Origin of the sequence: Pseudomonas graminis, assembly GCF_900111735.1 — a bacterium.
Taxonomy (GTDB): Bacteria; Pseudomonadota; Gammaproteobacteria; order Pseudomonadales; family Pseudomonadaceae; genus Aquipseudomonas; species Aquipseudomonas graminis.
Genome location: NZ_FOHW01000018.1, coordinates 1 through 57,671 on the forward strand (window position 1 = coordinate 1; position 57,671 = coordinate 57,671).

Below are 57,671 nucleotides of genomic sequence, written 5' to 3' on the forward strand. Positions count from 1 at the left end.
CGGCGTGAGGCCCGACGCATTCCCGGCTAAAGCCGGTCCCACTAAAAAAGCGGGACAGCCGCGAGTCAGCCGTAGCGCTTTTTCGCTTCGATCGCCAGACCGCTGCCGATGCTGCCGAAGATGTTGCCTTCGACGTGCCGGGCCTTGGGCAGCATGGCCGCGACGCTGTTGCGCAGGGCCGGGATGCCGCTGGAACCACCGGTGAAGAACACGGTATCGACCTCGGTCACGCCAACGCCCGCGTCATTCAACAGATTCGTCACGCTGCCGCGCACACGTTGGAGCAATGCATCGATGGACGATTCGAACAGCTGCCGCGTCAGGTCGACGCTCAGGCCGGGTTCGACGCGGTCCATCGGCACCAGGCGGTTGTCCGCCTGAGTCAGCTGGATCTTGGTTTCTTCCACTTCCATCGCCAGCCAGTGGCCGGCGCGTTGCTCGATCAGCCTGAACAGCCGATCAATGCCCTGGGTGTCTTCGATGTCATAGCGCATGCTGCCCAGCGCCAGTTGCGACTTTTGCGAATACACCGAGTTGATCGTGTGCCAGGTCGCCAGGTTCATGTGCGTGCTGGTTGGCATGTACGCGCCGCTTTTCATCCGGCTGCCGTAACCAAACAGCGGCATCACGCCCTGCAGGCTAAGCTGCTTGTCAAAGTCGGTACCGCCGATGTGTACACCGCCCGTGGCGAGGATGTCGCTGTGGCGGTCATCGATCAGACGTCGCTCCGGCGACAGGCGCACCAGCGAGAAGTCCGACGTACCACCGCCGATGTCGACGATCAGCACCAGCTCTTCACGGTCCAGCGTCGACTCGTAGTCGAATGCCGCCGCGATAGGCTCGAACTGAAAGGAAACGTCCTTGAAGCCGATCTTGCGCGCCACGTCGGCCAGCGTGTCTTCAGCGTCCTGATCGGCGGCAGCGTCGTCATCGACGAAATGCACCGGGCGGCCCAGCACCACTTGCTCGAAGGAGTGGCCGGCGGCGGCTTCGGCGCGCTTTTTCAGTTCGCCGATGAACAGGCCGAGCAGGTCCTTGAAAGGCATCGCTGTACCGAGCACGCTGGTGTCGTGCTTGATCAGCTTGGAACCCAGCAGGCTCTTGAGCGAGCGCATCAGGCGGCCTTCATAGCCCTCGAGGTATTCGTGAAGGGCGAGGCGACCGTAGACCGGGCGGCGCTCCTCGATGTTGAAAAATACAACCGAGGGCAGCGTGATCTTGCCGTCCTCCAGTGCGATCAGCGTTTCCACTCCAGGGCGTAGCCAGCCGACCGTGGAGTTGGACGTGCCGAAGTCGATGCCAAGGGCACGGGCCGGGGATGGAGTGCTCATCTGCTTTGCATACCAGTCAAAAAGCGGCCGCGCAGTGTATGCGAGTGCGCGCCGGATGCGTAGCGCGAAACGTCGGTTTATCGCACGCCCGGTATCTATTTCGCGAGCATGGCTTGAACTGCGGCCCCGAGCCCCAATCTAGCAGGCAACTTTTCATGTTTTTTGGCCGGTCTGGACAGCGTTTCATTCGCGAGACTGCGTGCCGATAACCTTGCAACGTTCAACGCAGCCAGCATTCACATGTGAAACACGCTGCGGACTGGGCTGGATATTCCAGAATTGGGTGACCGTCAGATGGACTTCAAAGACTATTACAAGATTCTTGGCGTAGAGCCGACAGCGGACGAGAAGGCGATCAAGACCGCCTATCGCAAGCTCGCGCGCAAGTATCACCCCGACGTCAGCAAAGAGCCTGGCGCGGAAGACAAATTCAAGGAAGCCTCCGAAGCGTATGAGGCGCTCAGCGATCCTGAAAAGCGCGCCGAATACGACGAGATTCGCAAATACGGCAGTCAGGGCCGGTTCCAGCCACCGCCTGGCTGGCAGGGCCGTGGCGGTGCGGGCGCGGGGCCGGGCTTTGGTGGCGGCAACTTCGAGAACGGCGACTTCTCCGACTTTTTCAGCTCCATCTTCGGCAATCGTGGTGGTCAGCAAGGCGGTCGGGCGCAGAGCCCGGGCCGTCGAGGGCAGGACGTGGAGATGGAACTGGCGGTGTTTCTGGAGGAGACACTCTCCAGCGAGTCCAAGCAGATCAGCTTCAAGGTGCCGCAACACAGCGCCAACGGTCAGCGCATGGCGGACATCACCAAGACGCTGAATGTGAAGATCCCGGCGGGCGTCACCGATGGCGAGCGCATTCGCCTCAAGGGGCAGGGTGCGCCGGGCGTGGCGGGTGGCGAGAAGGGCGATCTGTATCTGATCATCCGCCTGGCGCCGCACCCGATGTTCGACGTCGAGGGCCACGACCTGATCATCACGGTGCCGATCGCGCCGTGGGAAGCAGCGCTTGGCACCAAGGTGGCGGTACCGACGCTGACCGGCAAGATCAACCTGACCATCCGTCCGGACAGTCAGAACGGGCAGCGGCTGCGGGTCAAGGGCAACGGTCTGCTGAACAAGCAGGGCCAGCGCGGCGATCTGTACGCACAACTGAAAATCGTGATGCCCAAATCCACCGATGAGGCGACCAAAGCGCTGTGGGAGAAACTGGCCGAGCAGGCCGCGTTCAATCCGAGGGCTCAATGGAGTAACTGATCATGAGCAACACCCTGGTCATAGACATGCAGGAGCTATGTGAGGTGGTCGATCTGCCGGCCGCTTTCGTCATCGAGATTGTCGAGCACGGCATTCTCGAACCCCAGGGAAGGCAGCCGGACGAATGGCTGTTCGACAGTGCAGCACTGTCGATCGCCAGGCGTGCGGTCAAGTTGCATCACGAATTGCAGATGGAATGGGACGGCGTCGCCCTGGCGCTCGACCTTCTGGAAGAGCTTGAGGAAGTGAGGGCGGAAAACCGCATGCTCAGGCAGCGGTTGGGGCGGTTCCTGGACTGACGAGCTGATGAATGTGCTGAGGCCATCGCGAGCAAGCTCACTCCTACAATGGCCTGAGGTCATGCACATCGTGCGGGATCGACGCAAATCTGTGGGAGCCGGCTTGCTGGCGAGTGCGGTGGGTCAGCGGCATCTGAGGTGACTGACAGGGCAGGTTCGCCAGCAAGCCGGCTCCTACGGTATGAGGTGTATCAGCTGCGCCAAGGCTGATTGCATGAACGGGGTCCGCTTGCTAGCCTTTCTTCGGCAATTCCACGGTAAACGTCGTGCCGTCTCCGACGTTGGACACGACCGTGATTCCGCCGCCATGGGCATGCACCACTTCTTTCACGATGAACAGCCCCAGGCCAAGGCTGGTGGACGGGTTGTGGATGCCGGCCTTTTCATTGGCCGAGCGCACCAGCGGGTCGAAGATGCTGCCGATGGCTTCCTCGGCGATAGGCTCGCCGCCGTTATGCACCGAGAGGCTCACATGGTTTTCGCTGCCGGTGAGCTTCACGGTGACCCGACGCGTCGCCGCACCATGCTGCAGGGCGTTGCCAATGAGGTTTTGCAGTAATTGCGCGATGCGTGCCTGATCCCACTCACCCCGGGTGTCACCGGTGCTGGTGAACACTGCGTTGCAATCGGGCTGTCCTGCCGTGGCGGCGTCGATGGCTTCGCGGCAGGCCCGGGTCATCTCCATCCGCTTGCGCTCGACCGGCAGCGTGACGCCCAGACGGCTGCGGACGAATTCCAGCAGATCATTGATCATCGTGCCCATCGACAAGCTGCTGCTCTTGATGCGCTTGATGTACGCAAGATCGGCGTCCGACAGCGTGGTCTTGCGCATCAGCACTTCGGATGACATACCGATGGCCTGCAAGGGTGCGCGCAGGTCGTGACCGAGAATGGCGAGAAAGATGTCACGGGAGCGCGTCACGCGATCGGCGTAGGCAGCGGTCGACTCGGCCAGCGCTTCGTCGATGGCCTCGTTGAAGCGGATCATGTCGGTGATGTGGCTGACCTGTGGATCTATCTGGTTTTCTGCCCAGAAGCGCACGACCGTGGCCCGAAGGTGGCGGAACTCTGAAGTCATCTGCACCAGGTCAAACCCGACTATGTGGCGCAACTCACCATGACTGGAGGCGGCCTGATCGAGTGTCGGGGTTTTGCCGATGTCTTCGCCTTGGGCCTTGGCGATGCGCTCGGCCTTGGTCTGCGCGGTGTTCATGTCACGGGCCGCCGCGAGAAGGATCGCCTCGGCGTGGTCGCGCAGCTCGACTGAACTCATCTGAGCGGCTGCGGGCGCCAGCGTGGCAGCAAACCGTTCCCACTCATCGACGATGCGATCCACATTCTGAACGATGAAGTCCGAAAGACGCATGGGGAACTACCTTGCTGGCGGGGCGCTGAATGAGAGCGCGCATAGTACCGCCATGTTGTTGCAGGAAACATCACGGATTTGCACGCTTTCATTGTAGGAGCGTGGCTTGTCCCGCGATCGGCGACAAAGTCGTCGTGAAAAGCGGCGATCACGGAGTAGCTGGATCATCGCATTCATGGATTTCACTGGCGCTGCGCACCAGATCGCGGGACAAGCCACGCTCCTACAAAAACGGACTAATACCCTTAAAACAGAAAATACCGTTGCGCCATCGGCAGCACGTCCGCCGGTTCGCACCACAACAGCACGCCGTCAGCCTTGACCTGATAGGTCTGCGGGTCGACGTCGATGTTCGGCAGGTAGTCGTTGTGGATGAGGTCGGCCTTGGTCACGCTGCGGCAGCCCTTGACCACGCCGATCTGTTTCTTCAGCCCGAGCTGCTCCGGGACGCCGGCATCAAAGGCCGCCTGACTGATGAACGTCAGGCTGCTGGCGTGCAGCGAGCTGCCATAGCTGGCGAACATCGGGCGGTAGTGAACCGGCTGCGGGGTCGGGATCGAGGCGTTGGCGTCGCCCATCAGGCTGGCGGCAATCGAACCGCCCTTGAGGATCAGGGTCGGTTTCACGCCGAAGAAAGCCGGGCGCCAGAGCACAAGGTCCGCCCATTTACCGACTTCCACCGACCCCACTTCATGGCTGATGCCGTGGGTGATCGCCGGGTTGATGGTGTATTTGGCGATGTAGCGTTTGGCGCGGAAGTTATCGTTGCCTTCGCCGTCACCGGGCAATGGCCCGCGCTGGCGTTTCATTTTGTCGGCGGTCTGCCAGGTGCGCATGATCACTTCACCGACGCGGCCCATGGCCTGGCTGTCGGAGCTGAGCATCGAGAACGCGCCCAGATCGTGAAGGATGTCCTCGGCGGCAATGGTTTCGCGGCGGATGCGGCTCTCGGCGAACGCGACGTCTTCGGCGATGCTCGGGTCCAGGTGATGGCAGACCATCAGCATGTCCAGGTGTTCGTCGATGGTGTTGCGGGTGAACGGCCGGGTCGGGTTGGTCGAGCTTGGCAGCACGTTGGCGAAGCCGCAGGCCTTGATGATGTCCGGCGCATGGCCGCCCCCAGCGCCTTCGGTGTGGTAGGTGTGAATGGTGCGGTTCTTGAACGCCCCCAGGGTGGTTTCGACGAATCCGGATTCGTTCAGAGTGTCGGTATGGATCGCGACCTGCACGTCGTACTGATCGGCGACGCTCAGGCAGTTGTCGATGGCCGCAGGCGTGGTGCCCCAGTCTTCGTGCAGCTTAAGGCCGATGGCGCCGGCCTTGACCTGTTCGATCAGCGGCTCCGGCAGGCTGACGTTGCCCTTGCCGGTAAAACCGATATTCATGGGGAAGGCTTCGGCGGCCTGCAACATGCGCATCATGTGCCACTTACCGGGGGTGACCGTGGTTGCGTTGGTGCCCGTCGCCGGGCCGGTTCCGCCACCAATCATGGTGGTGACGCCGCTCATCAGCGCTTCTTCGATCTGTTGCGGGCAGATGAAGTGGATGTGCGTGTCGACGCCGCCGGCGGTGAGGATCATGCCTTCGCCGGCGATGATTTCGGTCGCGGCACCGATGGCTATGGTCACGCCGGGCTGGATGTCCGGGTTGCCGGCTTTGCCGATGGCCGCGATGCGCCCGTCCTTGAGGCCGACGTCGGCTTTGACGATGCCCCAGTGATCGACGATCAGCGCGTTGGTGATCAACGTGTCGACGACTTCGGCGGCAACGCCCTGGCCCTGGCCCATGCCGTCACGGATGACCTTGCCGCCACCGAACTTCACTTCCTCGCCATAGACAGTGAAATCCTGCTCGACCTCGATCCACAGCTCGGTGTCGGCCAGACGCACACGGTCGCCGACAGTGGGGCCGAACATGTCGGCGTAGGCTTGTCGGCTGATCTTCATACTTCGTTCCTCGAATCAAAGCGGCAAGCCTCAAGCGGCAAGCGGCAAGTAAAAGCGAATGTTGTGTACGCCGCGGACTGCTGTGCTTGGCGCTTGTGGCTTGGCGCTTGCAGCTTGACCTGGCTGGAAAGTGAACGCGTTTTACAGTTCACCCATAACTCTTCCGGCAAACCCGAATACCCGCCTCAACCCGGCCAGGTCCACCAGTTCCACTTCCCGCGCCTGCCCGGGCTCGAAACGCACGGCGGTGCCGGCCGGGATGTTCAGGCGCATGCCACGGCTGGCGGCGCGATCGAAGGTCAGGGCGTCGTTGGTTTCGAAAAAATGAAAGTGCGAGCCGACCTGAATCGGCCGGTCACCGCTGTTGGCGACGCTGAGGGTGATGGTCCGGCGACCGGCGTTGAGCTCGATGTCGCCGGGCTGGATCTGGTATTCACCAGGAATCATGCGCTCTTCCTCGACAGTAACTTGTAGTAGATGGCCGTGGCCTTGTATTCGCCATCGGGGTTGCAGGCGTAGTCCGGCAGCAGGCCAGACAGCTCGTAACCCAGCGCCCGATAGAAATCCTCGGCATCGGAACCTGCCAGCGTGTCCAGAAACAACAGCCCACGCTGATGTTGCTGCGCGGCCTGTTCCACCGCGGTCATCAACTGCGTCGCCAGCCCGCGTCGACGCGCCTGACTGAGCACCAGCAATTTCTGCACCTCGGCGCGGTTCAGGCCATTGGCCTTCTGGCACAGCGCCAGTTGCACCGTCGCCAGCACCTGGTCTTCTTCTGCCACCACCCACAGCAGCACATTGCCCTGCTCGACCTCGGCCTTGACGCCGTCCCACCAGGTGGCGGCTTCTTCAGCGGCGAGATCGGCCATAAAGCCGACCGAGGCCCCGTGGCGGACGGCGTCCAGCAACAGCGCCACCAGACCTGAGCGGTAGTGCGCGAAGCTTTCTGACGTGACACGGCGTAAGTGGGCGGCATTCATGGGTGAAGTCCTTTCAGAGTGAACAGTCAGGCGACAGGCTTGATGCAGGGCGCTTGGGAGGGTGGAGCAGAGGCGCCGGGCGACAGGTCCAGCTGCATGAAGGTCAGGTCCAGCCAGCGGCCGAACTTGGTGCCGACCTGGGGCATTTGCCCGGTAGTGATGAACCCCTCGCGCTCATGCAGGTGAATCGACGCCGCGTTACCGCTTTCGATCGCCGCGACCATCATGTGCTTGTCGCAGGCGCGGGCGCGTTCGATCAGCGCCTTCATCAGCAGCGGACCCAGGCCGTTGCCTCGCTGATCGGCACGCACGTAAACCGAGTGCTCAACCGTGTGGCGAAACCCTTCAAACGGTCGCCAGTCGCCGAACGACGAATAGCCCAGCACCTGATCGTCAGCATCGACCGCCACCAGAATCGGGTAACCCTGGGCCTGGCGCGCGGCAAACCAGGTTTCGCGGTTGGCGAGATCCACCGGCTGCTCGTTCCAGATCGCCGTGGTGTTGAGCACCGCGTCGTTGTAGATGGCCAGCACGGCCGGCATGTCAGTCAGCAAAGCGTCACGAATCGAATAGGTCATGTTCGTTTCCACGGGTTCCTGTGTGGCTGTTTCTATGGGCATCTCAGGTTCAATGGGCCGCTCAGGCAATCGGCTGATGCACGGTGACCAGCTTGGTGCCATCCGGAAAGGTGGCTTCGACCTGGATTTCCGGGATCATTTCCGGGATACCTTCCATCACCTGTTCACGGGTCAGCAGGGTGGTGCCGTAGTGCATGAGGTCGGCGACGGTCTGGCCGTCACGCGCACCTTCCAGCAGAGCGGCGGAGATGAAAGCCATCGCTTCGGGGTAATTGAGCTTCACACCGCGTGCCAGCCGCCGCTCGGCGACCAGGCCTGCGGTGAAGATCAGCATCTTGTCTTTTTCGCGTGGGGTCAGATCCATGGGTTTTGTCCGTCTTAAATAACTGAATAAGTCAGCGCTGCAATGTACTTGTAGGAGTGAGCTTGCTCGCGATTGCGATTCGTCAGATAGGTACATGTCTCCGACACACCGCAATCGTCCGGATGCGGCCCAGACCAAGCTCACTCCTACAGGATGTCTATGCGTGCCCCGAGGGAGCGAATTGGGGAACGCGGTCCATCATGTACTCCAAATCCTCGGTGCAACCGCTTCCCGCCCCAACAGGGCAGGGCGCAGCAGTTTCCATAATTCGATCAGCCAGGCCCGCGCGTGCAGCGCTTCGTCTGCCAGGCAGCGGGCGACGATTAAGCCGGGCAACTGGCTCAGGTCGCCGCGCACGGGTGAATGCTCCGCCAGCTCGCGGCAGCGCTCCATCAAATCTGCATCGATTTCCCCGGTCACGATCAGCGTCGCGAACACCGGTTTTCCGCCCAGGCCGATGGGTGAATCCAGCAAGCCGTCATCGCCGACGATGCGCTGACGCTCGTGCCACAACAGCCTGCCGTCGCGACGAATATCCAGGTGCGCCTGAAAGTGGCCCTGATCAAAACGCTCGCCGCTGGCCGGCCGGCCCAGCGCAACCACGTCCCAGTAGAACAGCCGGGCGTCGCCTTCCAGGTCGATTCGCGTCGTCAGTTCAGCCTTGGCCTCGCTGAAGACGATGCTCTCTTGGGGCAGCCACTCCAAGGTGCCGCCTGCAGCGACTTTTAGGTCCAGTCGCTGATAGGCCGGACCCGCTGCGCGGTACCACTTCGCTGCGCCGGGGCTGGTCAGTTGTGCCCAGGCGTTGGCACCGACGCTGGCGCTGATGTCCAGCCGATCGCCGCCGGCAATGCCGCCCGGCGGGTGAACGATGATGTGCTGGCAGACCTGCGGGCCTTCGGCGTACAGATGCTTTTGCACGCGCAATGGACCTTTGTGGCGTCGCTGGGTCGGGCGCGTACTGTCACCGAAGCGCCCATACGCCAGCTCCAGCTCGGCATGCCAGCTGGGGGTGAACAGCGCGGTGTGGGCAGGAAGATTCATAAGTCGATTATCGTGTTATCGAAGGTCCGTACCTTAGCTGATCGGCGCATTAAATGGTGACCAGACCCCGGACGCCTTCGGCCTCCATGTTTTCACCGCGGCCCTGCTGGACGATTTCGCCGCGGGACATGACGATGTACTGATCCGCCAGCTCGGCGGCGAAGTCGTAGAACTGCTCGACCAGCAGGATCGCCATGTCACCGCGCGCGGCGAGCTTTTTGATCACGGCGCCGATCTCTTTGATCACCGACGGCTGAATGCCTTCGGTGGGTTCGTCGAGAATCAGCAGGCGAGGGCGACTGGCCAGGGCGCGACCAATCGCCAGTTGCTGTTGCTGCCCGCCGGACAGGTCACCGCCGCGACGGTGCTTCATCTGCAGCAGCACCGGGAACAGCTCGTAAATGAACGGCGGGACTTCCTTGGCTTCTGAACCCGGGAACCGCGACAGGCCCATCAGCAGGTTTTCCTCAACGGTCAGTCGGCCGAAAATCTCCCGGCCCTGAGGCACGTAGGCGATGCCGGAATGCACGCGCTGGTGGGGCTTGAAACCGGTGATCGGCTTGCCTTCCCACTGCACCACGCCTTCTTTGGCGGGCAGCAGCCCCATCAGCACTTTCAACAGCGTGGTCTTGCCCACCCCGTTACGACCGAGCAGGCACGTGACCTCGCCGATGTTCACGTCAAACGACAGGCCGCGGAGGATGTGGCTGCCGCCGTAGAATTGATGCAGCTGAGTGACGGTTAACAATTTGATTTCCTCGGATTCATCAGCTGCAAGCTGCAAGCTGCAAGCTGCAAGAAAAAGCGGGTCATGCGTTTGGCTTCAGCTTGCCGCTTGCAGCTAAAAGCTTGCCGCTGGGCGGTTCACCGCCCCAGATACACCTCAATCACCCGTTCATCCGCCTGCACGTCCTCCAGCGATCCTTCCGCCAGCACGCTGCCCTGGTGCAGCACGGTGACGTGGTCGGCGATGGTGCCGACGAAGCCCATGTCGTGCTCGACCACCATCAGCGAGTGCTTGCCGGCCAGGCTCTTGAACAGCTCGGCGGTGAATTCGGTTTCGGCGTCGGTCATGCCAGCGACGGGCTCGTCGAGCAGCAGAAGCTGCGGGTCCTGGACCAGCAACATGCCGATCTCCAGAAACTGCTTCTGGCCGTGGGACAACAGCCCGGCGGGACGTGACATCGACGCCGTCAGGCGAATGGTTTCCAGCACCTCATCGATGCGGTCGCGCTGTTCGCCGTTGAGCTTCGCCCTCAAGCTGGCCCACACCGATTTGTCGGTCTTCTGCGCCAGCTCCAGGTTTTCGAACACGCTCAACGCTTCGAACACCGTGGGCTTCTGAAACTTGCGGCCGATCCCGGCCTGGGCGATCTGCACTTCACTCATCCTGGTCAGATCGAGGGTTTCGCCGAACCAGGCCTTGCCGTGGCTGGGGCGGGTCTTGCCGGTGATGACGTCCATCAGCGTGGTCTTGCCCGCGCCGTTGGGGCCGATGATGCAACGCAGCTCGCCCACGCGGATGTACAGATTCAGATCATTGAGGGCCTTGAAGCCGTCGAAGCTGACGCTGATGTCCTCCAGGGTCAGGATCGTGCCGTGCAGGGTGTTCAGCCCCTTACCGGCGGCCTGGCCGAGACCGATGGCGTCGCGGCTGGTGCCGGCATCGCTGTTCGGATCGAGCACCGGATCGAATGCGGGCGTCGGAGTGCTTTTCATGGCTCGCTCCTTTTCTTGATCAGGCCGATCACGCCTTTGGGCAGGTACAGCGTCACCACGATGAACAGCGCGCCGAGGAGGAACAGCCAGTATTCAGGAAAGGCCACGGTGAACCAGCTCTTCATGCCGTTGACCAGACCGGCGCCGAGCAGCGGGCCAATCAACGTGCCGCGACCACCCAGGGCGACCCAGACGGCCGCTTCAATGGAGTTGGTCGGCGACATCTCGCTCGGGTTGATGATGCCGACCTGCGGCACATACAACGCCCCGGCCAGGCCGCACAACACCGCGCTCAACACCCAGACAAACAGCTTGAAGCCACGCGGGTCGTAGCCGCAGAACATCAGGCGGTTTTCCGCATCGCGCACCGCGGTCAATACACGACCGAACTTGCTGCGCGCCAGACGCCACCCGACAAACAGACTGCCCGCGAGCAACGCTACCGTCAGCAGAAACAGCACCGCGCGGGTGCCTTGGGAGGTGATGCTGAACCCCAGAATGCTGCGGAAGTTGGTGAAGCCATTGTTGCCGCCAAAACCGGTTTCGTTGCGGAAGAACAGCAGCATGCCGGCGAAGGTCAGGGCCTGGGTCATGATCGAGAAGTACACGCCCTTGATCCGCGAACGGAAGGCGAAGAAGCCGAACACCAGCGCCAGCAACCCCGGCGCCAAAACCACCAGGCACATGGCCCAGAGGAAATGCTGCGTGCCGACCCAGTACCACGGCAGTTCGGTCCACGACAGAAAGGTCATGAACGCCGGCAGGTCGTCGCCCGACGCTTCGCGCATCAGGTACATGCCCATCGCGTAACCGCCCAGGGCGAAGAAAAGACCGTGGCCCAGGGACAACAGGCCCGCGTAACCCCAGACCAGGTCCAGTGCCAGGGCGACGATCGCGTAGCAGAGGATCTTGCCCACCAGCGTCAGGGTGTAGGCCGACACTTGCAGGCCGTTGCTTTCAGGCAAAAGGGACAAAAATGGCAGGGCGATCAGCAGGGCAAGAATCACCACGCCGACCGCGACCGTAACTTGGGTGCCGGCGCGTTGCGCGGCAGTGACCATCAGTGGCTGATTCATCAGTCGATCACCCGTCCTTTGAGTGCGAAGAGGCCTTGCGGACGTTTCTGGATGAACAGAATGATCAGCGCCAGGATCAGGATCTTGCCCAGTACGGCGCCGATCTGCGGTTCGAGAATCTTGTTGGCGATGCCCAGCCCGAAGGCCGCCGTGACGCTGCCGGCCAGTTGACCGACGCCGCCGAGCACGACCACGAGGAAGGAGTCGATGATGCAGCTCTGGCCCAGGTCAGGGCCGACGTTGCCAATCTGGCTCAGCGCCACACCGCCCAGCCCGGCGATTCCCGAGCCTAGCCCGAAGGCCATCATGTCGATGCGCCCGGTGGGTACGCCGCAGCAGGCCGCCATGTTGCGGTTCTGGGTGACGGCACGCACGTTCAGCCCCAGACGGGTTTTGTTCAGCAGCAGCCAGGTCAGCACAACGACAAACAGCGCGAAGGCGATGATGACGATGCGGTTCCAGGGCAGTACCAGATTGGGCAGCACCTGAATGCCACCCGACAGCCATTCTGGGTTGGCCACTTCGACGTTCTGCGCGCCGAACACCACGCGGATCAACTGGATCAGCATCAGGCTGATGCCCCAGGTCGCCAGAAGTGTTTCCAGCGGGCGACCGTACAAGTGGCGGATGACCGTGCGCTCCAGTGCCATGCCGATGCAGGCGGTGACGAAAAACGCGATCGGCAGCGCCACCAGCGGATAAAACTCAAGGGCGCCGGGGGCGTAACGCTGAAACATCATCTGCACGACGTAGGTGGCGTAGGCACCGAGCATCAGCATCTCGCCGTGGGCCATGTTGATCACCCCGAGCAGGCCGAAGGTGATCGCCAGTCCCAGCGCCGCCAGCAGCAGAATCGACCCTAGCGACAGGCCGGCGAAGGCTTGCCCGAGGATCTCGCCGATCATCAGTTTGCGTTTGACCTGAGCCAGGCTGGTTTCGGCCGCCAGGCGCACCGTGGGGTCAGTTTCGACGCTGGGTTCGAGCAGGGTTTCCAGCCGGGTGCGGGCCAGCGGATCACCGGTCTCACCGAGCAGGCGCACAGCGGCGAGCCGCACGGTGGGGCTGACGTCGACCAGTTGCAGGTTGGCCAGCGCCAGGTTCAGGGCCGAATGGACGCTGTCGTCCTGTTCGCTCGCCACTTGTTGCACCAGCAATGGCAACTGCGCCGGACGGGCGTTCTTCTGCAGGATTTGAGCGGCGGCCAGGCGAACCCTGGGGTCGGCAGCGAGCAGTTGATGGCTGGCCAGCGCGGTGTTGATCAGGCCGCGAAGGCGGTTGTTCAGGCTGATGGCTTGGGGCGCATCGGGGTTGGGCGCATCGGCCAGCGCGGGAGCGTCAGGGTCGACGGCGATGAAGCTGTCGCCGTTCTGGATGAACGCCCGGTTGCTGCTGTCAGCGGCGACGCGACCGTCCTGCAGGGCAACCAGCAGTTCGACGCGCGCCGGGTCAGGCTTGGCGGCCCAGGTTTCCAGCAGTTGGGCGCGCTCGGCGGATTGGGCCGCGACAAAGTCGCCGGCATCGCTGGCATGGGCGGCAAAAGGCAGCCACAGGCACAGCGCGAGAAGAAGGTGGAAATATCTGGGCATATCGAGTCCTGGAAGCACCCGCACGACCTAACGTCAGACGGGGAACCTGTAGGAGTGAGCTTGCTCGCGATCGCGGTATACCAGCCGACATCATCGTCACAGGCAGATCGCAATCGCGAGCGAGCTCACTCCTACAGGGATAGGTTCAGCCGGAACATTTCAGCCGACCGTTTACCCTGTGTCGCTTAGTTACTCTTGACGGCGTAGTCAGGCTTTTTGTCGTTGCCCGGAATGAACGGACTCCACGGCTGGGCGCGAATCGGCTCTTTGGTCTGCCAGACCACGTTGAACTGACCGTCGGCCTTGATCTCGCCGATCATCACCGGCTTGTGCAGGTGGTGGTTGGTTTTGTCCATCGTCAGGGTGAAGCCGGACGGCGCGGCGAAGGTCTGGCCGGCCATGGCTTCGCGGACTTTATCCACATCGGTGGATTTGGCTTTCTCGACCGCTTGCGCCCACATGTGGATACCCACGTAAGTGGCTTCCATCGGGTCGTTGGTCACGGCCTTGTCGGCGTTCGGCAGGTTGTGCGCCTTGGCGTAGGCCTTCCAGTCGGCGACGAACTTGGTGTTGACCGGGTTCTTCACCGATTCGAAGTAGTTCCACGCCGCCAGGTTGCCCACCAACGGTTTGGTGTCGACGCCGCGCAGTTCTTCTTCGCCGACCGAAAACGCCACCACGGGTACGTCGGTGGCTTTCAGGCCCTGATTGCCGAGCTCTTTGTAGAACGGCACGTTGGAGTCGCCGTTGACCGTGGAAATCACCGCCGTCTTGCCGCCCGCCGCGAACTTCTTGATGTTCGACACGATGGTCTGGTAATCGCTGTGACCGAACGGGGTGTAGACCTCTTCGATGTCCTTGTCCGCCACACCTTTGGAGTGCAGGAACGAGCGCAGAATCTTGTTGGTGGTGCGCGGGTAGACGTAGTCGGTGCCCAGCAGGAAAAAGCGCTTGGCTCCGCCGCCGTCTTCGCTCATCAGGTATTCAACCGCAGGAATGGCCTGCTGGTTAGGCGCCGCGCCGGTGTAGAAGACGTTCGGCGACATCTCTTCGCCTTCGTACTGCACCGGGTAGAACAGCAGGCCGTTCAGCTCCTCGAAGACCGGCAACACCGACTTGCGCGACACCGAGGTCCAGCAGCCGAACACCACGGCGACCTTGTCCTGGGTCAGCAACTGGCGGCCCTTCTCTGCGAACAATGGCCAGTTCGACGCCGGGTCGACCACCACCGGCTCAAGCATCTTGCCGTTGACGCCGCCCTTGGCGTTGATTTCATCAATGGTCATCAGCGCCATGTCCTTGAGCGAGGTCTCGGAGATGGCCATGGTGCCGGACAAAGAATGCAGAATGCCGACCTTGATGGTCTCGGCCGCCTGAGCGGTCCAGGTCAAACCCATCGCTGCGATCGATGCAGACAAAGTGAACGCTTTCAGCAAACTACGACGCTTCATTGGCTAGCTCCATTCCTTGATTTTTTTAGATGACGGCGGTTGGCGGTGCAGAGTTGAGTCTGCTTAGGCTTTAGCAAAGGCTGGGCCAAGGCTGTATACGTCGCATAATGGAATGAAAACGTCGCGTGTCCGGAGTGCGTTGCACCAACGTGGATCGGGACGGGGCGTGTGGTGCGTCGGGCGCGCTCAACTGGTGCGATACCGTCGGGTGCCGCGAGGTTGAATGGCCTGACGCACCTGAAGTGCGGCTACCTCACGAAAATCTCACGCTCTCCCGTAAACAGATCAAAGGTTTCGTACACCATCGTATCCGGCGCGGTGAAGTACGCGAATGCCTGTCCTTTCACTTCTTTAAACGCCCTGAGTTGCAGGCGGGTGCCCGGCGGGATGGCAACGTGGTCGGCAAGAAAGCCGGAGAACAGATTCTTCTTCGGAACCGACGGTGCGAAGATCAAAAAAACCGGATGCGTATTGCTCGCAGCCTTGTCAGTGACGAATCTGTCCAGGCTCCAGCGCACGGCATTCCCTCGGCTGATTGATGCCGACTGCACCCCCGCGTCGACGAACACCGCGCCGAGCTCGCGTCGCAAGTGCTGCAGGCTTTCGTCGGTCACATGCGCAGCGCGGAAGGCATCGCCTTTCCATGAACGCAGGCGGTAAAACTGGTTGAGAAATGCTTGGGTCCGGGGCGTTCGCGCTCCGCTTCTCAGGAGTTGGTTGATCTCCGCTGAACCGCCTTCGATGTAGTCAAGCAGCTCGGGGTACTGCTCCGCTTTTCCGCGTTCAGCCAACGTCAGGAACCGGGCTTCATCAAGGGACGGTTGAGGGATGGCACTACCTTCAGAGGGGGTAGGCCACTTCTTGAGTAATACACTTAGTTCATTCCGGGCTTGTCGATCGGCCTGCGGGCTCAGGCGCACGACCGGTTGCGAGACCTTGCGCCAGCTCCCGGTTCTTGCCCGTATGACATATTCTTCCTCATGGACCAGCAGCGCCGGATCCCGGGGATGGGGTCGATACAGACGACACCGCCCGAACAGATTGAAGCGTCGGCCGACGTAGCCTTTTTCAGACCCTAAGCTGATCTCAGTGAATTTGCTCCGCTCCAGCCGCGTGATCATGCCCGACTCGGCAAAGTGGGGCGCTCCGGAGGGGGACAGAAGATAGCCGATCTGCACCTGCCCATCGCGTCCGGTACGACGGACCAGATGCGGGCGTTTTAGCATCGCCAGTTGAGGTCCCTTCAATGCCGCAGCGCTTGCGCGACCGATACCGGCAGTAAACAAGTAACCCACTGCGCCCATGAGCTCTTGTGCAGCACCCTCCCAATCGTTTTCATCCACCTTTTGAAAGCCGCTCCAGGCGTGGCCCAGGCCCATTCCGAGCGCGAGGGGGATCATGACGGGGGCGGGCAACAGCAACAACCCGATGCTCATGGCCATGTCAAAGGTATGTGTTCGGGCATCGGCGCTTTCGGGCTGGATCAACAGGGATCTTGCCTCCTCTCTCAATTGGCTGATCCGCACCGCGAAATGCTCATCGAACGGGTCGCTGTGCTGCTCCACGAACAGCACCGGATTCAACAAGTTTGACGGGATGGGAACCGGAGTCGGCAGCGAGGTCACCGCGTCTGGAAAGCGCCAGTGCTTGAACCACTCCTCATAATCGAGCATCACCCGAGCCACTCGCCGATCGGCCAATGGCAGCAACCTTGCGACGTAGGATTTGTACACTTCACGCTCCAGAAAAGCTCGTGTGAGGTGGAACATGCCGTCGAAGGAGCGGAACACAACGTTATCCGGCGCGTTGAGTGTGCAAAGAACCACAGGCCCCTTTTCGAATGTGCCGACCGGGGCAATCAGCATGATGTCCGGAATCTTGACCCCGCCGATGTGCAGGAATCGCACCTCTATCGTCGCCCCGTCCACCTTGCGACGCTGCTGCGGATCGGGACCGTCCAGGACCGCCTTGATCCAGCGAAGGCGGTTGTCGGGAAACCCCTTCAGTTGACTCTCCCTGTACGCCATGGCGAGCCGCGCCACCAGCAATTCCCGATGCTTACCCTTCAACTGATCAGCATAATCCGAATGATCAAGATGTTCGGCAAGGTAGTCGTCCAGTCGCTTCGGGACATCGATTCGCGCCAACAGCGCCTTCACCACGTCTCCCGAGAGTCCCGGTATCGCTCGGCCGCGCTCGTCTGTAACAACCAGCGCGCTGGCTTCGTGGATATTCGTGCGCAGTGCGTTTTCGTGGGCCAGTGCGTGCAGCGAATAGGTCTGCGGCGGAGTGTCGGTCTCTGGCTCGGCGGTGGGCGAAAAGCGGGTCGAGAGGTGCCGGTGGAACATCGCCATGACTTGGATTTTCTGGGGCGACAGCCGAATGTTTTTCTCTGCCAGTGCGGCGGTGACCGTCGCGTCGACGTACCCGCTGATGACGTGGGCGCTGTCACCTTGCGGGGTGTTGAAGCGCTCCAGGCTGAGGCGTCGGATGGTGCGGATAGCCTGCGCGTAAGCCGTTGCATCGCGAGTCCATTCGACCTGCTGTTCCTCACTCATTTCTTTCCACCACTCGGGCATCTGTTCGCGGACCACATCGCAATCCAGCTGGCGCTCGATACGGTGGTTGTCGAACAACTGATCCGAGGCCATCAACTCGAGAATGAGACCTTGAAAAGACGGCTGATTCAGGCTCAGGGACTGAGCGATGTTTACCGCGTGGTCGAAGTCAGCCTTCTGTTTGATGATTTGCGATGTCAGCAGCAGGCTCATGAAATTGCTGCCCAGTTTCTGCAAGCCCCAGCGTATTGGGGGCTGCACGCGCGCAACGCCGGGGAGTGCCAGTGCGACCAGATCATCGAGCTTGAGGTGGCCCAGCAATCGGCGTCGCTGAGCCTCGTCGGCAAGACGATGGCTGAGGGTTTCGGTGAGCTGATTCAGTGAATCGAATCGTTCCAGGCTGTCGGCAGGGGTATAGAGGATGACCTCTCCGACGGACTGGTCGTCGGTGGCCGGAACCTGATCGCTGCGCTGCTCGGTGACCACAAATGCCCCTGTCAGCGCAAACAGCGCAGTGGCCCCGGTGCCCAGCCACAGACTGAACACATCGTGTTTCTGCAAGGGATCGGCCGAGGTGTCCACGCCGTAATCCAGTGTGTCGTTAAGCATGCTGTACAGATGAGGCAGAAACTCGCGCTTCTCGACACGCATCTGGCACTCCAGCCTGAGTAACTTGACCCGGTCTGCGAGGAAGTCCTCGCGCCGGGCTTTGCCGGACGGCTGAATCTCTGCCCAATAATCCGAGAGTATTTGCTTGTAGCGGTCGGCCAGCCTTTGCGCGATGGATGCATACAGGGCGACCAGCGCCTCGCGGTCGAGGGCACCAATGGAGGCCATGTCAGCCGAAGGCGTTTCTGTGGCGTAAAGCCCGGCAGACGCGACGTTCTGCCACTGAAAGGACCCTGTGAAGTGTGCGGTCAGGCTGGCAAGCAGCGGGTAACTGCTTGGGGTTTCTGCTGCACCGGGTTCAATACTCCGCTCTCGGCAGACGAGCCATGTACTGGCGTAGTCAAACGCGAGCCCGCGATGGCTCAGGCGCAGGCACTCGGTGAGCGTCCGCTCAAGGGCCTGGGTGAAATCGGGCAGTTCGTAGAGCGTAAGCGCGGAGCTGTCGACGGTGGGGTCGGATGAAACGGTGACGGTTGTGGAGTTCATGGCGCCTGTTCGTATGCATGAGGGATGACTCGCAGAACCAACGGGTTCGGCGACTCATTTCATGGAGTCAGGGCTTGGGGCGTGCGTCTGTAGGCGGGACCAAGTCTGGATGTGAAGGGAAATCAACCAGACAGGTAGGATTTTTCGCGGAGGAAGAGGGGCACTTGATGAGCAGAAAATCAGGTGCGGAGCCTGAAACCCGAAATGAGGAGGAATTCATCACTAAACCACCCAAAAGAGGTTCCAGGCCCCGCGAGACGCAATCTATGCTGTTGCCGGCATTTTGGCAAAGCGCGAACGCACTATTCGATCGAGCAGCCACACCGCCAACATCGAAACGCCCACCAGCGGGAACGCCACGCCCAGCAAGATCATCACCGCGGTAGCGGTTTTCCAGCGCGGCAGGTCATGACGCAAAGGCGGAACACCGAAGCCGTTTTGTGGCCGACGCTTCCACCAGATCACGATGCCGCTCACCGAACTCAGCAGCACCATCAGGCAAATGAACAGAATCAGGATCTGGTTTATCCAGCCGTACATTTTGCCCTCATGCAGCATCACGCCCAGCTCAGTGGCTTTGGACACGGTGCTGTAATCGCTGTACCGCACGTCCGCCAGCACCTTGCCGCTGTACTGATCGACATGCAGCGTGGCGTCATTGCGCGGGTCATCGGCGAACACGGAAACGGTGAACACGCCATCGGCGCTTTTTGGTGGGGTGATGCTGTAGCCCGGTTCGATGTTGCGCGCCTTCGCGATGTCGACCACTTGCTGCAGGGAGATGGCCGGCGCTGCGGGAGCGCTGGACATATGGGCGTGGTTCATGTGCTCGGCATGATCCCCGGATGACACCGGCATCGGCGTGTTTTCCATGGCCCACGGCACGGTCTGCACGCTGGCGCTATTCAGGGTGCCGGCCTGTTTGTCCGACTTGGGTACGTCATTCCACATGGCTGCCGGAAATGTGTTCCATACGTCGGCGTACATTTTTCCCCACATGCCGGTCCAGGTCATGCCGCTCAGCAGCATGAACAGCAGCGCCACCGAGCCCCAGAATCCGGTTACCGCGTGCAGGTCGCGCCAGAGAATGCGGCCTCGCGCGCTGATGCGCGGCCAGAGTACGCCGGCCGGTGACCGCCCTCGCGGCCACCACAGGTACACGCCGGAAACCACCAGCACAATGCCCCAGCCAGCGGCCAGTTCCACCAGCCGATCACCCACGGTGCCGATCATCAGTTCGCCGTGCAGTTCGCGCGCAATGGCCTGCAGGTTTTGCTTCGCGTCTTGAGTGCCGAGCACCGTGCCGCTGTACGGATCGATGAACACGTTCACGTCGCGTCCGTCGTTTTTGACCACGAACTGCGAGCTGCTCTCGGCATTCAGCGAAGGCAGGTATTTGCTTACCTGCGCCTGTGGATAAGCGGTCATTACGCGCTTTTGCAGGTCATCGGCGCTGAGTGAGTGGTGGGCGGGTTTGACCGTCAGCAGGTCGCTGTACATCAGCGCATCCAGCTGCGGCTTGAACAGGTAAATGATCCCGGTGACCGCCAGCAGGATCATGAACGGCGCGACGAACAGGCCGGCATAGAAATGCCATCGCCACGCCAGGTTGTAAAAAGACACATTCGGTTTGGGCATGGTGCAACGCTCCCGTCAGGGAAAACACGGCGCAGCCCGCTGGCGGCCAGAGAAGACGTCAGCGAGTACGAGTCAATTTGAGGTGTTCAGGCGACTGACGAGAGAGGCGGGGCGCGACTGCGAGCGTTGGGGAAGACGTTGCGATGAGCGTGGCCGAGTTGCGTGGCCTCGCTGTAGAAGTCGGCGGGTCTGGGCGGGACTGGGGCCAGGACGGCGACGGTTTTGGTCAGCGCCGGGCAACTGAACAGCAGTGTGCAATACCCGCACTTGGCCCAGATGACATGATCGACGCCCGCATCTTGCCCGGCCTTGGCATGGCCGCTGTGCTCGTCCGCGCCCATGTCCATCGACGCCGACATGTCCATTTCGCCGTGCATCGACATCGACATCGACATGGATGTCGGCGCAGGCATTGCCATGCCGCTGTGATGCTCCATCGGCATGGATTGCGAAATCAGCGGGCCGATGAAAATCATCAGCATGGCGAACAGGCTCAGCCACGCACCCTGCGAGTGACGAGGGGCGTGGGCTGATCGGGCGCGGTTCGCGGGCGGACGGTTCAAGGGGGCGGCGTCGGGATTCGGCAGGTCAGTGGGCGTGGGCCGGGGCGGCAGCATCGGGTGGCTGTTTCAATACCATCACCTCAACTGTCAGGTCTCCCGCTTTCTCAAAGTGCAGTGTGAGGGGAAAGGTCTGGCCGTCGATGAGTCGGGCACGGTCTTTCAGATCCAGCAACATCACGTGATAGGCCATGGGCGCGAAGGTCACAGTGCCGCCGGCAGGGATAGCCACCGTCTCGACGTGCTGCATTTTCATCAGGCCGTCCTTGCTGATGTGTTCATGCAACTGGGCGGCACCGGCGATGGGGCTGTCGACCGCGTTCAGCCTATCGCTCTCAGAGCCTCTGTTGTTGATCACAAAATAGCCAGCGACGGTGGGCGCGTTGGGCGGCAGTGCCATGGACCATGGCTGCGCGACGGTCAGTTGGCCCTTGGTGTAATCCTGGGCTTCGACGAAACCCGCTGGCAGCGCAAGGGCAATCAGCAGGAGGATTTTGTTCAGCATCAACGCAGGTCCCTGGTTCATTGAGGTAGGCGACGGCACGATCTGTAAATCAGACCCTGGGTGATACGTGCGGGTTACGCTCAGGCCATTGCTGACGGGGCGGCGCGCGAAGCACCAATACCGCGACAGGGAAACGCACCGGTTCGACAAGGGCGAACAAGCCAAAGCTGATGCTGGTCGGCACTGCAACCAGTGGCATTGCGTTTGTGCAACAAGCGCAGTGCTGCATGAACGCGATGTCAGGGTGGTAGGGCGATTGTTTATCGATGACTTCAACGGGCGTCTTGGCCAGTCGTGACGTAGCACCAGTGCAGCCGCTTCCCCACACCAGCCGCTCACCTTCGGGGCGTGGCATGGTCGGTGTCATCGGCATTGCCAACACCCCGAACAACAGTGCGAAACACGCCACCCAGGCGAACGCCCGTCGCCGCTTCTGCGTGATGATTTGATCTTGTTGTTTTTTCATGTCGGCCATTTAGCCTGATCGGCCGCCAGATGTAAAAAGCCCGCCCGCGACGTTATGTCGCGGGGCGGGTTTGGTTCAGGAGGGGTTCAGCAGCGGGTCATGCGGTGGAAGCGTGGAGCTTCAGGCCCAGGGCTTTGATGACCTTCATGATGGTGGCGAATTCGGGGTTGCCGTTTGTGCTCAGCGCTTTGTACAGGCTCTCTCTACCCAGCCCAGTATCACGTGCGATCTGAGACATGCGATAAGCCCGCGCGATGTTGCCCAGAGCTTTGCGTATGAGCACACCATCGCCATTGTCTTCTTCAAGGCACGCGTCCAGATAGCCTGCCATGTCTTCGGGTGTTTCCAGATATTCCGCTGCGTCGAACGGTTTGAACTCTTCTTTCATCATTGTTCCCTCGCCGTGAGGCGTTCCGCAAAAACACGGGAAGGTATACCGGAGAGCACATTTCCGATGTCAGTCAAGTCAGACGGTGAAGTCGGACCGATCCGCAAACCCAGACGATTTTCACGGCATTTTCGGCCTGCGTCAGCCAGTGTCCCGCAACGCCTCCAGCACCTCGCCCACACTCCAGAATGCCCGATCCACTTCCGGCAGCACCGGCCGCTTCAACACCAGCACCGGTACCCCGCGCTCCCTCGCCACTTCCAGCTTCGGCTCGGTCGCGGTGCTGCCGCTGTTCTTGCTGATGAGGACGTCGATGTTGCGAGTCTCGAACAGCTCGCGCTCATCCTCCAGCAGGAAAGGGCCGCGCGCGCCGATCACTTCACACCGTTCGTTGCCGGGGTAGACGTCCAGGGCACGCAGCGTCCAGAACTGATGGACGGGAATCTCGTGCAGATGCTGCAAAGGTTCGCGGCCCAAGGTGAACAGGGGGCGGCGAAAAGGGGCGAGGGCGGCGATCAGTTCGGCCCAGTCCGCAACTTCGCGCCAGTCATCGTCCGGACCTGCCTGCCACGCCGGTCGCCGCAACGCCCAGCAGGGGACGCCGGTCAGCTTTGACGCCGTGACCGCGTTCTGGCTCATTTGCGCAGCGTACGGGTGCGTCGCATCCAGGATCAGATCGATGCCTGTTTGCTGTACGAAGTTTGCCAAACCGTCAGCGCCGCCGAACCCGCCCACACGGACTTCGCAGCGCAGGTCGGTGGGCACGCGACCCACGCCGGCCAGGCTGTAAACGTGCTGAGGCCCCAGCGTGCGGGCGATCGCCAGTGCGTCGGTTACGCCACCGAGCAGCAGCACGCGTTTCATGATCTGTGGTTTCAAGCAAACCCTCCTGCGTGCCCGACGATCCCGCCCTGTCGGTCGATGGCAAAAACCTCCACCTCAACTTGCGCCGGCACCACGCTGCGGGCGAAATTCAGCGCGTGCTGACACACCGCATCACCTAGCGCGATGCCGACGGCCGAGGCCATGGCCAGCGCTTGCTGACTGGTGTTGGCTTGGCGAATGTTTTGCTGCAGCTCGGCGTTAGCGCCCACGTCGGCAGCCCATCGCGCGAGCTGAACCAGATCGATACTGGAGTGGCGGCTGTGCAGGTCCATGTGGCCGGCCGCCAGCTTGCTGATCTTGCCGAAGCCGCCGCAGACACTGAGCCGCTCGATCGGGGTTTTGCGCATGTGCTTGAGGACGGCGCCGACAAAGTCGCCCATCTCGATCAGCGCGATGTCCGGGATCTGATACACCCGACGCATCGTGTCTTCGCTGGCGTTGCCGGTGCAGGCGGCGATGTGCTGGTAACCGTTGGTGCGGGCGACGTCGATGCCTTGGTGGATCGACGCAATATACGCCGCGCAGGAAAAGGGCCGGACGATGCCGCTGGTGCCCAGAATCGACAGCCCGCCAAGAATCCCCAGCCTCGGATTCATGGTTTTCAGCGCCAGCTCGCTGCCGTTTTCGACGCAGACCGTCACTTCAAATCCGCCGTCGTAGGCGACGTCCTGCGCCAGTTGCGTGAGGTGTTCAGCCATCATCCTGCGCGGCACCGGATTGATCGCCGGCTCGCCAACCCCTAGCACCAGACCCGGTCGGGTGACGGTACCGACGCCTTCGCCCGCCACAAACCGCACGCCGGGCTCAGGGATCAGCCTGACCTGGGCAGACACCAGCGCGCCGTGGGTCACGTCCGGATCATCCCCGGCATCCTTGAGCGTGCCGGCCTCGGCGCCGTCCGCGATCAGGCGGCAGAACTCCAGGCGCATCTGCACTGACTTGCCCTTGGGCAATGTGATGTCGATGGCATCGTTGGTTTCGCCGGCCAGCAACAGGCGCGCAGCGGCGAGTGACGTCGCCGTGGCGCAGCTGCCGGTGGTCAAGCCGCTGCGCAGTGGAGCGGGTTGTTCGGCGGTTTCGTCGCGCATCAAGGTTTGATCGCTTCGAGCAGGGTGATCGGCAGCGCCTGACGCCAGGTGTCGAACTCGCCCAGTGGTTTGGCGTGTGCCAGATGAATGCGGGTCAGTTCGCCGCCGTATTGCTCGCGCCAGTTCACCAGCATCGCTTCGCTCTGCAGCGTGACGGCGTTGGCGATCAGTCGGCCGCCCGAGCGCAGGTTTTGCCAGCAGGCGCGCAGCACACCTTCGCGGGTGACGCCGCCGCCGATGAAGATCGCGTCAGGTTGCTCAAGGCCCTCAAGCGCATCCGGCGCACGTCCGCGAATCAATTGCAGACCGGGCACACCCAAGGCATCGCGGTTGAATTCAATCAGGTGCTGCCGACCTTCATCGGCCTCGACCGCGATGGCGCGGCAGGTCGGGTGCGCGCGCATCCACTCGATGCCGATGGAGCCGCAGCCTGCGCCCACGTCCCACAGCAATTCACCGGGAACGGGCGCGAGACGGGCCAGCGTAATCGCGCGCACGTCGCGCTTGGTCAACTGACCGTCATGCCGAAACGCCTCGTCCGGCAGACCGCCCAGCGGCGAGAGGCGCAGTGCATCAGGCTGTGCGCGGCATTCGATGGCGACCAGGTTCAGCGCAGCGATGTCGGTGGCATTCCACTCGCCGGCGGTGCCTTCGATCTGTCGCTCGGCGCTGCCGCCCAAGTGTTCGAGGACGATCATGAGGCTGGGGCCGAACCCGCGTTCGCGGAGCTGTGCCGCGATGGCCGCCGGGCTGGAACCGTCATTGCTCAGCACCAGCAGGCGCAGGCCGTGTTGCACGTGGGCATTTAATGCAGCAACCGGACGGGCGACGACCGACAGCGTGACCACGTCTTGCAACGCCCAACCCAGACGGGCCGCCGCCAGCGAATAAGAAGACGGCGCGGGAATCACCCGCATCTCACCGATAGAGACCTGTTTCGACAGGCTCGCGCCGACGCCGAACAGCATGGGGTCGCCGCTGGCGAGTACGCAGACCGGGGCGCCGCGTTGCTCCAGCACCGGGCTCAGGGAAAACGGGCTCGGCCACTGGCGCTGCTCCGCCTGAATGCACGGCGGCAGCAAGGCCAGCTGCCGCGGGCCGCCGAACACCTGCCGCGCTTGCAGCAGCGCGTGCCGAGCGTTTCGGCCCAGGCCTTTATAGCCGTCCTCACCGATTCCCACGACTGTCAGCCACGGTGACATGAATTGCCCTCAACCCGATTGCGTGCAACAGGCCCGCCCGCTCGGCCTGTGAAAGTGGCCGGCATGATACCGCGCCAGCGGGCCCGGTTCGTATGGGTTTGTGAATCCGACAGAGCGTCTTTTCATGGCAACGGCCAAAGCAGGCATAATACGGCCCCTGTAACTTTTCGTTTCTCTACGCGTCCGCCCGTTCGCACCAGGTGATCCATTGACCGAGCCGTTGTCCGCTCGCCCATCCGCTACGCCCATTCGCCCCTCGGCTTGTCCGGGGTTGTTGCGTATCGTCCCGGCGCTGGACGGCGGCATCTGCCGGATCAAACTGCCGGGCGGGGTGCTTTCCGCGGATCAGGCGCTTGCCGTGGCAGACGCCGCAGAGCGGTTCGCCGGTGGTGTGATCGAGGCGACCAATCGCGGCAATCTGCAGATTCGCGGGATTGGCACTAACCATGACGGGCTGATTGCGAGCCTGCTTGATGCCGGTCTGGGGCCGAGCAACCCGGCCAGCGACGACGTACGCAACCTGATGCTCAGCCCGACCGCAGGCCTGGATCCGCAGCAGTTGCTGGACGTGCGTCCGCTGGCCGGGCAGATCCTGCACTCTCTCGAGCACCACCCGCGTTTCCACGAGCTATCACCCAAATTCGCCCTGTCGCTGGACGGCGGCGAGGGACTGGCGATGCTTGAGCATCCCCATGATCTCTGGCTGTCTGCAGTGCAGGTCGATGGCCGGACGCTGTTGGGTTTCGGGCTGGCGGGCTGTTCGGCCACTGATTCGCCAGTGGCAGCCGTAGTACCGGAAACCGCGCACGCACTGGTCGTTGCGGTGCTGGAAACCTTCCTCGACCTCGCTCGCCCCGATCAGGCGCGCATGCGTGATCTGCTGAAAGAAATGCCAGTCACCCGTTTCATCGAACACGTCGCCGCGCGTTTGCCGCAGCAACTGGTGGTTGATCAAAAAGTAACCGACTGGCGGCGCGCGCCGATCCGGCCCTTTGCGCACATCGGCACGTACTCGCAAAGAACAGCCGGCGTTGTGGCCGTGGGCGCAGGCGTGCCGTTGGGGCGGTTGCGGCCGTCCATGTTCCGTGACGCCGCCCGATTGGCCACTGCGTTCGGCGACAGCCAGTTGTGCATGACGCCGTGGCAAAGCCTGATGCTGCGCAATGTCCCGGCGGAAAATTCAGCACCGGTGCTGGATGGCTTGGGTCAGGCAGGTTTGCTCGTCGATGCCGCTCAGTCGCTGTCGAAAATCGTGGCCTGCACCGGCTCCGCGGCCTGCGCAAAAGGCTTGGCCGACACCAAGGCCGACGGGCTGCGTCTGGCCGCATTGCTGCAAGAAAACGGCATCAGCCGCGCGGTGCACCTGTCCGGCTGCACGCGCTCATGCGCCGCTGCGCACGTGATGCCGGTGACCCTGCTGGCAGGGTCGCCTGGTCGTTACGACCTTTATTTTCGTCATGCAGACATGTCCGGATTCGGCGATCTGCACGCACGTGACCTCACTATTGAAGCAGTCGGCGCGTTGTTGACCGCCGACTCACGGAGCAACACCCATGATTGATTACATCCGCGACGGCCAGGAGATCTACCGTAACTCCTTCGCGATCATTCGTGCCGAAGCCCGGCTCGATTCCATCCCGGCCGACCTGGAAAAACTCGCCGTACGGGTGATTCATGCCTGCGGCATGGTTGATGCGGTCGAAGGCCTGCGCTTCTCGCCGGGCGCAGGCACGGCAGGTCGCCGCGCACTGGCCGCCGGCGCGCCGATCCTGTGTGACGCACACATGGTCGCCGAAGGGGTAACGCGCACGCGCCTGCCCGCCAATAATCAGGTGATCTGCACCCTGAAGAACGAGCGTGTGCCCGAGATGGCGCGGGAGCTGGGCAACACCCGCTCGGCTGCAGCGCTGGAGCTGTGGCGCCCGCATCTGGAAGGGGCAATTGTGGTGATCGGCAACGCACCGACCGCGCTGTTCTATCTGCTGGAAATGCTCGATGCCGGCGCGCCGAAACCTGCGCTGATCCTGGGTTTTCCGGTGGGCTTCGTCGGCGCCGCTGAATCCAAGGACATGCTGGCTGCCGACAGTCGCGGCGTGCCTTACGTGATCATGCAGGGCCGCCGTGGCGGCAGCGCCATGGCGGCGGCGGCGGTCAACTCACTCGCCACGGAGATCGAATGATGGCACCACGCGGTCGACTGATTGGCCTGGGCGTGGGGCCGGGTGATCCGGAACTCATTACCGTCAAGGCGCTGCGCCTGTTGCGCGAGTCGCCGGTGGTCGCGTACTTCGTCGCCAAGGGCAAGAAGGGCAACGCGTTCGGCATCATCGAAGGGCATTTGCAGCAGGCGCAGACCCTCATGCCACTGGTGTACCCGGTGACCACCGAGGCGCTGCCCTCTCACATGTCTTATGAGCAGGTGATCAGCGAGTTCTACGACCGCAGCAGCGCCGATCTGGCTGCGCACCTGGACGCCGGGCGTGACGTGGCGGTGATCTGCGAAGGCGACCCGATGTTCTATGGCTCTTACATGTACCTGCACGACCGTCTTGCCGATCGCTACGAAGCGGAAGTGATTCCCGGTGTCTGCTCGATGCTCGGCGGCGCGTCGGTGCTGGGTGCACCGCTGGTGTACCGCAATCAGAGCCTGTCGGTGCTCTCTGGCGTGTTGTCCGCCGAAGAACTCAAACGCAAGCTTCAGGATGCCGACGCTGCGGTGATCATGAAGCTGGGGCGCAACCTCCCGAAAGTGCGTCAGGTGCTGGTGGAAACCGGTCTGGCTGAGCGCGCGCTGTACGTCGAGCGCGCGACCATGGCCAATCAGAAGATCGTGCCGCTGGCGGAGGTTGACCCGATGTCGTCGCCGTACTTCTCGCTGATCATTGTCCCCGGCGAACGGTGGCAAGGCTGATGGGCACGACCAACATCAAGGCCCCGGCGATTGTCATTCTCGGCAAAGGCGCGCTGGCGACGGCGCGACGTATTCAGCAGCTGTATCCCCAAGCGCTGATATACGGGCTGGCCGGACGTGTGGAAGACGGCGACCGTAGCTACTTGGAGTTTGGCGCGACACTGCGTCAGCTTTATCAGCAAGACACGCCGATCATCGCGCTGTGCGCAGCGGGCATCGTCATTCGCACGCTGGCGCCGGTGTTGCTGGAGAAGGGCGTTGAGCCGCCAGTGCTCGCCGTTGCCGAAGATGGCAGTGCAGTCGTGCCGCTGCTGGGGGGACTGGGTGGCGTCAACGTCATGGCCCGGGAAATGGCTGTCGCACTGAACACCGCAGCGGCCATCACCACCAGCGGCGAGCTGCGCTTCGGCACCTGCCTGCTCAATCCGCCCGCCGGCTACGCATTGGGCGATCTGGAGCTGGGCAAGCGCTTCGTCAGCGACTTGCTGTCGGGTGAAAGCGTGCGCGTCGAGGGCGCGGCGCCGTGGTTGGCTCAGGCGCAGCTGCCTGAGGATGATCAGGCGCAGTTGGCGATTCACGTCGGTTACGACGAGCGCGAACCCAGCGAGCACGAGTTGCTGATCTACCCGCGCAATGTACTGGTGGCGGTGAGCGGAGATCTGCCTGATCCCGCCGAGGCTGTTAAAAACGCGCTGCATGAGTCGCGCATTGCCGTGCAGGCGCTGGGCTGTTTACTGGCCAGCAAAGCCGAGATGGCCAATCCGGCGCTGCACGCTGCAGCCGACGCGCTCAGCGTACCGTTGCGTTTTACCGCCGCCGGTATGCCCGCCGAAATGACCCAGCAGGTATTGCCGCAACTGCTGCCACCGCTGACGCCAGCGGCGGGCGTTGCCATCGCTGTCGCGCCACAGCCTTTGGATGTTTCACAGATCGGCTGTGGACGTGGGCGGCTGGCAGTCATCGGCCTCGGCCCGGGCGCTACCGACTTCATGATCCCCGCCGTAAAAGCCGAGCTGGCGCGCGCCAACGATGTGCTGGGCTACGAAACTTACGTGCGGATGGCCGGGCCTTTCCGTGCCGACCAGGTGCTGCACTGCACTGACAACCGCGAAGAAATGCTGCGCGCCCGCCATGCATTCGAGCTGGCCGCTGAAGGGCGGTCGGTGGTGGTGGTTTCCTCGGGTGACCCCGGCGTGTTCGCCATGGCCGCTGCGGTGCTGGAAGCGCTGCATGAGTCGGACAATCCCGACTGGCACCGGGTGGATTTGCACATACTGCCGGGCGTGTCAGCCTCGCTGGCGACCGCCGCGCTGGCCGGTGCGCCGTTGGGTCATGACTTTTGCGTGATGTCCCTGTCGGACAACCTCAAGCCCTGGGAGATCATCGAGAAGCGCCTGGATCTCGCCTGTCAGGCCGACCTGGCCCTGGCGTTCTACAACCCGATTTCGCGCTCCCGGCCCTGGCAGCTCGGGCGCGCCCTGGAAATCGTGCGCCAGCATCGTGGCCCGCAAACCCCGGTCACCCTGGGGCGGGATATTGGACGGCCGGCGCAGACGTTGCGGGTCATCACACTTGGTGAGCTGACGCCGGAGCAAGTCGACATGCGCACCATGGTCTTGATCGGCTCGTCGTTAACCTGCGTATTCCCGCGAGCCAATGGCCAGTCGTGGGTCTACACACCTCGCTGGTATGGCGCCAAGCCGGCGTGAGCGACGCTGCGGTTTGCGCTGTGGGATCGGTCTTATAAGTGACGTAGCCGTGTCTGCGAGTAGACGGCGAAACCGGGCCATTGCCCGGCGGAAAACGTCAGGTGGCGGCCGACACCACCTGTCGTCTGCTTCCATTGTCATGGGCGGCTGTTCTCGCAACCCTGTGCTTTCTCTCAAGTTTGCGTCTCCCCGGTTCAGGGGAGTGCGCTGCCGCTCTGTAGGACGGCTTGCTCGAACGTGTCTGTAAGGCGTCCAGCCCCTCGGGTGGCGCACTTTCAAATGTTCGTTAATCTCGGAGGTGTCCACGACGGACTCACCCCATCAGTTAAAGGATTAACGAATGAAGCATGAAACAAGCATGACCATCGCCGAGCGCAGTGCGTTCATCAACGACTGCCAGCTAGCCGACTGCACCCACTCGATGATCGAGCACGTTTCGGCAATGGATGACCCGGTTCCGGGCCTGCAGGACGAGCCGAGCCAGGGCGCTGTTGTCGCGGGTAACCTGTTGGCGTTCGCTGAAGGCGTTTCGCGGCAGAACAAGGAAGACGTCATGGACACCTTCCTGTTCGCCACGCTGTCCGCCAACAAGGACTTCAACCCGGAGACCCAGAGTCGGGAGTGGTACGAGCACTTTAACCGTGTGCTGGCGACGATGGGCTGGCTTTCCACCAACTGGAGGTACAGCCGCTATTACTCGACGCACCGTCGATTCAGCATGGAGCAAGCAGGGCTGGAGATCATCTCTTCCGCCATTGCAGCCGCCGCACTGCCCGGGCCCGCGTCCATCGCCATGTTGAAAGTTGCTAGTGACGCCGTTGCCGTGCTCAAAGCTCAAGACAAACCGCTGCGACTGTTTGAGCGTCAGACCAAGACCCACCGCGGCGCGAATTTCCGCATCGGCGCGTGTGCCGAGTCCAACGACGGCACGGTCAGCATGGCGATGGGTGCGGTTAATTTTGCTACCAGCTCGGCCGTCACCAACGTGCTTTTCTGGGAATGGAACAGTGCGGAAGTGAGGGCCTTCCGGGGTGAAAACCATCTGGTGTTTAACACGCGTGTGTACGCGCGTTTACGCGAGCGGATCCAGCAGCGTCTGAGTAAAAGTGCCTCGGCCGCCATTGAAGAATTCGATATCTGAACTCAAGAGAGGGGGCGCGAGTCGCCTCCTCTCCCATGGAGATGTGCCATGCATCAGGGAATGATCGAAGCGCAAGTCAGCGCCGGCTGCGTGTTGTTCACGCACAGCGGCTGCTCGGCACAGCGCAAAAGCGACGCTGCCGACTGCGTTCTGTACATGCAGATGGCGGCAACAAAAAAACACCCTCGCTTCACGGCCACTTCGGCCTGGAACGACACCTGGCTGGCAGCGTTCAACCGCTTCGGCTGGGCGCTGAAAACCCACGAGGCATTGGCTTGCCCCTCCGCTGAGTTAGGGCCCGGCTCAGTCTGGGCATGGATTAAGAAGACCCTGCCGGCGTTCATCCCCGCTGACCTGTTGTTTGCGGCAGAGTCCACGGCCTGGCAATCGTTGCTGAGTTACCCGGATCAGCCTGCCATCGAGCGCTTGGCAAGTGAGGCGCTCGAGCCGGTTACCGTCGGGATTCCGCGCGAAGCGCAAGACGGCCAGAAAGTGGTGCTGCAACTGGGGTTTTTGGACGCCAACGGCGAACTGTCGATGGTCCTCATCACCTTCACCCACTGTTCGTTGCTGAAACACGACTTTCTGTTCGAACCCCTGCAACCGGCGAATATCATCAGCAATGTCGAGCTGAGGTTCTACTCGCTGCGGCTGATGGATCTCGTGTACTCGCCGTTGCGGTCCAAAATCAGCCAGGCGCTGGAGGACCGACGATCGGGACTGGTCTGTGCGCTGAAGGAGGCGGGTGATGTCCACTGACGAGAGCGTGCTACAGGGCCGGAATTTTGTGTCGTTTGCGCCCGGAATTTCTGCGCAGCTGCGCGCCGACATCCTCGACTGTTTGCTCTACGCGCAATTATCCGCAGACCAGAAGCACGATCGGTACCGCAACTGGAAGCCCTGGATAGAACAGTACCAGCGCACTATTTACCAAAAAGGCGGCAGGCTGACCGGCAGTATCGATCCCGGGATGGTCACGATCAGGCGTTTGCGGGATTTGCGTTATCTCCCCGCCAGCGCTTTCGGCAGGGCAACGTCGCCGGAGCTGCACGCATTGATGGCGGGGTCCCTTCATACGTTACTGAGCAGCGAGCATGCCAACACGTTCTTCAGTTCCTGGTTTTCCTCGGGGCAGTCCGAGAGCTTCCAGGTGGTGCCGTGCAGGGCGAGCGGCACCGGGGCGGTAGATATTCTGGTGTGCGGATTGCAGATGACCACTCGCGGGGTGAAACCGGGGCTGCTGTTCTGGGACACGCTGTCCGGGGACATGATCGTGCGTACCAACGGGGCGTCATTTTCACTGACCGAACAGAGCTATGCGCCGTACAGGGAGAAGATCAGTCGCTACCTGACCGACGCCGCGAAAAAGGCCATTGCCGAGCTGTAGCGTGCGTCGTCAGGTCAGCAGATAGCCCTTGATACCAGTGAAGATGATCTGCGCTGCCAAGGCGCAAACGAACAATCCCATCAACCGGCTGACGATCTGCAGGCCTTGATCGCCGAGAACCCGTTCGATGCTGTTCGAGAGGTAAAGCACCACGCCGACCGTCAGGCTGGCCAGCGCGATGCTGACGATGGCGGTGAGTTTGTCGTCCCAGTGTGGCTGGCTCACGCCCATGACCAGCAGCGCGCCGATGGTGCCGGGGCCGACGGTGATAGGGATGGTCAGCGGCACGATGGCGACATCCTGCTGAACGTTGTCGGTCTGCACGCCGGATTTGCCTTGGGCCATGGCCAGCGCGGAGATGAACAGCACACTGCCGGCGCCGATTCTGAAAGCGTCGGCGGTGATGCCGAAAACCCCGAAAATCACCCGCCCGAACAGGTACAGCAAGACACTGGAAACCAGAGTCGCGAAGGCGATCTTCCACGCCAGGCGTCGGCGTTCCTTGCGTGAGTAACCGCGGCTCAGGGAAATAAAGCAGGACAGGACGAAGAACGGGCTATAGAGCACCAGCATCTTCAGGTAAACGCTGAACAGCACGTGAAGCATGGTTTGAGCTCATGGCAGCAGACTGGGACGGCGCCAAGTCTATCAGCCTGTCACGGATACCTGGCGGTCAGTTTTGCTCATAACGGTCTTCGCCGCGGGTGGCGCGGGTCGCGTCATCCCGCGCACGTTGCTCCACCCAGTATTCGACCAGATCGCGTAACTGCGACATCTCCACCGGCTTGGACATGTGGCCGTCCATGCCCGACTGGCGCGCGCGATCCTTGTGCTCCGCCAGAATGTGCGCGGTCAACGCCACCACAGGGGTGCGAATGCGCTGGTTGCCGGTTTCCCAGGCGCGGAACTGCTGAGTCGCGGAGAACCCGTCAAGGATCGGCATTTCGCAGTCCATCAGCACCAGGTCATAGCGCCGGGTCTTCATCGCCAGCAGCGCTTCTTCGCCATTGCTGGCAGTGTCCGGCTGCAGGTTGAGCTTGCCAAGCATGCCGCGAATGACTTTGGTGGAAATGCTGTTGTCCTCGGCGACCAAAATACGGAAGTCGCTGGGCACGTCGATATCGCTGATCACCCCGGGCACTGCAGAGAAGGGCGCATTGCCTTTGTTGCGCTGATTGAGCTCGTCCGCCAGCGTTGTCTTCAGCGTGTACCCGGCGACCGGCTTGGCGAGGATGCGTTTGACCCCGGCATTGCGCGCGATGATCTTGCTCGGCGCATTGCTGATGCCCGTGAGCATGATCAGCAGAATGTCGTGGTTCAGGCTCGGGTCTTCCTTGATCTTGGCGGCCAGTTGCATGCCGGTCATGCCGGGCATGTTCTGGTCGAGCAAGACGATATCGAAGTAGTCGCGCAGGTGCGCCTTGGTGCGCAGCAGCGCCAGCGCCTCTTTGCCCGATGGCACGGCGCTGACGTTAAGCCCCCACGCGCTGCACTGCTGTACCAGCACCTTGCGGCAGGTGTCGTTGTCGTCAACCACCAGAACTCGCGCGCCTTTGAGCGGACTGTCCAGGTCGGCGGGGGGCTGCTCCAGCCGTTCCGTATCAAGGGGCAGACTCAGCCACAGCGTGCTGCCCTGATTGGTGCCGCTCTGGATACCGAACTCGCCGCTCATCAACAGGATGAGCTGCCGGGCAATGACCAGCCCCAGGTGACCGCCAACCTTGCTGGCGGCCAGGAAATTTTTGCTATGCAGTTCGGCGTGCAGCAGTGCGTCGCGTTCATTGGGCGTCAGCGGCGTGCCACTGTCCTGGACGGCAATGCGCAAGCGTGGCTTGCCGCCGCGGGAGTCGAGGGCGACGACCAACAGGATCTCGCCCTCGTCGGTCTTCTTTAAGGCGTTCTCCAGCAAGCTGAGCAGCGTCTGCCGCAGTCGCGTCGGGTCACCACTGATGACACGCGGCACCTGGGGCTGAATGAAGCTGATCAGCTCGACATTTTGCTGCTCGGCCTTGGCGCGGAAGATACTCAGGCAGTCCTCGATCATCGCGTTGAGATCGAATTGCACGTCATCCAGCTCGATCTGACCGGACTCCAGTTTGGTGATATCGAGGATTTCGTTGATCAGGGTGAGCAGTTCGTTGCCGGCGCTGTGAATGGTTTGCACGTAATCGCGCTGCTTGACCGACAGCGGCGTGCCCAGCAGCAGCTCGGTCATCCCCAGAACGCCGTTCATGGGGGTGCGAATCTCGTGGCTGATCTTCGCCAGAAACTCGGCCTTGGCGTTGATCTCTGCGGTGCTGGCCGCCAGTTCGCGGCTGATGCTGAAGTTGTCTTCGGTGATGCTGCGATGACGCTCGCTCAGGGCGATGCTCATCAACAGGCCGCACAGGCAGAATACCGCCAACACCCCGATGATCAGCGTCTGCGCGGGAATGCTCGTCAACCAGAGCATGGCTGGTAGCACCACGAGGTTGCCGAGATTGAACGCGATCATGGCGATCACGAATGGCCGGGCAGGCGAGTAACCCTTCTGCAGGTGGTAGATCGACACCAGGGTGATGCTGACCGTGGTCAGTGCCACCAGCAGGAACGTCATGATGTTCAGCGGCAGCGTTTCAACGAACAGCACCAGCAGCGCGCCAAAGCCGACCACCAGCAGCACGCCCATCAGGAGCCGATTGAGCATCTCGACCCCGCGCTGAACGAAGAAACAGTACGTGTACATCAGCCCTGTCGCGGCGGCGAGGAGCAGGGCGAGGTGAGCGCTCGGCGTCTGCTCCAGGTGCCAGCGCGGCAGCCAGGGCGCCTGAAGGTTGAGCAGCAACAGCGCACTCAACCCCAGAAACGCCTCGCACGCTGCCAGCCACAAGCTGCTGATTGAGCGGGACTGGGCGAAGCGCGTGATGTTCTGCACGATCAGCATGGCCAGCGAGCCGAAGAACAGACCGAGCAGCAGGGGGCGGCGCTCGTCGGCGGCGCTGGTGACTGCGGACTGCAACGTAATGTTGGGGCGCAGTTCCTGCTCGGACTTGAGGCGCAGATACAGGTCGAGCGTCTTGTCGCTGTGGGGCACCGGCAGCAGAAAGTCCAGTGACGGCAGGGGTTGGGCTTCGCGCGGCACTCGGTTACCCGATCGCGAATGATCGATCAGGCTGTCGCCGTCGAGCACGTACATGTCGACCGTGGCCAGATCGGGGGCGAAGATTCGCACCAGTTGTTCATGGGTGGTCGGGGGCAGGCGATAGTGCAGCCACAGTGCGGAGTCGCGGTTGGTCGCCCGCACTTTGTCGAGTTCGACAGGGCTGAACTGGGATTCGTAGTGGGGGGAGCGAACGTCGCTGAGGTTCAGGTTAGCCTGATCGTCGACAAGGGTTGACCAGCCTGCACTGACCTCGGCAGCGGCCGAGGTTATACAGAGCAGAGTCAGCAATGTGACGGTCAAACGAGTGGCAATCCTGAGCCAGCGCACGGCGAAATCCCTTCGTGAATGAAGCCTGTTTAACTCTGGGGCACCGGATGACCGATCAGCGACTCAACGAGGAATCGCTGATCGGACGCAGGCTCACGCCAGATCTTCGCCGCGTTCCCGGGCAATGGCGCGATAGCCGATGTCCGTGCGGTAGAAACAACCTTTCCAGTCAATCTTTGCAGCCAGTTCGTACGCCTGTTTCTGCGCGTCGCCAACGGTGTCGCCCAGCGCTGTCGCGCACAGCACACGACCACCGGAGGTCACGATACGGCCATCCTGCAACGCGGTGCCAGCGTGGAACACCTTGCCCGGCAACGCGGCCGCAGCGTCCAGCCCCTGAATCTGGTCGCCCTTGGCGTAGTCGGCCGGGTAACCGCCGGCTGCCAGCACGATTCCCAGACTCGGACGCGGGTCCCACTGAGCATCCACCGTATCCAGCGTTTGCGCCAGAGCGGCTTCGACCAGCGATACCAGGCTCGATTGCAGGCGCAGCATCACAGGCTGGGTTTCCGGATCGCCAAAGCGGCAGTTGAATTCGATGACTTTCGGGTTGCCAGCCTTGTCGATCATCAGACCAGCATAGAGGAAACCGGTGTAAATGTTCCCCTCGGCGGCCATGCCCCTGACGGTCGGCCATATGACCTGATCCATCACGCGCTGGTGAACCTCGGCGGTGACCACCGGGGCCGGGGAATACGCACCCATGCCGCCGGTGTTCGGGCCGCTGTCGCCATCGCCGACGCGTTTGTGGTCCTGACTGGTTGCCATGGGCAGCACGTTCTTGCCGTCGACCATGACGATGAAGCTGGCTTCTTCGCCGTCGAGGAATTCCTCGATCACCACGCGCGAACCGGCGTCGCCGAAGGCATTGCCGGCCAGCATGTCACGCACGGCGTCTTCCGCTTCGGCGAGGGTCATCGCAACGATCACGCCTTTGCCCGCCGCCAGGCCGTCGGCCTTGATGACGATTGGCGCGCCCTTTTCTTGCAGGTACGCCAACGCCGGTTCGATTTCGGTGAAGTTCTGGTAGTCGGCAGAGGGAATGTTGTGGCGCGCCAGGAAGTCCTTGGTGAATGCCTTGGAGCCTTCCAGCTGTGCGGCGCCTTTGGTCGGGCCGAAGCACTTCAGGCCACGGGCGCGGAACAGGTCGACGACACCGGCCACCAGCGGCACTTCCGGACCGACGATGGTCAGCGCGACGTTCTTCTCGGCGAAGTCAGCCAGTTGCTCCAGCGCCAGTACGTCGATCGCGACGTTTTCACACTTGGCTTCAGTGGCAGTGCCGGCATTGCCGGGGGCGACGAAGACTTTCTCGACACGAGCGTCCTGCGCGACCTTCCAGGCCAGGGCGTGTTCACGGCCACCGCTGCCAATGATTAAAATATTCAAAGAAAGACTCCTTCGGAGAAGCTGCAAGCTACAAGCGGCAAGTAAAAGCGAATAGCACAACTCTTAATCACGGCTCATTGCTCTGAATTAATAAGACTGCAAGGGCGAGTAAAGCGACGCGACTCTGCTTTTACTTACCGCTTGCAGCTTGATGCTTGCCGCTGCACTCAGTGCCTGAAATGGCGCATGCCGGTGAATACCATCGCGATACCTGCTTCGTCGGCTGCCGCAATCACCTCGGCGTCACGCATCGAGCCGCCTGGCTGGATCACCGCGGTGATGCCGACCTTGGCAGCGTTGTCGATGCCGTCGCGGAACGGGAAGAACGCATCGGAGGCCATGACCGCGCCCTGCACCTGCAAGCCGGCGTGTTCGGCCTTGATCGCAGCAATGCGCGCGGAGTTCACGCGGCTCATCTGGCCTGCGCCGACGCCGATGGTCTGGCGGTTCTTGGCGTAGACGATGGCGTTGGATTTCACGTACTTGGCGACTTTCCAGGCGAAGATCAGGTCGTGGATCTCTTGCTCGGTCGGCGCGCGTTGGGTGACGACTTTCAGGTCATCGGCGCCGATCATGCCGATGTCGCGGCTCTGTACCAGCAAGCCACCGTTGACCCGCTTGTAATCCCAGGCCGGCGCGCGTTCTGCGTCCCACTGGCCGCTGGTCAACAGGCGCACGTTGGCTTTACTGGCAATGACGGCCTGAGCGTCGGCGCTGACGCTCGGGGCGATGATCACTTCGACGAACTGACGCTCAACGATGGCCTTGGCCGTCTCGGCATCCAGTTCACGGTTGAAGGCGATGATGCCGCCGAACGCCGATTCGCTGTCGGTGGCATAGGCCAGCTCGTAGGCCTGACGAATGCCGCCCTCTGTATCCAGGCTTACTGCAACGCCGCACGGGTTGGCGTGTTTGACGATCACGCAGGCAGGCTTGACGAAACTCTTCACGCACTCAAGCGCCGCGTCAGTATCGGCGACGTTGTTGTAGGAAAGCTCTTTGCCTTGCAGTTGGGTCGCGGTGGCGATGCCGACTTCGGCAGGCCTGGCTTCAACGTAGAACGCCGCGCTCTGGTGCGGGTTCTCGCCGTAGCGCATTTCCTGCGCCTTGATGAACTGGCTGTTGAAGGTGCGCGGGAATTCGCTGCGGCCTTCGGTGCTCAGGGTTTCAGCGGACTGGTCAACGCTGCCCAGGTAGTTGGCGATCATGCCGTCGTAGGCGGCGGTGTGCTCGAATGCCTTGAGCATCAGGTCAAAGCGCTGCGCGTAGGTCAGGCCGCCGGCCTTAAGGCTTTCCAGCACGTTCGTGTAATCGCTGGCGTTGACGACGATGGCGACGTCTTTGTGGTTTTTAGCGGCAGAGCGAACCATGGTCGGGCCGCCGATATCGATGTTCTCGATGGCCGTCGGCAGGTCGCAGCCCGGCTTGGAAACGGTCGCTTCGAACGGGTAGAGATTCACCGCGACCAGGTCGATCGGCTTGATGCCGTGTTCGGTCATGATGGCGTCGTCGATGCCGCGACGGCCGAGGATGCCGCCGTGGATTTTCGGGTGCAGTGTCTTGACCCGGCCGTCCATCATTTCCGCAAAGCCGGTGTAGTCGGCGACTTCTACCGCTGCAACGCCGTTGTCCTTGAGCAGCTTGAACGTACCGCCGGTGGAGAGGATCTCGACACCGAGGGCTTGGAGTTCACGCGCGAATTCGAGGATGCCGGTCTTGTCGGATACGCTGATCAAGGCGCGGCGGATCGGCAGGCGGGTCGTCTGGTCGGTCATCTCAACTTCCATCAAAAGCAAAAGAATTTTGCAAAAAAAACGACCGCATTGAAGTGAGGTCGCTTGTTTTTCGGATGCTTACAGCAGGTCGTACTGCTTGAGTTTCTTGCGCAGGGTGCCGCGATTCAGCCCCAGCAGCTCGGAGGCCTTGGTCTGGTTGCCCTTGACGTAGTTCATCACGCACTCGAGCAACGGCGCCTCGACTTCCGAGAGCACCAGGTTGTAGACATCAGTGACGGCCGCACCTTCCAGATGAGCGAAGTAGTTGTGCAACGCCTTCTCGACGCTTCCGCGCAGGGTCTGACCCTCTTCGCTCGGCGTATTGAGGTGTTGTTTCAAATTGACGTTGTCGCTCACGGGTGTTGTTCCACTCACTAAAGTCTCAGTCATCATCGTCATGCGGCCACCTCTTCTTCGTTCCCTGCTGGGAGGGATTTATCGCGCTGGGAAAAGAACTCCCGAACGTTGGCGCACTGTGCTTCTGTATCATCCAAACGGTTGAAAAGGGCGCGAAACTCCCTGGCGCCCGGCAACGTTGCGAGGTACCAGCCGACGTGTTTGCGGGCGATTCGCACGCCCATCACGTCGCCATAGAACGTGTGAAGCGCAGCCAGATGCTCTAGCAGAATGCGTTCCACTTCACCGACGGGCAGGCCCGGAAGTTTTTCCCCGGTCTGCAGGTAGTGTTCTATCTCGCGAAAAATCCATGGGCGCCCCTGGGCGGCCCGGCCAATCAACAGCCCATCGGCGCCGGTTGCGTCGAGGACGTAGCGGGCCTTTTCCGGTGAATCGATATCGCCGTTGGCAAACACCGGGATGGACACCGCCTGCTTGATCGCGGCGATGGTGTCGTACTCGGCTTCACCGGTGTAGAGATCGGCACGGGTTCGCCCGTGCACCGCCAATGCCTGAATGCCGGCTTGTTCGGCAATTCTGGCGACGGTCAGACCATTCTTGTTCGCCCGGTCCCAGCCGGTGCGAATCTTCAGCGTGACCGGTACCTCGACTGCCGCGACCACCGCGTGCAGGATTTCGGTCACTAACTGTTCATCTTTCAACAGCGCCGAGCCGGCGGCCTTGTTGCAGACCTTTTTTGCCGGGCAACCCATGTTGATGTCGATGATCTGCGCGCCGAGCTCGACGTTGGCGCGTGCTGCGTCCGCAAGCATCTGCGGGTCCCCGCCAGCGATCTGTACCGAGCGTGGCTCAGGATCGCCTTCGTGAATCATGCGCAACCGCGACTTGCGGCTGTTCCACAGGCTCATGTCGCTGGTGACCATTTCCGAGACCACCAGGCCTGCGCCGAGCTGGCGACAGAGTTGCCGGAAGGGCTGGTCGGTGACACCCGCCATCGGGGCGAGAATCAAGCCGTTTTGCAATGTGTAAGGGCCGATGCGTACCGCCGACATAGGGTGACCTGTTGTGGGGCCGAATCACGAGGTCTGGTCCGAAAAGTGCTTCAGCGCCAATTCAGACGGGACCCAGAGTATGAAAAAGGGTGGGCATGATACCCGCTCTCGATGACTGGATAAAGGCTGAATTGGATAAAATCTGAACAGTTCCGTTCTTATCGCAAACGGTTAGGTTTAGGCCGGCATCGTCATAAAAGTGTCGTCGGATTTCGGGCATCCCGTCTCGCGCTGGGTGCTGCATTTCGGTGCGGGAAAACCGCTGCGTCCGTCGTTTTTACTCCGGCGAACGGAAGCTCAGGCTGTAGTTCGCCGCCTTAGGGCCCGGGTCGAGAATGTCCAGCGCGATGTGGATCGGCGTCTGTGGCGGCATTTCGTCTTTGCCCGCCAGCTCGCCGCTCAGGTACTCGCCTGGTTTGAATCGGCGGCTGGCGATCAACTGCCCCGTCGCATCGGCAAAGCGTAGTTCGAGCAGCGGGAACGGCTGGGAAAAGGACGCACGGTTATAGATGATCGCGTCAACGACCAGTGCGCCTTGAAATTCGGGGTGGCTGCGCACGACAAGGTTGCTGCTCTTGAGCAGTTTGATATCGACCTTGGACGGGACCTTGCAGCCGAGGGAGGGGCACAGCTCCATGAAAATGGGCCGGTACTGATCCTGTCGCGCCAGCTCCTCGAAGTGGTAGGCAATGTACTGGCCGGCCAGTGCGCCCAGCGCAATCAGGATCAACAGCATCCACAGCAGACGCCGCCCCCAGCGCGGTTTGGGTTTCTGCCAGGACAACTGCAGCGGGTCATCCGTCAGGTCGACCAACGCCCTGTCCCGCAGGCCTGGTTCGTTGCGGCCGCCACGCTTGCCGTCGGCAGCTGCGTGCGGGGCCTCATCGTCTTCCTCATCATCATGACGGGCGCTGAGGCGATCCTGATCGTCATGGTTGTCGAGGGCGGTGAAGCGTTCCGACGTTGTGTCAGCGTCGGGTTCGGCTTGATGCTTGAACGAGTGGGGGCGAGCCGGCTCGTCATTCAGGTCGTCCAGATCGTCCGGCGTCAGCGAGAATGAAGGCTCGGTGCGATGGCGGTCCTGCTGATTGATCGGCTCGTCCAGCGGGCCTTCGTCTATCGTGTGGTCGGTATGCGCTTCGCGTTCCTCGACGACTTCTGCGCGAAGTTCGGGCAGCTGGTCGACGTCGTCGTGACTCATCCCGTGGGCCCACGACTCCTGCGCGACGTCAGGCTCGTCGCGTCGGGCGCTGAAGGACTCGACTTCGTCGTGATCGCGCGCCTTGCTGACCCGCCCGAAGGACTCGGGGAGCTGAATCTCGCGCTGTTCGAGACGCGCCAGTTCAACGTCCAGATCGTCCAGATCGAGGCTATCCAGATCGACTTCACGCTCGTCACGCTTGACCGGCAGCGGCGCTGGCTGGGTCACGACGAGTGACTGCGGCGCGAGGATTTCCGGCTTCTTCTCCACGCCTTCGGCGTTTGGCGCGGAAGGCGACGGCGTTTCCGCGGTTGTTCCGTCGCGTTGCTCCAACAGCTGTTTCGCGGCGTTGAACACCTGCAGGCATGAGCCACAGCGCACCATGCCTCGGGCCACGCTCAACTGAGCGTGACTGACGCGGAAACTGGTCTGGCAATGCGGGCACTGAGTGACGAAGCTGTCGGTCATGCGGGTATCCGGGGTTAAAGAGCGCCTGATGGTTGGATCTTAGGGCAACTGGCTGTCAGCGGCGACGACCGGTGATCCGTACCCAGCCCTCGCGATTGGCGATCGGGTCCAGCTCGAAGGTGTCGGCGTAAGCGGCGGCAACTTCATCGCCTTGCTCGGCAAGGATACCGGACAGCGCCAGTCGGCCACCGGGTTTGACCAGGCTCGCCAACTGTGGCGCCAGAGAAACCAGCGGGCCGGCGAGGATGTTGGCCACCAGCACGTCGGCCGGCACCTGGGGCAGGTCTTCAGGCAAATACAGCGGGAATTTCTCGGCCAGGACGTTGTTGCGACCGGCGTTGTCGCGGGACGCTTCAAGGGCCTGGACGTCGATGTCGGTGCCGACGGCCTGTTTAGCGCCCAACAGCAGCGCGGCGATGGCGAGGATGCCGGAGCCGCAGCCGAAATCCAGCACGTTGCAGTCGGCGAGGTCTTGGCCGTCGAGCCACTCAAGGCACAGCGCGGTGGTCGGATGGGTACCCGTGCCGAACGCCAGGCCCGGGTCGAGCAACAGATTGACCGCTTCCGGCTCCGGTGCGGCGTGCCAGCTCGGCACGATCCACAGCCGCTGGCCGAAGCGCATCGGGTTGAAGTTGTCCATCCAGCTGCGTTCCCAGTCCTGATCTTCGATCACTTCATGGGTGTGCTCCGGCAGCTCGGCGTCGGTCAGCAATCTCAGGTGAGCGAGGACGTGATCGGCATCGGTGTCGGCTTCGAACAGCGCCAGCAGGTGCGTGTGCGACCACAGCGGCGTGGTGTTCAGCTCTGGCTCGAAGATCGGCTGGTCTTCAGCGTCCATGAACGTCACCGATACGGCGCCCACTTCGAGCAGGGCGTCTTCGTAGGTTTCGGCTTGTTCTGGGCTAATGGCGAGACGGACTTGCAGCCAAGGCATGGCGGGTGACCTTCGAGTTGAAAAATTGAGAAGCGGCCAACGGCCACGAAAGACCGGGAAGTTTACGGGGTTCGCGGGGAAACAACAAAGAGGGTGTGGCAGTGAGGCTGGGAAAGTCGGACCGGCTTTAGCCGGGAATGCGTTAAGCGTCACACCGCGAAGGTGATGTCGGTCACCCAGGCCTCTTCCCGGCTAAAGCCGGTCCCACAGGATGGGCGCGTCCCAAAATCCAGAGGCCCGACCGAAAAACAACAAAGCCGCTCGAAAGCGGCTTTGTTGGTCTGTAGCACTTACTGGCGGATCAATGCTTGTCGGCGGCCAGCTTGTGTTCCAGGTAGTGGATGTTGACGCCGCCTTCGCAGAAGCCTTCATCGCGGGTCAGATCACGGTGCAGCGGGATGTTGGTCTTGATGCCGTCGACCACGATTTCATCCAGGGCGTTACGCATGCGCGCCATGGCTTCGTCGCGGGTCGCGCCCCAGGTGATCAGCTTGCCGATCAACGAGTCGTAGTTGGACGGAACCTTGTAGCCGCTGTACAGGTGCGAATCCACACGCACGCCGTTACCGCCTGGCGCGTGGAAATGCTTGACCAGGCCCGGGCTCGGGACGAAGGTCTTTGGATCTTCAGCGTTGATCCGGCACTCCAGCGAATGCCCGTGAATGACAACGTCATCCTGGGTAAACGACAGTTTGTTGCCGGCGGCGATGCTGAGCATCTCCTTCACGATGTCGATGCCGGTGACCATCTCCGAAACCGGGTGCTCCACCTGAACACGGGTGTTCATTTCGATGAAGTAGAAACGGCCGTTCTCGTACAGGAACTCGAACGTGCCGGCGCCACGGTAGCCGATGTCGATGCAGGCTTTGACACAGGCCGCGAACACGTCCTTGCGGGCTTGCTCGTCGATGAACGGTGCAGGCGCTTCTTCCAGAACCTTCTGGTGGCGGCGCTGCAGGGAGCAATCACGATCGCCCAGGTGGATCGCCTGGCCCTGACCGTCGGAAATCACCTGGACTTCCACGTGACGTGGGTTGGTCAGGTATTTTTCCAGGTAGACCATCGGGTTGCTGAACCAGGCAGCCGCTTCAGCGCGAGTCTGCTTGGCCGCTTCGATCAGGTCTTCTTCTTTGTGCACCACGCGCATGCCGCGACCACCGCCGCCGCCAGCGGCCTTGATGATCACCGGATAGCCGACTTCACGGCCAATGCGCAGCGCGGTTTCTTCGTCTTCCGGCAACGGGCCGTCGGAACCGGGAACGGTCGGCACGTTGGCGAGCTTCATGGCGTCTTTGGCAGAAACCTTGTCGCCCATCAGGCGAATGGTTTCGGCTTTCGGGCCAATGAATGCGAAGCCGGATTTCTCGACCTGCTCGGCAAAGTCTGCGTTTTCCGCGAGGAAACCGTAGCCCGGGTGGATCGCCGTGGCGCCGGTCAGCTCTGCAGCCGAGATAATGGCCGGAATGTTCAGGTACGACAGGTTGGCTGGCGCCGGGCCGATGCAGACGGTTTCGTCTGCCAGGCCAAGGTGCATCAGCTCACGGTCTGCCGTGGAATGGACCGCGACGGTCTTGATGCCCAGTTCTTTACAGGCACGCAAGATGCGCAAGGCGATTTCGCCGCGGTTGGCGATCAGGACTTTTTCCAACATCGCAGGCTCTCCCCGGTTCAAACGATGGTGAACAGCGGCTGGTCATACTCAACCGGCTGACCGTTTTCTACCAGGATGGATTCGATCGTGCCGCTGACTTCGGCTTCGATGTGGTTCATCATTTTCATCGCTTCAACGATGCAGATGGTGTCGCCTTTCTTGACGGTCTTGCCGACTTCGACGAAGGCTGGCGAGCCAGGCGCCGGGGTGCGGTAGAAGGTACCGACCATTGGCGACTTGATGACATTGCCGGCGTGCTGTGGAGCAGCAGGTGCTTCAGCGGCGGCGGCCACTGGCGCTGCAACCGGGGCAGGTGCCGGAGCGGCAACCGGGGCAGGCGCGTAGTACTGCTGTGCTGGAGTCTTGCTGTGACGGCTGATCCGTACGGATTCTTCGCCTTCACGGATCTCCAGTTCGTCGATGCCGGACTCTTCCAGCAGTTCGATCAGTTTCTTGACTTTACGGATATCCATTAATCATCAACTCCCAAGGGACGGTCAGGGGGATTTGGTAGCCGGTTCCGGCGGTCTGGCTCAGTACGGGACTGGGCCGTTCACGCTTTCGAACTCTTGGCCAATTGTTCCAGGGCGGCCTCCAGGGCCAGTCGGTAACCGCTGGCGCCAAGGCCGCAGATCACGCCTACAGCAACATCTGAAAAGTAGGAGTGATGGCGGAAAGGTTCGCGCTTGTGCACGTTTGACAGGTGCACTTCGATGAATGGGATGCTCACTCCCAGCAACGCGTCACGTATCGCAACGCTTGTGTGCGTAAAAGCAGCCGGATTGATCAGGATGAAGTCCACGCCTTCATCGCGTGCAGCGTGGATGCGATCGATCAGCTCGTACTCAGCGTTGCTCTGCAGGTACATCAGGTGGTGACCGGCTTCGCGCGCACGCTGTTCCAGATCCTGGTTGATATCGGCCAACGTGATCGAGCCATAGATCCCCGGTTCACGGGTCCCCAGCAGGTTCAGGTTAGGTCCGTGAAGAACCAGAAAAGTCGCCATCGAGTGTTCCTTGTTGTTCGCGTTTTCGACGCTCACGTACAGAGTGAGCCGCTGATGGGCAGCGACTATGCCGGAAAGTACGATGGACTGTCCAGTTACCCACAATATTCAGCACGATGCCCGATGTTCGCGCGAAGTTTGTGACCATGGCGCTAAATTTGGTCATTTGCTCTAGAAAGGCGCTCTGCGAACGCTTCGACGTCGATTTCGCCGACGACACGCACGTTTGCCAGCTCGTTGCCGTTTTTTCCGAAAAACAGCAGCGCGGGAGGGCCGAACAGTTTGTAGCGATCCAGCAATGCACGTTGCTCCGTGTTGCTGTCAGTCATGTCGAAACGGATCAGTCTGAAAGCGACAAGCTGACTGACGATTTTCGGATCCGGCAGCACCTCATGCTCGATGACCTTGCAGCTGATGCACCAGTCGGCGTACCAGTCGACCAAGACCGGCTGGCCTTCGCTTTTTGACTCCGCAAGAATTTGGTCCAGTTCGCTGGCCTGGGTCACGGTCTGCCAGCGGCTTTCCGCAGCCGGTTGGGCAGGGCCCGAATCGATCCTGGATTGACCCAGCGGACGTAGCGGATCCGTCTGACCGCTTAACGCGCCATACCAGCAGGCAAGGGCGTAAAACAGCAAGAACACGCCAAGCAGTTGAGCGAGGCGGCCTCGCGTGGTTTTTTCGCCGAATTCCAGTGCGCCCAGGAACAACGCGACGCCGGCCCATAGCAGTCCGATCAACAGCAACGTGGCCTGCCCCGGAATCACACGGCTGAGCAAACCGATGGCGAGGGCCAGCAACAGTACGCCGATGGCATTCTTGACCGCGACCAGCCACGGCCCGCTTTTAGGCAGCCACGCCGCGCCGCCCGTTGCTACCAGCACCAGCGGCGCGCCCATGCCCAGGCCCAGAACGAACAGTTTCAAGGCGCCACCCAGCGCATCGCCGCTGGCGCTTATATAAAGCAGCGCGCCGGCCAATGGTGCCGAAACGCATGGCGAAACCAGCAGGCTAGAAACCACGCCCAGAACGGCTGCGCCCCACAAGGAGCCGCCCTGCGTATTGCCAGCGATCCGGTCCAGTCGGTCATTGAGCGCGCGGGGCAGGCGCAACTCGAACGCGCCGAACATGGCGACGGCAAACAGCGCAAAGAACCCGGCGAACGGAACGAGCACCCACGCGGACTGCAACCGCGCCTGCAGATTCAGGCTGGCGCCAAACATACCCATCACTGCGCCAAGAATGGCAAAGCAGATCGCCATCGGCAGCACGTAGGCCAGGGACAAAGAGAAACCGCGCAGCCCGCCGATCTGCCCGCGCAGGACCACGCCGGAGAGGATCGGCAGCATCGGCAGCACGCATGGCGTGAAGGTCAGCCCGACGCCGGCGAGGAAAAACAGCGCCAGTTGTTTCCAGCTGAACTCGACGTGGGTGGCATCGCCAGCGAGTGGGGTATCGGACACTGCGGGGCTCGCGCCGCCAATGCTCAGGCGCTCGGTTTCCGGTGGGTAGCAGAGCCCTTTGTCCGCGCAGCCCTGATAGGTGACGATAAGCGTGAAGGGCCGCGTGTCTCCGGCTTTGCGCGGCAGGGCGACGTCGAGAATGCCGTGGTAGACCTCGACGTCGCCGAAGTACTCATCATGTTTCTTTTCGCCGTCGGGCAGTTGCGCAACGCCGAGGCCGATGTCGGCAGGTTCGGTGCGAAATTGAAAGCGATGCCGATACAGGTAATAGCCTTCGGTGGCGACAAACTGCAGCTTGATGGATTCGGGTGTGGTGTCGCTCAGGTTCAGCTGAAACGCCTGACGAACCGGCAGGAAGTCCTTGCTGTTGTCCACTGCGGCGCCGCCCAGTGTGGGGCTCGATCTGTTCTCCAGAAAGCTCGCGCCAACGGCGGGCAAGGTACAGATCAGCAGTAACAGACAAAGCAGGCGGCGCATGGCGGTCTCGCATCACAAAAGTCCGCGCATGATAGCGGAGTGTCTGCGGGCGTGCAGGGAGGGCTAGAGTTCTTCGGTCTGAACTTCGGTCTGAAAATGATGCAGGACGCAGCAGTCAAACGATGTCCGACTGGGTGTGTTTGCTCAGAGACGTCATTGCCACTCGTACCTCCAGGCCATGCACCTGATTGCGACCTGCCTTTTTTGCCCGGTACAGCGCCTCGTCTGCTTGCGAGGCCATCATCAGTGCGTCGTCGTCCTCGGCGATTTCCACCACCCCGGCGCTGAACGTGCAGAACAGATCCACGGGCTGCGCGGGGTAGTGGATTTCAGCGAAGCGCTGGCGGATTTCGTCGAGCACGCCGTGGGCGGCAGCCAGATCCGTGTCCGGCATGACCACGGCAAACTCCTCACCGCCATAGCGACCGATGTAATCGGTCTTGCGCAGGCGTTGCTTGAGGAACAGCGCCAGGCTCTTGATCACACGGTCGCCCATGGGGTGGCCGTGGCCGTCGTTGACCCTCTTGAAGTGGTCGATGTCCAGCATGGCGAAGCTCAGCGGCTTGTTCTCCCGCCGGGAGCGGAAGCTGCAATCTTCCAGCAGTTGCAGGATGTGCGTGTGGTTGTACAGGCCGGTCAGGCTGTCGCGGACCATGCGCGCCTTGAGGTTGCGCGCCCGCGCTGCGCGGTTGCGCACGGTGGTAATCAGATGGCGAGGCTTGATGGGTTTGGTAAGGAAGTCGTCGCCGCCTTCGCTCATCGCATCCAGCTGTTTGTCCAGATCGTCTTCCGCCGAGAGATAAATGATCGGCACGCTGACGTAGCGGTCATTGTGGCGGATCACCTTGGCCAGCTCGGTGCCGGTGCAACCGGGCATGTACATGTCGAGGATGATCAGGTCAGGCTGAAAGTCGGCCAGCTCAGGCATGGTTTTGATCGGGTCGAGCAGGGTACGGGTGACGATTCCGGCGCCGTTGAGCAAGCGCTCGGTGTGTGTCGCCTGGGCGCGTGAATCGTCGATGATCAGCACCTTGTACGGTTCGTACTGAGCGACCCGGGTCAGGATTTCAATTTTCTCCAGCAGGCTTGAGGCCTCCAGCGTGCCGGTCAGAAACTCTTCGCCTCCAGCGCGCACGGCGGCGAGGCGCGTGGGCGTGTCTGTCTCGTGATGGCTGAAAAACAGCAACGGCAGTTTTTGCTCGAGACCTTCCTGCATCTGGGTGGCGAGCTTCAGGCCTTCGCCAGCACCACCAAAGTCGACGTCCATGACGACGGCGGCGGGCAAGCGCTCTGCCATGGTCATGTGGAACGTGTCGACGCAGCCGAGTGACTGCGCGCTCAGGCCGAAGAATTCCAGTTGCCTGGCCAGACGCTCGCCGCGTTCATGATCCTCCAGCACGATGTAAATCGGCTTGCGCAGGGGCGGCAGGGCGGTTTGCTCAAGACGGTCACCGTGCCTGAGGCCGGTTCGGGACAGGCGTTGCATCAGGCGATTGAGGTCGGTAATCAGGGCGCTGCTCAAACGGCCGCGATTGGCGTCGACGTCCAGCAATGCCAGGTTAATGGCAGTGGCCAGTTGCACGTGTTCGGCCTGCTCGAAACGTTCGGCGAAACGCAGCAGCCGCTGGTTGGCTTCGGTGAGCTCAGCCATGTCCGCTGGCGACCATTCACCGTGCTGCAGGCGCTGCCATACCTCAAGAATCTGACGAGCCTGATGGATAACGCGCTGGGCAAAGTGGTGTCTGAGCCGGTCGCGGCTCGGGTCTGCTGCTTCGGTCATGTCCTGGCTTCTTTATAGGGTAAGCCCCGATGTGAATGCTGGCGCTATGCTAGCACTAGTTTTCCCTGGTCAGGATGCCGCAAGTCATTTTCTTGTCATTGTTCAGCTTTTTATCCACCAACTTTGCACCTTTTAACGCGCTCGAGTGTTCGTACCAGTTGGTTCAACTCATAAGGGGTGATCAGCAGTGGTTTTGAGAGGCAGGAAAATGGATGAGATGCACTCAAGCCCCATATCCCTATCAGCACCGGCTTTAGGCGGGGGAAGCGTCGGAAAGACCGCGCGGCGTTTACAATCCGCTCGGCTCAGTTGCTAAACAATTGCACCTGCCACCACATTCCCTGGCAAACGCACCTTGCTGTAAGGTTGCGGTCAGAAGCACTGAATTCCGTGATTGAAAGGACAAGGCCATGCTGGATTGGAAGAAGCGCTCGGGCAGCGCGGGAACTGAACGCGTTGACGAAAAGCCGATGGGCAAGGCGCCTCGCGGTTCTCGCGGTTATTGGGGCGGCCTGTTGTTCAGTCGCGCCGTCGGGGCCGTGGTGGGTATTTATCTGGTTGTCACCGTGGTGCTCGGCATCTGGTGGAGCAGCGAACCGCCCCTGTTTCCGGTTCAGCAGCAAGCCCAGGCTGCCGCGCAAAGCGAAGGCAAGCAGATGGTGCTGGGCTACACCACCGTCGAAACCCTCAAGACCGTCGCGTCCACCCTGCTGGACAAGCCAGGCGGTTACATCTCCAACGATCGCTCGCCGCCCGGCCTGTGGATGGACAATATGCCGAGCTGGGAATACGGCGTATTGGTCCAGGTGCGCGACCTGAGCCGCGCACTGCGTAAAGACTTCGCCCGCTCGCAATCCCAGTCCGCTGAAGATGGCGATCTGGCGCGTGCCGAGCCGCTGTTCAACTTCGACAACAAAAGCTGGGTGCTGCCTTCGAGCGAGTCTCAATACCGCGACGGCATCGCTGCGCTGAGCCGCTATCAGGCGCGCCTGTCTGACCCGAACCAGAAGGGCGCGCTGTTTTACACCCGCGCCGATAACCTGAATAACTGGCTGGGCGACGTCGGTACGCGACTGGGCTCATTGTCCCAACGGTTGTCCGCCAGCGTGGGCCGGGTCAAGCTGAACAGCACCCTGAAAACCGAAGCGCAGTCCACGGTCACGGTCAAGCCGGGCGAAGTCCCGCAGGTTGACGAAGAAATTGTTGAAACCCCATGGATGCAGATCGACAACGTCTTCTACGAAGCACGCGGTCAGGCATGGGCGCTGTCGCATCTGCTGCGCGCGATCGAAGTCGATTTCGCCGATGTTCTGGCGAAGAAGAATGCAACCGTCAGCGTGCGTCAGATCATTCGTGAACTGGAAGCCTCGCAAGAGCCGGTCTGGAGCCCGATGATCCTCAACGGCAGCCCGTTCGGTATCTTCGCCAACCACTCGCTGGTCATGGCCAACTACCTGTCGCGTGCCAACGCGGCGGTGATTGACCTGCGTCAGCTGCTGTCCCAAGGCTGATCGATGAGTGTTTCCGATCAAGAGGCCGCCCACCGTGCGGCTTCGGACGCCGAGCTGATTGCCTGGGTTGATCGTCACGATCAACCCCTGGGTTCCTTGCCCCGGGCAGAGCTGCGTGAGCGCGGCCTGATCGGGCGCGGCACCTACATCTTGCTGTTCAATTCGGCTGGCGAACTGTGTGTGCATCAACGCACGCTGAGCAAGGCGATTTATCCCGGTTATTGGGATGTGGCGGCGGGCGGCATGGTCCAGGCCGATGAAGGCTACGAGCTCTCGGCGGCGCGTGAACTGGCGGAAGAGCTGGGCGTCTCCGGCGTGCCGCTTGCGGCGCACGAGCGTTTTTTCTTCGATCAACCGGATAACCGGCTGTGGTGCGCGGTGTTTTCGGCAGTCTGGGACGGGCCGCTGAAGCTCCAGCCGGAAGAAGTGCTGCAAGCGCGCTTTCTCAGCATCGATCAAGTGCTGCGCGAAACCACTGAAAAGCCTTACTGCCCGGACTCGCTGGCCGCCCTTAAGCGCTATTTGGAAGGCGTCGCAAATGTCCCGTAAATTGGCGCATATTTGCACTTAGCATCGGCGCCTTTTGCCGTTACACTGCGCGACTTTTCACGCCGGACCGCCCTTGCGATCCGGTAGCGCTGCCCCTGCCTGAGTGGGGCTTCGCGGTCGGCTCCCGTCGGCCAGACTTCGCTCCTCAACAAGAGGATTGCCGGTGGCCAAAAAAGCCGCATCCTTCGCCGCCCTCGGTGGCCTGGTATTTTCAACCGACGCCGGTCGGCATTGTCCCGACTGCCGTCAGCCCGTCGACGCCTGCACCTGCAAAAGCACGCTCATCCCGGAAGGTGATGGCATCGCCCGCGTGCGCCGTGAAAGCAAAGGCCGCGGCGGCAAGACCGTTACGACCGTCACCGGCGTTCCGCTGGTCGAGGACGCGCTCAAGGACTTGGCAAAGACCCTCAAGCAACGCTGCGGAACCGGCGGCGCGCTGAAGGATGGCGTGATCGAGATCCAGGGTGACCACGTCGAAACGCTGCTGGCCGAGCTGGTCAAGCAGGGTTTCAAGGCGAAGAAGTCGGGCGGTTGAGCCGTCTGTTTCGAGCCCGTTGATATTCGTCGTCGGTCTGGCTGCAGTCACCCATGCAAACTCTGCTGCGCAATGCGGGTCTATTGCCCCACAGCGAGCAGGCGCCAAACCGTCATTTCCACGCTCTACACTGCACCCAGCCGGTCAGGCCGGGGCTTTATGACTTTTCTATAGGGGACTTTGATGTCCGTACGACGCACACGCAAAGACGATGGCAGCCAATGGACCGTGGCAGACAGCCGCAGTGTCTACGGGATCCGTCATTGGGGGGCCGGTTATTTCGCAATCAATGAAGCCGGCCGCGTTGAGGTTCGCCCCAACGGGCCGACCAGCTCGCCCATCGATCTTTACGAGCAGGTCGATCAGCTGCGCAAGAGCGGCTTGTCCCTGCCACTGCTGGTGCGCTTCCCTGACATCCTGCAGGACCGCGTGCGTCAGCTGACCGGTGCGTTCGACGAGAACATCGCCCGTCTGGAATACCAGAGCAAATACACCGCGCTGTACCCGATCAAGGTCAACCAGCAAGAGGCGGTGGTGGAAAACATCATCGCCACGCAAAACGTTTCCATTGGTCTCGAAGCCGGCTCCAAGCCTGAGCTGATGGCCGTGCTGGCCCTGGCGCCGAAGGGCGGCACCATCGTCTGCAACGGCTACAAGGACCGCGAATTCATTCGTCTGGCCTTGATGGGTCAGAAGCTGGGCCACAACGTTTTCATCGTTATCGAGAAAGAGTCCGAAGTCGAACTGGTGATCGAAGAAGCCGCCGAGCTGAAGGTCGCGCCGCAAGTGGGTCTGCGTGTGCGCCTGTCGTCCCTGGCTTCCAGCAAGTGGGCCGACACCGGCGGCGAGAAGTCCAAGTTCGGGCTGTCCGCCGCGCAATTGCTGTCGGTCGTCGACCGCTTCACCAAGGCAGGGCTCGATCAGGGCATCCGCCTGCTGCACTTCCACATGGGTTCGCAGATCGCCAACCTGGCCGACTATCAGCATGGTTTCAAGGAAGCGATTCGTTACTACGGCGAGCTGCGCAACCTCGGCCTGCCGGTCGATCACATCGACGTAGGCGGTGGCCTGGGTGTCGACTACGACGGCACGCATTCGCGCAACGCCAGTTCGATCAACTATGACATGGACGATTACGCCGGCGTCGTGGTCGGGATGCTCAAGGAGTTCTGCGACGCGCAGGGCCTGCCGCATCCGCACATTTTCTCGGAAAGCGGCCGTTCGCTGACCGCGCACCACGCCATGCTCGTGATTCAGGTCACCGACGTCGAGCGTCACAACGACGAAGTGCCGGAAATCACCGACAAGGAAAGCCTGCCGGAAACCCTGCAATGGCTGATCGACCTGCTCGGCCCGACCGACATCGAAATGGTCACCGAGACCTACTGGCGCGCCACTCACTACATGAGCGACATCGCGTCCCAGTATTCCGACGGCAAGATCACCCTGGCGCAAAAGGCCTTGGGCGAGCAGTGCTATTTCGCGGTGTGCCGTCGTTTGCACAACTCGCTGAAAGCCCGCCAGCGTTCCCATCGCCAGGTGCTCGACGAGCTCAACGACAAGCTGGCCGACAAGTACATCTGCAACTTCTCAGTGTTCCAGAGCCTGCCGGACACCTGGGCGATCGATCAGGTGCTGCCGATCATTCCGCTGCACCGTCTGGATGAAGAGCCGCTGCGTCGTGCCGTGCTGCAAGACCTGACCTGCGACTCCGACGGCAAGATCAATCAGTACGTCGACGAGCAGAGCATCGAGACCAGCCTGCCGGTTCACTCGTTGAACGAGGGTGAGGATTACTTGCTGGGCGTGTTCCTGGTCGGTGCGTATCAGGAGATTCTGGGCGACATGCACAACCTGTTCGGTGACACTGATTCGGTGAACATCTACCAGAATCAGGATGGCAGTGCGTATTCGGCCGGGATCGAAACCCACGACACCATCGAAGACATGCTGCGTTACGTGCACTTGTCGCCGGAAGAGCTGATGACCCATTATCGGGACAAAGTCGCCAGCGCCAAGATCACCCCGCGTGAACGCACCCAGTTTCTGGATGCCTTGCGTCTGGGCCTGACGCGGTCGTCCTACCTGTCGTCGTGATGATGCAGGCAATCTGAAAAAAACGGGCCCCGGTGGCCCGTTTTCTTCGTTTGCAATGCCAGTCGGCGAAGATCAAACGTCACCCTGCATGCAAGACCTCCTCCAGCGTTTTATGAGAATGAACCATGATCAAACTGGCGCTCAAAGCGGCGTTCACCGCCTGGCTGATGACCTTGCTGATGGCATGCTCGCCGTTGAAGGTGCTCAACGCGTTTACCCCGAGCGACACCTTCAGCAGAACGTCTGACCTGGCGTACGGTCCGGACCCGCGCAATAAACTCGATATCTACACGCCCAGAGATGCAGTGCCGGACGCGCCGGTCGTCGTGTTCTTTTATGGCGGCAGCTGGACCAGCGGATCGCGGGGCGACTACGCGTTCGTCGGGGAGGCGCTCGCGTCCCGTGGCATCGTTGCCGTGCTCGCCGATTACCGGTTGTACCCGCAAGTGCATTATCAGGAGCTGCTGCGGGACAGCGCCCAGGCAGTGGCCTGGACCCACGCGCACATTCGTCAGTTCGGCGGTGATCCGGCAAAGTTGTATGTAATGGGCCACAGTGCCGGGGCTTACAACGCGGCTATGCTGGCGCTGGACCCACAATGGCTGGCCGGAGCGGGCACGACGCCTTCCATCATCAAGGGCTGGATCGGTCTGGCCGGACCCTATGATTTCCTGCCCATCGAAGACGCGGAGGTGAAGCCGGTGTTTTACTTCCCGAATTCGCCACCCGACTCCCAGCCGATCAATCATGTCAGCGCAGCTTCACCGCCGGCGCTGCTGCTCGCTTCCGCCGACGACACGGAGGTAAACCCGCAACGCAACACGGGGGGCATGGCCAGTCGTTTGCGCGCTCAGGGCGTGTCAGTGCGTGAGCTGTATTTCTCTCGCACCAGCCACCGCACGCTGGTGGGTGCATTGGCCAGGCCGTTACGCAGCCTGGCGCCTGTGCTGGAGGAAGTTGTGGCGTTCATCCACGCCCAGGATCAGGCACAGGTGTCGAGGGTTTCGGTCAACCGTTGAACCAGGCGCCGCTGCGGTTGAGCTTCAACGCCAGATACCCCAGCGTCAGCGCTCGCACCGCCATGAACAGCAAAAACACCAGCCACAACCCGTGGTTGCCGAACCCGCTTGCCAGCCAGGCAAACGGTGCGGTGACCAGGGCCGTGACGACCATTGCGTTGCGCATCTCGCGGGCACGGGTGGCGCCGATGAACAGGCCATCGAGCAAATAACTCCAGACCGCGACAAAGGGCAGCACGGCGAGATAGGGCAGATAAACGAAAGCGATCTCGCGCACTGCGGTGATGTCGGTCTGCAGCTCGATGAACAGGTGCCCGCCCAGCAGAAACAGCACCACGAACGCGACGCTGCAAATCAGCGACCAGCCCCCGGAGACATTCAGCGAGCGCCGCAAGGCGTCGCGGTCCCGTGCGCCGATGGCGTGTCCGCAGAGCGCTTCGACAGCGTGAGCCAGGCCGTCCAGCGCGTGGGCCATCAGCAACAGCCCATTAAGCAGCAGCGCATTGGCGGCGACGGTGGCATCGCCCAGTCGAGCGCCTTGCACGGTGATCAAAAAGAACACCGATTGCAGGATCAGGCTGCGAATGAAGATATCGCGATTGACCGTGAGCAGCGGCCGCCAGCTCTGCCAGCGCTTTAGCGCGGACACGGCCAGCTGTCCCGGATAGGCGCGCAGGCCTTTGTGGGTGAGGGCGAGCCCGATGAGGGCGCCGGTCCATTCGGCGATGACCGACGCACGCGCGCTGCCGACCACGCCCCAGTCCAGGCCCATAACGAACCACAGATTCAGCGCGATGTTGACCAGGTTGGTGGTCAGCAGAATCGCCAGCGGCGCGCGAGCGTTTTGCAGCCCGAGGAACCAGCCCACCAGCGCGTAGCTCGCCAGCGCTGCCGGTAAGCCGAACAAGCGGGTATGGAAGAAGTCGCGGGTCAGGTCGTTGAGGTCGTCCGAGGGCTGCATCATTTCCAGCGCCAGGTGCTGGAACGGCAGGCCGATCAGTCCCAGCAGCACCGAAAACCCCATCGCCAGCAGCAGGCCCTGCAACAGCACCTGGCGCAGCGCAGCGCCGTCATTGCGCCCGGCGGCCTGGGCGGCAAAACCGGTCGTGCCCATGCGCAGAAAACCCATCGCCCAGGCAAGAAAGCTGTACAGCGTGCCGCCGACCGCCACAGCGCCGAGCTGGTGAGCGTGGGGCAGGTGACCGATGACCGTGCTGTCCACCAGTGAAACCAGCGGCACGGAGATATTCGACAGGATCATCGGTGCGGCCAGCGCCCACACCTGCCGATGGGTCGCGCGCTGGCGCCAGTCGTTGAAGAAGTTGGACATGAAGGCTCCCGGGCAAGCGCGCGAGTGTAGCGATGACGACGCCTGAATGCAGGACTTCTGTATGTCGTTGTCCTGTTACTGCGCGATCTCTGGACGAAGAATCGCCTATAGATTTCGCGCCCAACCGGGATCCATCGCCCACCGCAAAACCACTGTAGGAGCGCGCTTGCCCGCGAAAGCGTCAGTACATCCGCTGCATCTCTATCGGTAGTGAAAATGCCTTCGCGAGCAAGGTGGAGCGCCACCCCGGTCACTCCTACAGTTGATCGTGGCAGACAGACAAAGCGCGTTTGCTGCAGCCACCGTTGCGTTTCCCCTTGAGAACAAACGCACAAACCCGCGGTCCATCTGCGCGCCGCGCTTTACGATTGCCAAAGCGGTGCTATAACTTCTGCTCCCTCATCGCTGCCGTCCAAATGAGTGCCTCATGCTAAACAAAGGATTGTTCCTGGCCTGCGCGCTGGTACTGCTCAGTGCCTGCGATTCCTCTTCGTCCGACAAGCCCGCGCCTGTCCCCGCTCCACCTGCTGCGGCAGTTGTGCAACCGGGCCCCGCCGATGCCAAGCCCAAGCCTGCGGTGGATATTCCCGCGCTGAGCAAGCGGTACGCCGGGCGCGAGTTGACGGTGGTGGACGTCTCCGAAGTTCAGCTCGATGGCGCCAGCACGCTGTCGTTGAGCTTCTCGGTGCCCTTGAACCCTGATCAGAAGTTCGCTGAAAAAGTGCACCTGGTCGACAGCAAGGACGGCAAGGTCGATGGCGCCTGGGAGCTGTCGGACAACCTCATGGAGCTGCGCCTTCGTCACCTCGAACCCAAGCGCAAGCTGGTGCTGACCATTGACCCGGGTTTGGCGGCGGTGAACAACAACACCCTGGCGGCAGAGTATTCCGCGCGGCTGGAAACGGCTGATCTGCAAGCGACGGTGGGCTTCGCCAGTCGCGGCAGTCTGCTGCCAACCCGGCTCGCTGAGGGGCTGCCGGTCATTGCCCTCAACGTCGATAAAGTTGACGTCGAATTCTTTCGC

General features: G+C 61.7%; 51 protein-coding genes (1 of these 51 running past the window's edge). 15 read left to right on the forward strand and 36 right to left on the reverse strand.

Features of this window, described 5'->3' with window-relative positions; translation table 11 throughout:
• Window positions 1-65: 65 nt before the first annotated feature.
• Window positions 66-1,331, reverse strand: a complete 1,266-nt coding sequence (locus tag BMY98_RS14695; protein WP_074890396.1) for an Hsp70 family protein — start codon at window positions 1,329-1,331, stop codon at window positions 66-68.
• Window positions 1,332-1,625: 294 nt separating this feature from the next.
• Here BMY98_RS14695 and cbpA point away from each other — a divergent pair, with 294 nt between their 5' ends.
• Window positions 1,626-2,585, forward strand: coding sequence for a curved DNA-binding protein (gene cbpA / locus BMY98_RS14700; RefSeq protein WP_074890548.1), 960 nt, complete (start codon window positions 1,626-1,628; stop codon window positions 2,583-2,585).
• Window positions 2,586-2,587: 2 nt separating this feature from the next.
• Window positions 2,588-2,884: a chaperone modulator CbpM gene (locus BMY98_RS14705; protein WP_074890398.1), complete on the forward strand. Its 297-nt coding sequence runs from the start codon at window positions 2,588-2,590 to the stop codon at window positions 2,882-2,884.
• A gap of 232 nt (window positions 2,885-3,116) precedes the next feature.
• Here the strand turns inward: BMY98_RS14705 and BMY98_RS14710 are convergent, their stop codons facing one another.
• The 21 genes from BMY98_RS14710 to cbiE form a co-directional block, all read right to left on the reverse strand.
• Window positions 3,117-4,250 carry a sensor histidine kinase gene (locus BMY98_RS14710; protein ID WP_074890400.1) on the reverse strand — a complete coding sequence of 378 codons (1,134 nt, stop codon included), beginning with the start codon at window positions 4,248-4,250 and terminating at the stop codon, window positions 3,117-3,119.
• A gap of 245 nt (window positions 4,251-4,495) precedes the next feature.
• Window positions 4,496-6,196, reverse strand: coding sequence for an urease subunit alpha (gene ureC, locus BMY98_RS14715; RefSeq protein ID WP_074890402.1), 1,701 nt, complete (start codon window positions 6,194-6,196; stop codon window positions 4,496-4,498).
• A gap of 141 nt (window positions 6,197-6,337) precedes the next feature.
• Window positions 6,338-6,643, reverse strand: coding sequence for an urease subunit beta (locus BMY98_RS14720; protein WP_065987755.1), 306 nt, complete (start codon window positions 6,641-6,643; stop codon window positions 6,338-6,340).
• Window positions 6,640-7,176, reverse strand: a complete 537-nt coding sequence (locus BMY98_RS14725) for a GNAT family N-acetyltransferase (protein WP_074890404.1) — start codon at window positions 7,174-7,176, stop codon at window positions 6,640-6,642. The genes BMY98_RS14720 and BMY98_RS14725 overlap by 4 nt, the downstream gene beginning before the upstream one ends.
• Window positions 7,177-7,202: 26 nt before the next feature.
• The gene (locus BMY98_RS14730; RefSeq protein WP_074890406.1) at window positions 7,203-7,754 is read right to left on the reverse strand and encodes a GNAT family N-acetyltransferase; all 552 of its coding nucleotides are present in this window, start codon (window positions 7,752-7,754) and stop codon (window positions 7,203-7,205) included.
• A gap of 61 nt (window positions 7,755-7,815) precedes the next feature.
• Window positions 7,816-8,118 carry an urease subunit gamma gene (locus tag BMY98_RS14735; protein WP_020293711.1) on the reverse strand — a complete coding sequence of 101 codons (303 nt, stop codon included), beginning with the start codon at window positions 8,116-8,118 and terminating at the stop codon, window positions 7,816-7,818.
• 198 nt (window positions 8,119-8,316) lie between these two features.
• Window positions 8,317-9,162, reverse strand: a complete 846-nt coding sequence (locus tag BMY98_RS14740; protein ID WP_074890407.1) for an urease accessory protein UreD — start codon at window positions 9,160-9,162, stop codon at window positions 8,317-8,319.
• 49 nt (window positions 9,163-9,211) lie between these two features.
• Window positions 9,212-9,910, reverse strand: coding sequence for an urea ABC transporter ATP-binding subunit UrtE (gene urtE, locus BMY98_RS14745; RefSeq protein WP_074890550.1), 699 nt, complete (start codon window positions 9,908-9,910; stop codon window positions 9,212-9,214).
• A gap of 116 nt (window positions 9,911-10,026) precedes the next feature.
• Window positions 10,027-10,881: an urea ABC transporter ATP-binding protein UrtD gene (gene urtD / locus BMY98_RS14750; RefSeq protein WP_074890409.1), complete on the reverse strand. Its 855-nt coding sequence runs from the start codon at window positions 10,879-10,881 to the stop codon at window positions 10,027-10,029.
• A complete protein-coding gene (gene urtC / locus BMY98_RS14755; protein WP_074890411.1) occupies window positions 10,878-11,957 on the reverse strand; it encodes an urea ABC transporter permease subunit UrtC in 1,080 nt (359 codons plus the stop codon). The genes urtD and urtC overlap by 4 nt, the downstream gene beginning before the upstream one ends.
• The gene (gene urtB / locus BMY98_RS14760; protein ID WP_074890413.1) at window positions 11,957-13,543 is read right to left on the reverse strand and encodes an urea ABC transporter permease subunit UrtB; all 1,587 of its coding nucleotides are present in this window, start codon (window positions 13,541-13,543) and stop codon (window positions 11,957-11,959) included. The genes urtC and urtB overlap by 1 nt, the downstream gene beginning before the upstream one ends.
• A gap of 185 nt (window positions 13,544-13,728) precedes the next feature.
• Complete coding sequence (gene urtA, locus BMY98_RS14765; protein ID WP_074890415.1) at window positions 13,729-14,994, reverse strand: urea ABC transporter substrate-binding protein; 1,266 nt, start codon at window positions 14,992-14,994, stop codon at window positions 13,729-13,731.
• A 248-nt stretch (window positions 14,995-15,242) separates the two neighbouring features.
• The gene (locus tag BMY98_RS14770) at window positions 15,243-18,707 is read right to left on the reverse strand and encodes a dermonecrotic toxin domain-containing protein (RefSeq protein ID WP_074890416.1); all 3,465 of its coding nucleotides are present in this window, start codon (window positions 18,705-18,707) and stop codon (window positions 15,243-15,245) included.
• Window positions 18,708-18,971: 264 nt separating this feature from the next.
• A complete protein-coding gene (locus tag BMY98_RS14775; protein WP_074890418.1) occupies window positions 18,972-20,345 on the reverse strand; it encodes a PepSY-associated TM helix domain-containing protein in 1,374 nt (457 codons plus the stop codon).
• An 86-nt stretch (window positions 20,346-20,431) separates the two neighbouring features.
• Complete coding sequence (locus tag BMY98_RS14780) at window positions 20,432-20,908, reverse strand: DUF2946 domain-containing protein (RefSeq protein ID WP_074890551.1); 477 nt, start codon at window positions 20,906-20,908, stop codon at window positions 20,432-20,434.
• Window positions 20,909-20,933: 25 nt separating this feature from the next.
• Complete coding sequence (locus BMY98_RS14785) at window positions 20,934-21,410, reverse strand: copper chaperone PCu(A)C (RefSeq protein ID WP_074890419.1); 477 nt, start codon at window positions 21,408-21,410, stop codon at window positions 20,934-20,936.
• 49 nt (window positions 21,411-21,459) lie between these two features.
• The gene (locus BMY98_RS14790; protein ID WP_083398794.1) at window positions 21,460-21,885 is read right to left on the reverse strand and encodes a DUF2946 domain-containing protein; all 426 of its coding nucleotides are present in this window, start codon (window positions 21,883-21,885) and stop codon (window positions 21,460-21,462) included.
• Between the two features lie 88 nt (window positions 21,886-21,973).
• Window positions 21,974-22,264 (reverse strand): addiction module antidote protein, encoded by a 291-nt coding sequence (locus tag BMY98_RS14795; protein WP_074890421.1) that lies wholly within the window; start codon window positions 22,262-22,264, stop codon window positions 21,974-21,976.
• Window positions 22,265-22,405: 141 nt separating this feature from the next.
• Window positions 22,406-23,128 carry a cobalt-precorrin-6A reductase gene (locus tag BMY98_RS14800; RefSeq protein WP_074890555.1) on the reverse strand — a complete coding sequence of 241 codons (723 nt, stop codon included), beginning with the start codon at window positions 23,126-23,128 and terminating at the stop codon, window positions 22,406-22,408.
• A gap of 11 nt (window positions 23,129-23,139) precedes the next feature.
• Window positions 23,140-24,237: a cobalt-precorrin-5B (C(1))-methyltransferase gene (locus BMY98_RS14805; protein WP_074890423.1), complete on the reverse strand. Its 1,098-nt coding sequence runs from the start codon at window positions 24,235-24,237 to the stop codon at window positions 23,140-23,142.
• Window positions 24,237-25,439 (reverse strand): precorrin-6y C5,15-methyltransferase (decarboxylating) subunit CbiE, encoded by a 1,203-nt coding sequence (cbiE, locus tag BMY98_RS14810; RefSeq protein WP_074890425.1) that lies wholly within the window; start codon window positions 25,437-25,439, stop codon window positions 24,237-24,239. Before cbiE ends, BMY98_RS14805 begins: the two co-directional genes overlap by 1 nt.
• Before the next feature lie 208 nt (window positions 25,440-25,647).
• On the opposite strand from cbiE, the gene cobG reads away from it, so the two are divergent.
• From cobG to BMY98_RS14845, 7 genes are all read left to right on the forward strand, one after another.
• On the forward strand, window positions 25,648-27,000 hold the full coding sequence (gene cobG, locus BMY98_RS14815; RefSeq protein ID WP_083398795.1) for a precorrin-3B synthase: 1,353 nt from the start codon (window positions 25,648-25,650) through the stop codon (window positions 26,998-27,000).
• A complete protein-coding gene (locus tag BMY98_RS14820) occupies window positions 26,993-27,619 on the forward strand; it encodes a precorrin-8X methylmutase (protein ID WP_074890427.1) in 627 nt (208 codons plus the stop codon). The genes cobG and BMY98_RS14820 overlap by 8 nt, the downstream gene beginning before the upstream one ends.
• A complete protein-coding gene (locus BMY98_RS14825) occupies window positions 27,616-28,350 on the forward strand; it encodes a precorrin-2 C(20)-methyltransferase (RefSeq protein WP_245760069.1) in 735 nt (244 codons plus the stop codon). The genes BMY98_RS14820 and BMY98_RS14825 overlap by 4 nt, the downstream gene beginning before the upstream one ends.
• Window positions 28,350-30,059, forward strand: a complete 1,710-nt coding sequence (gene cobJ, locus BMY98_RS14830) for a precorrin-3B C(17)-methyltransferase (RefSeq protein WP_074890429.1) — start codon at window positions 28,350-28,352, stop codon at window positions 30,057-30,059. Before BMY98_RS14825 ends, cobJ begins: the two co-directional genes overlap by 1 nt.
• 340 nt (window positions 30,060-30,399) lie before the next feature.
• The gene (locus BMY98_RS14835) at window positions 30,400-31,200 is read left to right on the forward strand and encodes a hypothetical protein (protein ID WP_074890430.1); all 801 of its coding nucleotides are present in this window, start codon (window positions 30,400-30,402) and stop codon (window positions 31,198-31,200) included.
• Between the two features lie 48 nt (window positions 31,201-31,248).
• A complete protein-coding gene (locus BMY98_RS14840) occupies window positions 31,249-31,959 on the forward strand; it encodes a hypothetical protein (protein WP_074890432.1) in 711 nt (236 codons plus the stop codon).
• The gene (locus BMY98_RS14845; RefSeq protein ID WP_074890433.1) at window positions 31,949-32,587 is read left to right on the forward strand and encodes a hypothetical protein; all 639 of its coding nucleotides are present in this window, start codon (window positions 31,949-31,951) and stop codon (window positions 32,585-32,587) included. Before BMY98_RS14840 ends, BMY98_RS14845 begins: the two co-directional genes overlap by 11 nt.
• 9 nt (window positions 32,588-32,596) lie before the next feature.
• On the opposite strand, the gene BMY98_RS14850 is transcribed toward BMY98_RS14845, so the two are convergent.
• From BMY98_RS14850 to BMY98_RS14910, 13 genes are all read right to left on the reverse strand, one after another.
• Window positions 32,597-33,193 (reverse strand): MarC family protein, encoded by a 597-nt coding sequence (locus tag BMY98_RS14850; protein WP_074890435.1) that lies wholly within the window; start codon window positions 33,191-33,193, stop codon window positions 32,597-32,599.
• 67 nt (window positions 33,194-33,260) lie between these two features.
• Window positions 33,261-36,056 (reverse strand): hybrid sensor histidine kinase/response regulator, encoded by a 2,796-nt coding sequence (locus BMY98_RS14855; RefSeq protein WP_074890436.1) that lies wholly within the window; start codon window positions 36,054-36,056, stop codon window positions 33,261-33,263.
• 93 nt (window positions 36,057-36,149) lie between these two features.
• Window positions 36,150-37,445 carry a phosphoribosylamine--glycine ligase gene (gene purD / locus BMY98_RS14860; RefSeq protein WP_074890438.1) on the reverse strand — a complete coding sequence of 432 codons (1,296 nt, stop codon included), beginning with the start codon at window positions 37,443-37,445 and terminating at the stop codon, window positions 36,150-36,152.
• 167 nt (window positions 37,446-37,612) lie between these two features.
• Window positions 37,613-39,220 carry a bifunctional phosphoribosylaminoimidazolecarboxamide formyltransferase/IMP cyclohydrolase gene (gene purH, locus BMY98_RS14865; RefSeq protein ID WP_074890440.1) on the reverse strand — a complete coding sequence of 536 codons (1,608 nt, stop codon included), beginning with the start codon at window positions 39,218-39,220 and terminating at the stop codon, window positions 37,613-37,615.
• Between the two features lie 78 nt (window positions 39,221-39,298).
• Window positions 39,299-39,619, reverse strand: coding sequence for a DNA-binding transcriptional regulator Fis (gene fis / locus BMY98_RS14870; protein WP_007907419.1), 321 nt, complete (start codon window positions 39,617-39,619; stop codon window positions 39,299-39,301).
• Window positions 39,616-40,629 (reverse strand): tRNA dihydrouridine synthase DusB, encoded by a 1,014-nt coding sequence (dusB, locus tag BMY98_RS14875; protein ID WP_074890442.1) that lies wholly within the window; start codon window positions 40,627-40,629, stop codon window positions 39,616-39,618. Before dusB ends, fis begins: the two co-directional genes overlap by 4 nt.
• A gap of 277 nt (window positions 40,630-40,906) precedes the next feature.
• On the reverse strand, window positions 40,907-42,298 hold the full coding sequence (locus BMY98_RS14880) for a DUF3426 domain-containing protein (RefSeq protein WP_074890444.1): 1,392 nt from the start codon (window positions 42,296-42,298) through the stop codon (window positions 40,907-40,909).
• A gap of 55 nt (window positions 42,299-42,353) precedes the next feature.
• Complete coding sequence (gene prmA, locus BMY98_RS14885) at window positions 42,354-43,232, reverse strand: 50S ribosomal protein L11 methyltransferase (RefSeq protein WP_074890446.1); 879 nt, start codon at window positions 43,230-43,232, stop codon at window positions 42,354-42,356.
• 301 nt (window positions 43,233-43,533) lie between these two features.
• A complete protein-coding gene (gene accC / locus BMY98_RS14890; protein ID WP_074890448.1) occupies window positions 43,534-44,883 on the reverse strand; it encodes an acetyl-CoA carboxylase biotin carboxylase subunit in 1,350 nt (449 codons plus the stop codon).
• A 17-nt stretch (window positions 44,884-44,900) separates the two neighbouring features.
• Window positions 44,901-45,356: an acetyl-CoA carboxylase biotin carboxyl carrier protein gene (gene accB, locus BMY98_RS14895; protein ID WP_074890450.1), complete on the reverse strand. Its 456-nt coding sequence runs from the start codon at window positions 45,354-45,356 to the stop codon at window positions 44,901-44,903.
• Window positions 45,357-45,436: 80 nt separating this feature from the next.
• Window positions 45,437-45,889, reverse strand: coding sequence for a type II 3-dehydroquinate dehydratase (gene aroQ / locus BMY98_RS14900; RefSeq protein WP_074890452.1), 453 nt, complete (start codon window positions 45,887-45,889; stop codon window positions 45,437-45,439).
• 152 nt (window positions 45,890-46,041) lie between these two features.
• The gene (locus tag BMY98_RS14905; protein ID WP_074890454.1) at window positions 46,042-47,826 is read right to left on the reverse strand and encodes a protein-disulfide reductase DsbD; all 1,785 of its coding nucleotides are present in this window, start codon (window positions 47,824-47,826) and stop codon (window positions 46,042-46,044) included.
• A 115-nt stretch (window positions 47,827-47,941) separates the two neighbouring features.
• Complete coding sequence (locus BMY98_RS14910) at window positions 47,942-49,606, reverse strand: response regulator (protein WP_074890456.1); 1,665 nt, start codon at window positions 49,604-49,606, stop codon at window positions 47,942-47,944.
• A 410-nt stretch (window positions 49,607-50,016) separates the two neighbouring features.
• On the opposite strand from BMY98_RS14910, the gene BMY98_RS14915 reads away from it, so the two are divergent.
• From BMY98_RS14915 to BMY98_RS14935, 5 genes are all read left to right on the forward strand, one after another.
• Window positions 50,017-51,117, forward strand: coding sequence for a DUF2333 family protein (locus tag BMY98_RS14915; protein ID WP_074890457.1), 1,101 nt, complete (start codon window positions 50,017-50,019; stop codon window positions 51,115-51,117).
• 3 nt (window positions 51,118-51,120) lie between these two features.
• Window positions 51,121-51,666, forward strand: a complete 546-nt coding sequence (locus BMY98_RS14920) for an NUDIX hydrolase (RefSeq protein WP_074890459.1) — start codon at window positions 51,121-51,123, stop codon at window positions 51,664-51,666.
• A gap of 163 nt (window positions 51,667-51,829) precedes the next feature.
• Window positions 51,830-52,201 (forward strand): translation initiation factor Sui1, encoded by a 372-nt coding sequence (locus tag BMY98_RS14925; protein WP_074890461.1) that lies wholly within the window; start codon window positions 51,830-51,832, stop codon window positions 52,199-52,201.
• 183 nt (window positions 52,202-52,384) lie between these two features.
• Window positions 52,385-54,298 carry an arginine decarboxylase gene (speA, locus tag BMY98_RS14930; protein WP_074890462.1) on the forward strand — a complete coding sequence of 638 codons (1,914 nt, stop codon included), beginning with the start codon at window positions 52,385-52,387 and terminating at the stop codon, window positions 54,296-54,298.
• A gap of 125 nt (window positions 54,299-54,423) precedes the next feature.
• Entirely contained in the window at window positions 54,424-55,317 is an 894-nt protein-coding gene (locus BMY98_RS14935) for an alpha/beta hydrolase (protein ID WP_074890464.1), read from the forward strand.
• On the opposite strand, the gene BMY98_RS14940 is transcribed toward BMY98_RS14935, so the two are convergent.
• Window positions 55,307-56,647, reverse strand: coding sequence for an MATE family efflux transporter (locus BMY98_RS14940; protein WP_074890466.1), 1,341 nt, complete (start codon window positions 56,645-56,647; stop codon window positions 55,307-55,309). The genes BMY98_RS14935 and BMY98_RS14940 overlap by 11 nt on opposite strands.
• 427 nt (window positions 56,648-57,074) lie before the next feature.
• Here BMY98_RS14940 and BMY98_RS14945 point away from each other — a divergent pair, with 427 nt between their 5' ends.
• Window positions 57,075-57,671, forward strand: the start of a protein-coding gene (locus BMY98_RS14945; protein ID WP_074890467.1) for an alpha-2-macroglobulin family protein. 4,329 nt of this gene lie beyond the right edge of the window; only the first 597 of its 4,926 coding nucleotides appear in the window; its start codon is at window positions 57,075-57,077; its stop codon lies off the right edge, out of view.

Excerpts from the sequence above, each read along its gene's own strand:
- BMY98_RS14695 (WP_074890396.1), bottom strand. The coding sequence starts at position 1,331 with ATGAGCACTCCATCCCCGGCCCGTGCCCTTGGCATCGACTTCGGCACG.
- cbpA (WP_074890548.1), top strand. The coding sequence starts at position 1,626 with ATGGACTTCAAAGACTATTACAAGATTCTTGGCGTAGAGCCGACAGCG.
- BMY98_RS14705 (WP_074890398.1), top strand. The coding sequence starts at position 2,588 with ATGAGCAACACCCTGGTCATAGACATGCAGGAGCTATGTGAGGTGGTC.
- BMY98_RS14710 (WP_074890400.1), bottom strand. The coding sequence starts at position 4,250 with ATGCGTCTTTCGGACTTCATCGTTCAGAATGTGGATCGCATCGTCGAT.
- ureC (WP_074890402.1), bottom strand. The coding sequence starts at position 6,196 with ATGAAGATCAGCCGACAAGCCTACGCCGACATGTTCGGCCCCACTGTC.
- BMY98_RS14720 (WP_065987755.1), bottom strand. The coding sequence starts at position 6,643 with ATGATTCCTGGTGAATACCAGATCCAGCCCGGCGACATCGAGCTCAAC.
- BMY98_RS14725 (WP_074890404.1), bottom strand. The coding sequence starts at position 7,176 with ATGAATGCCGCCCACTTACGCCGTGTCACGTCAGAAAGCTTCGCGCAC.
- BMY98_RS14730 (WP_074890406.1), bottom strand. The coding sequence starts at position 7,754 with ATGACCTATTCGATTCGTGACGCTTTGCTGACTGACATGCCGGCCGTG.
- BMY98_RS14735 (WP_020293711.1), bottom strand. The coding sequence starts at position 8,118 with ATGGATCTGACCCCACGCGAAAAAGACAAGATGCTGATCTTCACCGCA.
- BMY98_RS14740 (WP_074890407.1), bottom strand. The coding sequence starts at position 9,162 with ATGAATCTTCCTGCCCACACCGCGCTGTTCACCCCCAGCTGGCATGCC.
- urtD (WP_074890409.1), bottom strand. The coding sequence starts at position 10,881 with ATGAAAAGCACTCCGACGCCCGCATTCGATCCGGTGCTCGATCCGAAC.
- urtC (WP_074890411.1), bottom strand. The coding sequence starts at position 11,957 with ATGAATCAGCCACTGATGGTCACTGCCGCGCAACGCGCCGGCACCCAA.
- urtB (WP_074890413.1), bottom strand. The coding sequence starts at position 13,543 with ATGCCCAGATATTTCCACCTTCTTCTCGCGCTGTGCCTGTGGCTGCCT.
- urtA (WP_074890415.1), bottom strand. The coding sequence starts at position 14,994 with ATGAAGCGTCGTAGTTTGCTGAAAGCGTTCACTTTGTCTGCATCGATC.
- BMY98_RS14770 (WP_074890416.1), bottom strand. The coding sequence starts at position 18,707 with ATGAACTCCACAACCGTCACCGTTTCATCCGACCCCACCGTCGACAGC.
- BMY98_RS14775 (WP_074890418.1), bottom strand. The coding sequence starts at position 20,345 with ATGCCCAAACCGAATGTGTCTTTTTACAACCTGGCGTGGCGATGGCAT.
- BMY98_RS14785 (WP_074890419.1), bottom strand. The coding sequence starts at position 21,410 with ATGCTGAACAAAATCCTCCTGCTGATTGCCCTTGCGCTGCCAGCGGGT.
- BMY98_RS14790 (WP_083398794.1), bottom strand. The coding sequence starts at position 21,885 with ATGGCCGACATGAAAAAACAACAAGATCAAATCATCACGCAGAAGCGG.
- BMY98_RS14795 (WP_074890421.1), bottom strand. The coding sequence starts at position 22,264 with ATGAAAGAAGAGTTCAAACCGTTCGACGCAGCGGAATATCTGGAAACA.
- BMY98_RS14800 (WP_074890555.1), bottom strand. The coding sequence starts at position 23,128 with ATGAAACGCGTGCTGCTGCTCGGTGGCGTAACCGACGCACTGGCGATC.
- BMY98_RS14805 (WP_074890423.1), bottom strand. The coding sequence starts at position 24,237 with ATGCGCGACGAAACCGCCGAACAACCCGCTCCACTGCGCAGCGGCTTG.
- cbiE (WP_074890425.1), bottom strand. The coding sequence starts at position 25,439 with ATGTCACCGTGGCTGACAGTCGTGGGAATCGGTGAGGACGGCTATAAA.
- BMY98_RS14820 (WP_074890427.1), top strand. The coding sequence starts at position 26,993 with ATGATTGATTACATCCGCGACGGCCAGGAGATCTACCGTAACTCCTTC.
- BMY98_RS14825 (WP_245760069.1), top strand. The coding sequence starts at position 27,616 with ATGATGGCACCACGCGGTCGACTGATTGGCCTGGGCGTGGGGCCGGGT.
- cobJ (WP_074890429.1), top strand. The coding sequence starts at position 28,350 with ATGGGCACGACCAACATCAAGGCCCCGGCGATTGTCATTCTCGGCAAA.
- BMY98_RS14835 (WP_074890430.1), top strand. The coding sequence starts at position 30,400 with ATGAAGCATGAAACAAGCATGACCATCGCCGAGCGCAGTGCGTTCATC.
- BMY98_RS14840 (WP_074890432.1), top strand. The coding sequence starts at position 31,249 with ATGCATCAGGGAATGATCGAAGCGCAAGTCAGCGCCGGCTGCGTGTTG.
- BMY98_RS14845 (WP_074890433.1), top strand. The coding sequence starts at position 31,949 with ATGTCCACTGACGAGAGCGTGCTACAGGGCCGGAATTTTGTGTCGTTT.
- BMY98_RS14850 (WP_074890435.1), bottom strand. The coding sequence starts at position 33,193 with ATGCTTCACGTGCTGTTCAGCGTTTACCTGAAGATGCTGGTGCTCTAT.
- purH (WP_074890440.1), bottom strand. The coding sequence starts at position 39,220 with ATGACCGACCAGACGACCCGCCTGCCGATCCGCCGCGCCTTGATCAGC.
- fis (WP_007907419.1), bottom strand. The coding sequence starts at position 39,619 with ATGACGATGATGACTGAGACTTTAGTGAGTGGAACAACACCCGTGAGC.
- dusB (WP_074890442.1), bottom strand. The coding sequence starts at position 40,629 with ATGTCGGCGGTACGCATCGGCCCTTACACATTGCAAAACGGCTTGATT.
- BMY98_RS14880 (WP_074890444.1), bottom strand. The coding sequence starts at position 42,298 with ATGACCGACAGCTTCGTCACTCAGTGCCCGCATTGCCAGACCAGTTTC.
- prmA (WP_074890446.1), bottom strand. The coding sequence starts at position 43,232 with ATGCCTTGGCTGCAAGTCCGTCTCGCCATTAGCCCAGAACAAGCCGAA.
- accC (WP_074890448.1), bottom strand. The coding sequence starts at position 44,883 with ATGTTGGAAAAAGTCCTGATCGCCAACCGCGGCGAAATCGCCTTGCGC.
- accB (WP_074890450.1), bottom strand. The coding sequence starts at position 45,356 with ATGGATATCCGTAAAGTCAAGAAACTGATCGAACTGCTGGAAGAGTCC.
- aroQ (WP_074890452.1), bottom strand. The coding sequence starts at position 45,889 with ATGGCGACTTTTCTGGTTCTTCACGGACCTAACCTGAACCTGCTGGGG.
- BMY98_RS14905 (WP_074890454.1), bottom strand. The coding sequence starts at position 47,826 with ATGCGCCGCCTGCTTTGTCTGTTACTGCTGATCTGTACCTTGCCCGCC.
- BMY98_RS14910 (WP_074890456.1), bottom strand. The coding sequence starts at position 49,606 with ATGACCGAAGCAGCAGACCCGAGCCGCGACCGGCTCAGACACCACTTT.
- BMY98_RS14915 (WP_074890457.1), top strand. The coding sequence starts at position 50,017 with ATGCTGGATTGGAAGAAGCGCTCGGGCAGCGCGGGAACTGAACGCGTT.
- BMY98_RS14920 (WP_074890459.1), top strand. The coding sequence starts at position 51,121 with ATGAGTGTTTCCGATCAAGAGGCCGCCCACCGTGCGGCTTCGGACGCC.
- speA (WP_074890462.1), top strand. The coding sequence starts at position 52,385 with ATGTCCGTACGACGCACACGCAAAGACGATGGCAGCCAATGGACCGTG.
- BMY98_RS14935 (WP_074890464.1), top strand. The coding sequence starts at position 54,424 with ATGATCAAACTGGCGCTCAAAGCGGCGTTCACCGCCTGGCTGATGACC.
- BMY98_RS14940 (WP_074890466.1), bottom strand. The coding sequence starts at position 56,647 with ATGTCCAACTTCTTCAACGACTGGCGCCAGCGCGCGACCCATCGGCAG.